A 57,671-nucleotide genomic window follows, 5' to 3' on the forward strand; every position below is an offset into this window, starting at 1 on the left:
ACCGATACCGGCACCGACAGAGAAGGTTTTTGAAATGCGCCAATCCCATTCCGCAGCGGGAGCAATACAAGCTGCCCGGGCCAGGAAACTGCCCCCGGAAGGCATCCATACCCCCCAATGCAGCGCCAGGGAATGAGACCGGCTCTCCTGGGCGCACAGCGTACACGCTCCCAGGAGAATACCGACACAGAGAAACAGCTGAAAGCATCTCATCTCCGAACGAATTATTTGTTTACAACAATGTTAAACCCAGCCATTGCTTTGTCCGGAGCAACGGATATCTTACCTGCATCGGCACCGGCTTCAACGCCATTAAGTTTGACGGCTACCCTGCGCACCTCGGAATCGGGAGAGAAAAGCACCATTCCGTCGATATTGACCGTACTGCTTTTGTCATCTCCCCAGATACGCAAGTCGTGCAGGTTCGTCAATACGAAGTCTTCACCCAACCGGGCAGTGCCGGAAGCGTCGACGGCCGCGTCGATCAGGATATCGCCGCCACTGCAGTTGGTCTGCAACGCGCCGTCCCTAGCCCGAAGCAACGACACTTTGAAGAATCCGGACACGACATTGTTCTTCCGTCCGAAATCACCCAGCGATTCGATCGCCAGTAGAGCCGGTTGGTCGTACAACAGTCCTTTGCAACTCAATGCCGGACTGCCGAAAGAGATATCCGTATCGCTCATCGCATAGATATGATTGAAATCGACCACGACGGTCTTGACCGATTCGTAACGGGTATCCTCTTTGGTCGCCACAGCATACTGGGCGCTGTGCATATCGGGTTTGATAACCAGCCGGGGGAACCGGCCCATATCGAAATCGAGTTTGTCGGCCGTTCCTTTGCCATAGGTACCATCGATAACGATATTGGCATGAGTGGCATTGGTAAGCGGAGTCCCGTTCGTCTTGAAAATGCCCAATTCATAGACGATATCCTGTTGTCCTTCAAGACCCGGTTTGGTCGCAACCATTTTAACAAGGGCCGGCTGGTCCTTGATCAGGGCCTGGCTCGAAGCACGGATCAGGTAACTGTTGGTCACATTCGCAAGATCCAGATTGAAAGTGCGGCTCCCCTCCAGCAAATCATTGGCGTTGATAGGAACTTCGACGGAGAATTTATTTAGGTAACGGTCGCTACCGTCCGTCGAAGGCACGAAAGAGAGCGTTCCCGCTACAGGATCGTAATTGACTCCTTCGGAAGCCGTTACAGGACGGGTTTTGTAATCGACCGTAACAGGCAACGGAGCGCCTTCAGGAGTGAAAGCGTAACCCGAAAGAGTCACCGTAAAAGTGGCCGTAGTGTTCCCCATGATCGGTTTATTGACCTGAATATCGCTGACATATACCCCGTAAGCCAATTTGATGATTTGGCTGCCGTCACCGAGGAATACCGCCTCGCCGTTGGCCGGTAAGGTCACCGCCTGAAATTGGGTCACGGTGTTCTCCACGACATAACGGTCAAAAAGCAGTTCGCCGAAAGACGAAAGCATACTCAACCTGCCCATTGCCGGACTAGCCATTAGCAGATCGCCGTTACCGTTGATACGAAGTTCGGTGTAAGCCGCCGATGTATTTTTTTCATACAGCCGGCGCCCCTCGTTCGAGAATTTCACAACTTTTCCCCGGGAGGTCGAACGGTCGTAAAGGGTGATAATAGAGGTCTGCGAACCGGGATCTTGCGTCATCCCGGTAATCACCCCGTTGTCGACATAGGATGTTAATTCCGTCCCATCCGGGCGTAACTGAGCGTAATAAGAGTTCGAAAGGTCGTTGCCTCCGACCATAATCACCCCGGAGGGAGATACGATCAGTTGGTCGAGCTTCGTATCCACGGATGTGGGAACGATCTGTTTCTGATAGACGATATCGCCCTCGGGACGTATCTTGATCAACGCGCCGCCCGTTTTCTGGCCCTCGCCCACGAGATAAAGATCACCTTCGACCGTCGAAACCATTTTTTCGATGCGGAACGTGCGGTCGGGAAGCTGCGTAATGAAGTAACGTTTTCCCCGCTCGTCGAGCCTTACCACACAACTGCCCTCGTTGTCTTCGGAGGAAAAAGCCGCATGGATATACTCGGTGGAGCTGCCCAGCACGTTCAGCCCGGCACAAACCTCCCCGGCTGTCGGGATGTAGTTGTAGAGTTGCTGACCGGATGGGGAAACCTTGCAGACAAAAGGTTTGCGGGTACCGTCCACAGCCGGTGAATCGCCTCCGAGAATCAGGCTGCCGTCAGCCAGCCGACGTCCCTCTGTCACACGGGAACCCTCGATACCCACACGGGCATCCTGTTCGACCGCGCCTTTCGACGTAAGGACGATAGCCCGGCCTGTGCCCATTGTACCGTTGCGCTGTGCGCGCTGAGACAGCGTGCAACTCCCGACCAGCAGGATTTCACCGTCCTGCAACGGGAATATTCCTGCGATCTTTGTAAAGTCCCCGTCCGGGAATTTACGTGAGAGAATGCTTTCGCCGTGACGGTCGAACCAAGAGAGGATGGGCCGGGAACCGCTCTCCCCGACAGCAACGACATCGCCGTTATTAAAGTCCGCACAAATCATTTTGTAATGGATCTCCTCGCCGTAAGAGCGGTTGTAAACGACGGGCATAAATTGCGCCTGTACACGGGTGGCAAAAAAAACCGCGACCACCACACAAAGCGCCCTGAAGATGTTCTTTCCTGTTTCCATAGTATTTAATTTTCTGATCTATCTGAATTCCATTACATTTGCTTTTTCACAATCACATCGACACGCCGGGCTTTCCGTGTCACCTCAATCTGTTCCTGAAAAGTCAGCTTCATCGGAGACCGTTTTATTTCCGAATGCCCGAGACCCGGATACCGGGATTCCTTTTTCTGGAGCGCCTCGATAAAATCGGATACCGGGACTTTTTGTTTGCCCCTGCCTTCGGGATAAAGGACTGGTTTTGCTCCCTGATCGGAAAGAAATTCAGCCACAGTCATCGCCCGCTGCCGGGATAACTTCAGGTTGTATTTCTCGGTTCCGAATTCATCGGCATAACCGATTACCGATATCGCATTCAAGTCGTTGAATCCCATAGTTTCCACCACATTTCTAAGATTCTCCCGCGCCTCATCGCTGAGCCCGCTGCTGTTGAAGTCGAAATAGACGCTCACGAGCAGATCCCCGGCCGAGGGCAACGGATAAATCAGCGACTGGCGCACTTCCGTCTCGAAACTTTCCGTGTTGCTGTTCCCCAGTCCCGAAATCAAATTGAGGTTTCCCACCATGGCGGAATATTCGGCTGAAACACCGATAGCCGACTCACTGCTCAGCGGAGAGATCGTATTGTCGAACGAATAGATATCATCCTTACCGGCGGCTCCCCGGCGGTCCGATATGAAATAGCCTTCGGTGCCGTCAAAGAAAATTCCGAAATCGTTGTAGACGGTATTTACCGGAAAAAGATAATGGAACAGCGTACCCGGCACCAGTACGTCGTTTATGAAACTCATTCGGTAAATATCATAGCCGCCGAATCCCTCCATGCCATTCGAAGCAAAATAGAGGGCGTCGCCCACGACGCGGGGATATATCTCGTCTCCTTCGGTATTGACGTCACTCCCCATATTGACGGGATCGCTCCATTGTTGCTGTCGCGGATCCCAATGCGTTTCATAGAGATCCATTCCTCCGTAGCCTCCGGCCCGGTCGGAAGAGAACAGCAACGACCGTCCGTCGTCATAGAATGCAGGATGACCGTAGGAACTCCCCTCCTGGTTGGCGAACAACGGCAGGAAATCGCTCCAGCGTTTACGCACGTCATCGTAACGCGAATAGTAGAGTTGGTTAACGAATAACCCGGCATCGCTGTCGGTCGAAACGATACGATCCGTACGGCGATAAACCAATGCCGTGGCGACCATGGTTTTACCGTCCGGACTAAACGCCACAGGACCACTTTGCAACTCCCTGGGAATTAAACGAAACGCTTCAGGAACCGTGCCCTCGTACAACGAGAAGAACTGGGTCCTGTGGTAATAAATCTTCAGCGGGTCCTGTATCCGCCCCCGGCTGACCGCGTAAAAAGGTTTGCCTTCCCACTCCCCGAGCCAGTATTCGGCTAAAGGGGTATCCAAACGCAACAGGTTCACCCGGTAATCCGCATCTCCGCGTCCGTAATAGTGCTGGACATCGGACAACGATGCCAGCGTATTGAGATAACGTTGGTTGTTGGAATAAGGTTGGCGGAATGCGAAACCACGCGCCACGATTTCGGCCTGTTGGTCATCTCCGAGGCGGCGGAGCGCATCAATATAAAAACAGACATCATTAACAGTCAACAATGTATCATTTACATCACAGACATCCTTATAATAAATCACGGCCTGCTCCGGCTCCTGCAACAACATATAGTTCCTCGCAATTTTCAGGGCCAGGCGGCTGCGATCCCCGAAAAGTTTGCGCCGTTGCTCCATATTGAGCCTTTCATTGCTGCACATCTCGTTCATGCGGTTATAAGCCCTTTTGTAAGCCGCCATGGCCCGCTGGGGATTTCCCTTGATGAAATTCAGGTCGGCGGAACGTTCGACCCGTCCTTCGCGGCGCTGCCCCTCCTGTTCCGCTGCATCGTTCCGGATGCCGTATACAGTACCCGCCAGCAGTACTCCGAGCAAAAACAGGAACAGTTGTTTTGTGTTTGTTGTATTCATGATACCAAATTATCTGAAGAGGTTATAGACCAGATGTACGCCGAATTTCGTGGGTCCGAACCAGGCCCGGGTATCCTTGAGTTCCAGCGGATAGTCGGCCCATTCGCCGCCAAGTTGGTATTTATCGTATTGCAGATGTGCATACCCCAGCCCCAGGTTCAGGTCCAGGCGAAAGCGCTTCGACAGGTAAAATTTGTATCCGAGCGACAAACCGGCGGAAATGCCCCACCCCTTGTACCGGTAACTTTCCCGCTCTTCACCCCGCCAAAATCCGATATTGAAATTCCCGGCTTCGACATAAGGACCCAGGTAGAAACCGTCATACATATTGTTGGTATAATAGTAGCGCGGTTTGACGTAATACCGCAAATCGGCACTGCCGACCAGCGCCCGGAGCACCTCCTCATGTTTTTTGAACATATAAGGCATCCAAAGTATATCGAGATTCGTCGTGAATTGCTGGCTCACCGTAAATTCCATTCCGACATTGGGGGTACCAACCAGCAACAGCGGGACATTGGTTTTGATCGCCTGCGCTTTCACCGCGGGTGCCGCGAGAACCAGCACGAGGCCCAGCACCAGTATTCGTATTGTTCTTTTCATCAGACTGTGGTTTATATTTTAGGTACCGATCGAGTTACATGGGCGTTATATCCCCGGGATGCATGCCTTCCCAGCCGACGAGACTGATCCCGGTGATCGTGAAACCTTTGTATTCAAATTTAAGGGTGTGGCGTGGACGCAGGTAAACTTTGCCCGAAACGGTCGCTCCGTTTTCGTCCACCGGATCTGATATTTCATCCGAGAAGTGTCCGATTACCGCCTCCCCTGCATAGAACAGCACGTCGAGTTTAAGCGGCGTGAGTTCACTTTCCGCCCCATCAAGGCGGGTGCCCGACGAAGGCAGGTACATGTCCTGGAAAGAATGAGTGACCGCCCGCTGACCTCCGACAGCATAGGAGACCAGCGTGTAGTCATCCGGCGACTCATCGCCGAAGAGGCCGTTAAATCCCAGCCGGGTGGACAAGCCGGTGTAACGTATATCTATGCGGGTGACCTGGGCGGGAAGATCGCGAAATTCGTGAACGATTGTTCCGGTGTAAAGCTGGCCCCCGTTGATGTCTATGGTATGTTGATTCTGTGAATCGGGATGCCCGATGGGATAAAGCATCAATTGGCATTGCAGGACGCGCAACGGACCGCACGGGCCGAACGCGTGCTCGGTTTGCGGTACAAGTGGCGCGGAAATGTAAGAATCGGCCAACGGCAATCCCTCGCTCATTTGCATGTTGCCGGTCTGGGCAAAAGCGGTGAGGGTACATGGACCCGGTTGCAGCTTGAAGCGAAGGATACCGTTTTGCATCAGTTCATTTTTGTCGAACGGCGCCGATACTTTCCTTGTGATCAAGTGGTTGCCACTTTCACCATGGAAAACGGCGGTGAAATCCGGAATCGAACCCTTTTGGATTTCAGGGACATAAAGCCAACAGTTATTTTCGTCCAGGAAATAATCGTTCGTACACGACACCGCCGTGTACGACAGCAGCATCACGCCGGCAACCATTCGGATGTATCTGGACAGGTGGCAACTCATGTTCAATCATTTAAAAGTGGATGTGCCTTTCGACCCCGGCACTGGGAAAGTAAAAAGTAGGAGGCGCTATCCCCGTGACGGGACAGCGTCTCCAAACCTGTTAGAGAGGAATCGTTTGGGAAATGATGTTTCCCCAATCAGCCAAATTCACCTGAATTGTAACGGGTGCATAAAATCCGACATCGGGAATACCCGGTTCGTCAGGATCGTCGATCCACTTCCCTGCGCTCTCCAGGGGAAGCGTCACCTCGAGGATGTTGTTGGCCGTCACACCTACGTTCACGGCGCCGCTCCAGGCTACGCGACCGCCGCTACTGCCCAAAGGCTGATTGGGTGCTTTGCCCAGAGGCACATAACCTGCCGGGGCCTTGCCGATCAGCACGACATCGAATTTTTCCGCACTGACGGTACCGCCGCCCGGGAGCATCAGAATATCTTTCCACAGGGTTACGTGTTCACCGGCATTGAGGATCGATTTGCCCGCACCGACCTGGTAACCGTCTGCCGCGGTCGGTTCCGTCGTCCGGAACGCTCCTTTGGTATAGAGCACAGCCGTTTCACGCTTCGGCGAGGCGTAGGTTACCGTACCGTCGGGACGCAGGCTGATCCCGGAGCGACGAATCCGGAAACTGGCCTCGGGAGCGGTAAAGCTCACCTGGTCGTTGCCATTGGCATGCTGGTCGATTCGAACGCGCATCAGGCTCACGGCACGCGTCAGATTGAAAACGGGCAGCGTGTTATTTTGATCCGCAACCACGGCAATATTCGGCTGCTTGGCCAGGAATATCTCCGCGGGTTCCGAATAGCCCGTAGAATTAGCCTCCGGATCGGGATGGGCAACGTCATAGGTCGGCTTGTCCGTTGCGTAAGCGGGATTCACCACCAGGTCCATCAGCAGGGCGCTGATCGCCCGGCCTTTGACATTCGAGGCATTCCAACCCTCTGCGGGCTTAATGGATGCGGTCTGCTGGGAATTGGCGATCACGTAAACATCATATTTCGATCCTCCTGTATTGGCGACGATATTGGTGAATGTGACCGTCTGCACTGCACCGTCGTTGGAGGTGGGAACCGGCGTGATGTTACGCGCATCCTTGACCCTGCTGGTGGTCTGGTCTACAAACAGGATCAGCAGATCCTTGATATTGCGGGACCAGGAGGTCGTAGGAAGGGTCGTTGAGGGCGTATAATCGGCCTTAGATTCCGGAGCCGGGTCCTTTGCGAACCCGAACGACACGGTAACCTTGCCCCCCTGGGCATCGTCCGGCCCCGGCGGGTCGCCCCCCTTGTTACAGGAGAGCAGACCCAGCGAGAGGACGAATGCGCAAACAGTTATTTTGAATGCATGTTTCATATCACAGATAAGATTGGGAATCGTTACGCTTAAATACCGGCGTGCTGTTCGACCACCGTCCAGGGCTGCACGTCGATCGTCGCCTTCATGTTTACGGTCTCTTCGACCGGTTTGCTCGGGTCGGGCGTCACGTCTCCCGGTTCACCGGCTCCCGGGCCGCTGATATCGTCGATGGAAACCTTGAAATAGGTATTACGCTTCACGGTGTATTTCAGGCTGGGGATGGTGATCTTGTTGTCGGCGATCCAGATCCCGTAGTAGCAGACGCCGTTGGTATATGTAACAACCTTCTCATTTGCTCCCACTGACGGCTGGGTTGCGTACACTCCCGGCTTATAGCTGGTAATATGGCTTTGGCCATCCGTCAGGGCGATCCGGTAGAAGGTGGTGCCTTTGTTGATCGTTCCACCACCCTGAATCTGGTCTGCATTGGGGGTCCAGGTGCCTTTCACCTCCAGATAGGTCGCTTTGGACATATAGACCGGTTTGTTGCTGTTTTCCGCCATGTAAGAGATATGGGAAGAAGCGGAAAGCAGGATCGCGTCGGTCTGGAAATAGTCGGCCGCAGTTACTTTTCCGGGGGTGACGTCGGTTGCAAACTCCTTGTCGTAATTGGGGGTCAGCAGGTCGGGTTGTTCATAGTTCGGACCGGCATAAACAGGCATCAGGTACATCTCCTTCGGGTTGTTGCACACCGTGTAGGAGATATCCTCCAACTTACCGCCCTCCTGGGTCACGGCGCCCGACAGGCTAAGGTCCACCTTCGCGCAAACGCGGCCCACCTTGATCGTGAAGTTGTTTTTCGAGCCACTAGTCACATCCTGGTCCACAGCCTTTTCAACGGTAACCACCGGCGCGTCGTTTTCCAGGTTGGTCATCCAGAATTCGTTGGCCTTCGTCACGTTATCCTTGAACTCCTGAAGGGACTCTACCTTCTGAATCTTTTTCTTGAACACGGACAACTCCATACCCGGCGCGATATTCAGGCCCGCCAGTTTGGCGTTCATGTTCACGCAGGCGAAGAGCTGTTTGGGACCGGTCGTGGTCGCGAACGTTTTGGTTTCGGTGTTCGCATCGAACGTTACGACCGAAGCCAGCGTTTTGTTGGCGAATACGTAAAGCGTAGCATTGGAAACTTTCCCCTCTTCGGCAGTACCGTTGGGATCATTCGCTTTACTCTGCAGTCCTGTCTGCGACAGGGTGATGCGTGCCGTTGTCGGGGTTCCGTCGGGGACTCCCGGAGTTTTGCCCGGGTCGGTCTTCGAACAGGAGGCCAGAGCCAGGACGCTCATCGCGATCCATCCAAATGCAAATTTTCTTCTCATGAGACTTGTCGTTTAGTTTAACATTCTTATAATAAGATTAATACCGTTCTTTTGTTGTTGAATGCCATTTGCTGTACCCGGCCACTCCCCGAAGGGGACGATCCCGAATAACAAGGCGACATGGAAAGGCCGTTCCGCAACAGAATAAAAAACATGCAGGAAAGAGACGGAGTGTTATCCCGTCTACGATAATCCGGTAAAATTTTTTCTGCCATACCCATCGTTCGTTCTGTAATTTGTCTGCCGATTCCAGCCTTACAATGCCGTTCGTATACTTATTTAAAAAATACGGCTCTATTCTAAATAGAGCCGCATACATAAATACAATATATATAACACTGACATACAACAATATATGCACACATTATCCAGATATATGTTTCAGTTAAAAGACATGTATATGATAATATTTATAAAATTACACTTAACCATTGGTTAATAATGAATTAACTGACGCATTTCCTGAAACATTACTGAAACAGATCCGACCGGACGACTCGCGTAAAGGCCCCCAAATAAATAAACCATGCACAGCAATACGGAACCAAAACTACATGATCTGCTTTATCTTAAAGAACACCTTACCTGCAACCGCTACCTGGCCGACATCAGAACCGGATTTGTCTTTAAAAAACTAAAAAAGGGAAACATGTTCGGCCTTGAGCAAGGGCTATCCCACCAATTGCTGGTTTTCCTCGAAGGGAGCTGTACGATCGATTACGGATGCTTTCTCGGGAAAAAATTTTCGGCGGGAGAAATGGTACTTATCCATCGGCGTTCCAGTTATGTAGGGCAAGTAACAGAAGACATGAAAATCGTGGTCATGTCGTTCGACTGCCTGATCGGGGAATGTGACAAACTGGTGTTTGAGTCATATGCGAATTACCGTTCCAGTATCAAATACGATTTCCGTGCTACCCCGATCCGTTACCCGCTGACTGATTTTTTTCACCTGCTGATCTATTACTTGCAAAACGGGATCAACTGTGCACACCTGCACGAAATCAAGCACAAGGAGCTTTTTCTCTGCCTGAGATGGTTTTACACCAAGGAAGAAATCACTTACCTGTTTTATGAACTCATCGGCAAATCAATGGATTTCAGGCAGTTCATATATGACAATTACAAAAAAGTAAGTTCCATCGCAGAGCTCATCGAGTTATCCAATGTCAGTAAGCCCGTCTTTTATCGGCGCTTCAAAAAAGAGTTTGGGGCCTCCGCTTATCAATGGATACTGAAACACCGCCGGGAAGAGATTATTCGGATGGTTGTCAATCCGCAGATATGTATCGATGACCTGTACGAGAAATTCGGTTATGCCTCCAAAGAGAGTTTCCACAATTTTTGCAGGAAGGAATTCGGTTGTACACCAAAACAGCTGATGAACCGGTACAGAAGTATCGCCAGTCAGCATGCAGACACGGGTACCTCCTCATACCGGCACTGATTTTATCATTCGGAGCTGCGCTGAATATCACTGATCCTCAATTCTGTTCTTTTATGAAGGATTGGCTGTCAACAACCGAATCTGACACAAAAAATGATTGAAAAGATACTTTTGATGGTATATCGTAAAATGAAAACGAGCTACCTTTGTACTACAGAAATTGAACAGGATGACAGGTTCGGAGCTTTCAAAAAAAATGCGGCTCTATTTAGAATAGAGTCGCATTCAGACAAATATAAGAATAAATTTTATTTTTTGTTCCGTTAACCGTGTTTTTTCGTGCGGAAAATTCAAAAAAAACACGATTATCACAACTCGGATAGCTGTTCATTGACCTTATCGAGGATACTTTGATCAAATTTCTGCAGATAAATCCGTGTTGTTTCCTCCGAGGTATGTCCGAGCCCCTCACTGATCACAGCCATCGGGGCACCGCTCCGACGGGCTTGGGTAGCCCAGCTATGCCGCGCCACATAGGTCGTCAGCTTGGTCTCAATTCCAAGCATGCGCCCAACCTGCTTCAGGTTGCGGTTGACCCGTTCCAGTGCCAAACGATACTGTTTATAAAGTGGCTTGGGGCTGTTGGGATTCAGGATCGGAAAAACGTATTCCGTATTGTTATCGTATTTGTTAATCAGCGCAGACAATTGGGGAGTAAGACCGATGCGTAACCGCTGTTTGGTTTTTTTACGGTAGTAATCGATCTCCTGGCGGCTCCTTTTCAGGAAAACAATGTCCACGAAAGACATGCCCCGGGAAAAGAAACTAAATAAATACAAATCCCGTGCAAGCTCCAAATGGGGTTTGTGCGAAAGTTCCAATTCAGCCATTCGCCGTATCGTATTCCGGTCTATGGCACGTTTAACCGTCTCACGCGGTTTCACCCGCAGAAGCTTGAACGGGTTCTCTTCCGTAGGACGCAAACCGTCAAGCACCGCCTGATGAAACATCGATTTAAGGTTGCGCATATAGAAACAGACCGTATTATCGGTCACGCCCCGGCGGTGGAGAAACTGTTCGTACCCCCGCAGAAATGTTGTGTCGAGCTGATTGAGGGTAACCTGCCGCTGGCCGATGAACGTCGCAACCGATGAACGGGTGCTCCGGTATGCAGCCGCCGTACCGTCTTTGCCCATATTCTGTTTCAGCCGGATCTGGGTATCCATATAATGGAGCAGGCTGAGCGGATTATGCTCGACTTTGTAATGAGAAAGAATATCCCCTACCGTATAATCGGTTTGCCGCCTTTCGAGCGCATCGATGTGCGACTGAATATTACGATACTGTTTCCCGAGGTTGCGGTTAATGCTCCTGATCTCCCGGAGTGAACGCCGGGTATCGGACACATAACAAACCTTATGATTCACCGTGTCGAACTCATCCGCAAATATTCTATAAGGTGTATATATAAGTTTTTTTTTGCGCCGATGGATGATCTGGAACACCAGCGGGAAAGTTCCGTCTTTGTGAATCTGGTCCTTATTCAATAACAATTTTATACTCGCCATACTTGAATCCTATACGCAATCTTATACGAAAATTATTTCCCTATAGTACATGGTTTGATTTACTTTCCCACAACTTCATGGTACTCATCCCACACCACATTCATGTCGCGCTTTAATTCTCCCCGATCTCCAGATGTTTTTCCGTTACCCCGTATCCACTCCCTGCAATAAATAATAAGAGGGAACGCTGAACAATAAAAACGGAAGGAGGTTACGATATTCCTCGTAACCTCCTTCCGTTTTTATTGCTGTCCCGTTTCAGCCTTGAGTCGGACATCTGAACACCCAAGTCCGATAAACCCAACTTTCGAACAGGATTAACTTCGGCCCGCAAATTTCAGCCGGCAAGAAGCCTGCTATCCCTATTTCTGGGACAGATTATCCCGGTTCAACAAATTACATTTACAACGGGTCAGGATCTCGATACAGCGGTCGAGGTCGGTCGGCCGGATGACCACCCGGGCCGTATCCCCGTCGGAAAAAGCGTACATATACTCGATAAACACATCCTCTCGGGCCAGGCAGTCGAGTACGATTGAAAGCGCTCCCGGTTCATTGGGACAGCAAAAACAGACAACTTCGGTCACACTGATCCCGAAACGCGCTTCCTTGAGCGCACTAACGGCCCGTCCCACATCCGATACGATCATACGCAGGATGCCGAATTCACCGCTGTCGGCCAGACTGAATGCCGTCATATTCACACCGTTGCTTCCCAGTATTTGGGTCACTTCGTTGATCCGTCCGGTTTTGTTTTCGACGAATACGGAAAGCTGTTTGATTTTCATAGTTCTGCGGTATTTGCGATTGACTGTAATGGTTCAGACCGGGCATCAGTGCAGGATCCGTTTGTCGATCACCCGGCGCGCTTTCCCTTCGCTGCGTTCGATGCTCGAAGGCTCTACCAGCTTGATATCGGCTTTCAAGCCCAATACGCTGTGCAACCGGGCAGCGAGCCGCTGCCTGAGCCCGATCATCTTGCTGACCTCGTCCGAATAAAAGCCGTCGCGAACCTCGACCTGTACTTCGAGGCTGTCGAGATTCTGTACGCGGTCAACCACCAGCAGGTAATGCGGCTCGAACTCTTCCATTTCGAGGATGACACTCTCGACCTGGGACGGGAAGATGTTGACACCCCGTATTATGAGCATATCGTCGCTGCGGCCTACGATGCGGCTCATACGCACGTTGGTACGTCCGCACGGGCACGGTTCATCGGTCAGCGAACAGAGGTCTTTGGTCCGGTAGCGCAGCAACGGCATCCCCTCTTTGGTCAGCGTCGTGAAAACCAGCTCCCCCTGCTCGCCGTACGGCAGCGGTTCCAGCGTATCGGGCGAGATGATCTCGGGCAAAAAATGATCTTCTATAATGTGCGACCCGTTCTTGCAGGCGCATTCGTGCGACACCCCCGGCCCCATGACTTCGCTTAGTCCGTAAATATTGTACGCATTTACTCCCATTTTGGTTTCGATCTCGCGGCGCATGTTCTCGGTCCACGGTTCGGCCCCGAAGATACCGGTTTTCAGGCGGAACTCCTCCCGGGGAATCCCGGCCTGGGCCATCGCTTCGGCCAGGTAAAGGGCGTATGAGGGAGTGCAGGTGATAGCGGTCGCTCCGAAATCGTGTATCAGCTTGATGTGCTTCGCCGTATTGCCGCTCGACATCGGAATGACGGTCGCCCCCAGGTGCTCCACCCCATAGTGCAACCCCAATCCGCCGGTAAACAGACCGTAACCGTACGCCACCGAAAAGATGTCGTTACAGTCGGTCCCGAAAGCGCTCAGGCAGCGGGCGATCATCTCCGACCAGATGGCCAAATCGCGGCGGGTATAGCCTACCACGGTGGGAGAGCCCGTCGTACCCGAAGAGGCGTGCAGGCGCACGATCTGCGACATCGGAACGGCGAAAAGCCCGTACGGATAGTTATCCCGAAGGTCCTGCTTGGTGGTAAACGGCAGCTTGACGACATCGTCCACCGTCCGGATATCGTCCGGCGTCACGTCCATCTCCTGCATTTTGCGGCGGTAAAACGGCGTATTGTGATAGACTCTCTCGACGAGCTTATGCAGGCGTTCTCCCTGGAGGGCGCGCATCTGCTCGCGTCCCATACACTCTTTGGGTTGGTTCCAGATCATGGTTTCAGGTTATTTCCAACTTATTTCAATCTATTCCGGATGTTTACGGTGCAGTTTGCCTGCGCTCCGCATTATTCCGGCGGGCCTTCAGTTTTTTCAAAGACCCCTTACAACAACCATTCGCAACGGTTAATGATCCAGGCGGAATGCCCGCAGGCGGTCGTCCAGCACTCCGTACAAATCTTCACTCATGCGCGAACAACAGGCCCGGATACCCTGTTGCTCGCTGCCGGTGGTGGAGAGCGAAATCGAACTGATCCCGTAATAAAGCAGTTCGCGCATCAGCTCGCCGCAAGGCATCCCGCCGTATCCGATCGTAAAGAAGAACCCGTCCGAGATCGCCCGGTCGATATCCTTGTCATAAACGACATGAAAGCCGTGTTTCTCGAAAAGGTCTTTCATCCTGCGGGAACGGCGGGCGTACTCCGAAGTCTCCTTCACGAAATCGAACCGGCCCTCGGTTGCGGCCCGCAACATGGCAGCGTAGCCGAATTGGGTCGAGTGCGTGATGCCCGAGGTAATCATATAAAGGATCGACCCGATGAGCGTCGGTCCGAAAATTCCCGCCCCGGCATACCTTTCGGCCAAAGCCGGGAAACGGCGCCCGAACAGGCTGTCGGAGATACAGAGCATAGCCGCGCGCTGGCCGGCATAGCTGAATATCTTCGAAGAGGAAAGCATCAGGATGTAATTGTCGGTATAGCGTGCGGCCGTAGGAATATAAGGCGGTTCAAACGGACGGCCGAAGTCGCTGCGGAAGTCCATGCCGAAATAAGCGAGGTCTTCCAACACGACGGCACCATACCGGGTAGCCAGTTCGCCCAACACCTGCAGTTCACTTTCCGTCAGCGAAATCCAAGCCGGGTTATTGGGATTCGAATAGATAATCCCGGCGATATTCCCCTTTTCGAGATAACTTTCCAACTTCGCCCGCAGTTTCTCGCCCCGGAAATCGTGTACGTCGAACTGCACATGCGGAATACCGAGTACTTTGAGCTGCGACTTTTGAATGGGAAAACCGGGATCGATGAAAAGAACGGTATTCTTCCCCGGATCACACTGGGTACAGGCGATGAACGATCCGAACGACCCGGCCACCGACCCGGTTACCGGGACACAGGCCGCCGCCGAAATATCGACATCCAGAAAAGCTTTCACAAAACGGGACGCCTCCGTTTTAAGCTCCGGAATGCCTTCGGCCGCCGGATAAATGGCCGGAATCCAAGTATCGAGCGCCTGTTTCTCGGCTTCGGTACCGATCCTGCACGGTTCCAAACCCGGCACGCCCTGGTCCATCCGGATAAACGGGATGCCCGTCAGCTCCTCCAGGCGAGAAGCCAACAACACGACCTGCCCGATCGTCGCTTGCTCCAGATCGGTGATTTTCAACTCGTCGACCACCCGGTCGACGAGTTCTTGGCTGTATACCCTATTTTGCATGAGCCGCCGAATTTACCTGGTGCTCGCCAGCTTCCCGTCCCACCCGGAAAGCCAACCGGTTCATCTCTACGATCCGATCTCCTTTTGAAGCGAAAAAATCCGCCACAACAGCTTCCAACAGCTCCGCATCGAACCCCAGCACGACCGAAGCAGCCCCGAGCAACACCATATTCACGGCCCGGGGAACCGAATTCTCTTTTGCCAACGCATCGGCGTCGATCAGGATCACCCGGGGCTGCGTGCGCAACGCATCGAGCAGAGCCGTATGGTCGGGGTAATTGGGAATATTGACGAACGGGGCGGCATTGGTCACGATCCACCCCCCGTCCGAAAGATAAGGCAGGTAGCGGAGCGCTTCCATCGGCTCCAACGCGAGAATGGCGCCGGCTTTACCCTTGGGAATCAGGTCGGAATGGATCGGCGAGGAACTCAGCCGCAAGTTCGACTGCACGTCGCCCCCGCGCTGGCTCATGCCGTGCACTTCGGCCTGCTTGACATGCAGTCCCTTACGCAGGGCGGCTTCCCCGATGATGGCGGCGATGGAGAGGATGCCCTGTCCCCCGACGCCGGAAAGGATAATATCCAGTTTCATGTTATGCTTTCGATTTCTTAAGATTTCTTTTCAGGGTCTGGATGCATTCGCGCCGGGGTATGATGACCGATACGCCCGGGTATTCGATCTCCTCGCGCAACACGTTGCGGATTTCGTCGTAGTTTTTAGCCATGGGTACCACCACGCGCACATGCTCCTTCTCGACGCCCACGCCCAGGCAAATGGCTTCCAGCTTCCCGGTGCCGGCCGAGTCCTGACCGCCGGTCATGGCCGTAGTCAGGTTGTCCGAAATCACCACGGTAATGTTAGCCCGTGAATTCACGGCATCCAGCAGGCCCGTAATGCCCGAATGCGTGAAAGTCGAATCCCCGATCACGGCAATGGAGGGAAACAGTCCGCCGTCGGCAGCCCCTTTGGCCATCGTGATCGAAGCCCCCATGTCCACACAAGAGTCAATCGCCCGGAAAGGCGGCAGGGCTCCGAGGGTATAGCAACCGATATCACTGAATATCTTGCTATTTTCATACTCCTTAGCCACTTCGTTAAGCATCTCGTACACGTCGCGGTGGCCGCAACCGGCACACAACGCGGGCGGCCGGGGAACCACACGCGCACAGGCATCGGCCACAGGAGCGGCCGGCAATCCCAAAGCCGCACGTACATTGTCCGGGGTCAACTCGCCCGCACGGGGCAACTCGCCGCTCATGCGGCCTTTGATCTTGCCGCTCTCGTCCAGCAACCCGCGCAGTTGCTCTTCGACGAACGGCTGGCCGTCCTCGAGCACCAAAATTTCATCGCATTCGGCCACCATGCGGCGAAGCGTCTCCACCGGCAGTGGATATTGCGAAATTTTCAACACCGTCCGTCCGCAACCTTCCGGATAATTCTCCATCAGGTAATTGTAAGCAATACCGCAGGCGACCACTCCCCGGCGGTCGCCCGGCCGGTAGCTGTTGTAAGGCGATGCGCCTGAAAGCCGCTGCAAATCGGCCTGAACAGCCAGCAATTCGTTATAACGGCGGCGGGCATTGACCGGCAACAGCACCCAACGGGCACGGTCTTCGGGGAAAGAGAGCGGGTTCTCATCCCGGGGAACGGCAGGAACCACTACGGCGCGGGAATGGGCCATACGGGTAGTCAGCCGCATCAAAACCGGAAGTTTCACGCGTTCCGACAGATCGAAAGCATCGCGTACCATATCGTAAGCCTCCTGCTGGGACGAAGGTTCGAAAATGGGGACCATGGCGAATTTGCCGTAGAAACGGGAGTCCTGTTCGTTCTGCGAGGAGTGCATCGACGGGTCGTCGGCCACCAGCACGACCAACCCGCCATGGGTTCCGGTCATGGCCGAATTGACGAAGGCGTCTGCCGCCACGTTCAGACCCACATGCTTCATGCAGACCAAAGCGCGCTTACCGATGAAGGAGACCCCCAGAGCGGCTTCCATAGCCGTCTTTTCGTTCGTGCACCAATCGCAATATACTCCCCGGCCCCGGCCCAGGGGAGAACTTTGGATGTATTCGGTGATTTCGGTGGAAGGTGTGCCGGGATAGGCGTACACGCCCGAAATCCCTGCATGCAGGGCGCCCAGCGCCACGGCCTGGTCGCCCAATATCAACAGTTTATCTTTCATGATTCGATTAAAGTAAAAGCATCGGCATCCCGAAGGGCCGGAAATTTAGCCCGGAACGCTTCCAAGGCCTTCAGGTCGGCTTCACCCTGAACGGCCTCTTCACGACCGGGAGTCGCGGCCGCGACGGTTTCGCCCAGAAAACCGATCAGCGCACTCGAACCGTCATAGGCCAAGGCCGGATCGTCACCCGTGCGGTTGACTCCCGCGACATAGCATTGGTTCTCGACGGCACGGGCCCTCAACAGTGCATTCCACGCCGAAATACGCACCGTCGGCCAGTTGGCGACATAAAGAATCATGTCGTAATCGCCCCGGTTGCGGGCGAAAACCGGAAAACGCAGGTCATAACACACCTGCAACAGGATGCGGAACCCGCAATGCTCCACAACGACACGTTCCGTACCGGCGGTATAGCGCTTGTCTTCCCCGGCGAAGGAGAACAGATGCCGTTTGTCGTAAGTGGCGTAACTGCCGTCGGGCTTGACAAAATAAAACCGGTTGTAGTAGCGGCCGTCGGCCTCGGTAGCGACACTACCGCCCACGGCCGCGTTCCTCGCGGCCGCCACGGAGCGCATCCAGGCAAGAGTCTCGCTATCGGCAGGTTCGGCCGTTTCGGTTGGATCGGTACAAAAACCGGTCGTGAACATCTCGGGAAGCACGATCAGGTCGGCCGCCGGAAGGTCCGAAATCAATTCTTCGGCCCGGCGGCGGTTGGCCCGAGGGTCTTTCCAGCGGATATCGGTTTGGAGCAAAGATATCTTCATACGGGTTATTAACACGATTTTGAGTCAATAAAGTTACTCAATATTCTGAATATAACAACTTGTTGAATTTTCAAGATACGACGGATCGGTAACCTGCACTTGGTTTTACGGCACGAAAACTGTTAGAGATCAGAAGTAAATTTCCCAAAACCCCGCGACAATGGCTAAAAGTAAAAACATTACGACCATGCAGCTCGCGCTGATGACGGCAGCGGCCGTGATCAGCCTGCGCGGGCTGCCGATGATGGCCCAGGAAGAGCTTACGATGTTCTTCTACATTTTCTTCGCGACCTTTCTGTTCCTCATTCCCGCCGCACTGGTCGGAGCCGAACTGGGCAGCGCATTCGCCTCCCGAGGCGGAGGCGTCTACTCCTGGGTGAAAGAGGCTTTCAACCCGCATCTGGGCTTTACGGCCATCTTCCTCCAGTGGATTCAGAACGTGGTGTGGTACCCCACCGTCCTGGGATTTGCCGCCGCATCCATCGCGTACATGATCGGGGTACCCGACCTTGCGCAAAACGGCGTTTTCGTCGGACTCTTCTCGATCATTATGTACTGGTTCGCCACATGGGTGACGCTCAAGGGCACATCGACCGTCTCCGGAATCACGAGCAAGGGCTTTATCATCGGAACCGTACTGCCCGGCGTGGTCATCATCGCACTGGCCTTGATCTGGGTATTGGGCGGTAACGAAATCGCCTTCCAGCACATTCCGGAAAAGGTTTCGCAGGTCGTTAACGCCAGCGCAGGACACGCCCATCCCCGCCTTTTCCCGCACATCACGGGCATGAACGACATCGCTTTCCTGGCGGGAATCCTGCTGCTTTTCGCCGGCGTCGAAGTTCATGCGGTCCATGCCCCCGAACTGAAACAACCGCAAAAACAGTTCCCGCGCGCCATGTTCATAGCCGCTTTCATCTCGTTCGGGCTGTTCACGCTGGGTTCGCTGGCCGTAGCCATTATCACGCCTTACAACCAGATTAATCTCCAGTCGGGGTTGTTCACCACGTTCGACATCGCATTCAAGCATTACCATGTCGGTTGGCTGACCAATGTCCTGAGCCTGCTGATCGCATTCGGCGCGCTGGCAAGCGTAATGTCATGGATCTCGGGTCCCAGCCGCGGCCTGCTCTGGACGGCTAAAGAGGGTCAACTGCCCGATTTTATGAAAAAGACCAATAAAAACGGCAGTCAGATCAACATCCTGCTCATCCAGGGTTGTATCGTTACCGTACTCTCGTCGCTCTACATCGTGATGAAAGACGTGAGCGTGGCTTTCTTCCTGCTGAGCGCTCTGACCATCGGCCTCTACCTGATTATGTATATGCTGATGTATGCTGCCGGCATCCGCCTACGCTATACGCAACCCCAACTGCCCCGCAGCTACCGTGTACCGGGTGGCAACGCCGGGATGTGGATCATCGGCGGGGGCGGCTTCCTGGCCGTGCTGTTCGCTTTCACCGTGACATTTTTCCCGCCGTCACAGTTACCTGTAGGCAGTCCGACGCTCTATACGGCACTGGTCGCCACCGGGACGGTCATATTCCTGGCCATCCCGATCATCATCAGCGTGGTAATGGGACGCCGCGACCGACGACAGCAACAGCAACAGCAACAGCAACAGCAAAACACACCAATCCAGTAGTTACGGATAGACAACGACAAAGCCATGCCGGTCTGTTGGATCTGCATGGCTTTATTCATGTTACCGGATATCCCGCAGCCAATAGCGTAGTCAAGTAGTCGCAAATCCGGATTATGGCCTGAATCCTCCGAAAAACCGCACCGATTTATGGCATTATTCCGGTCAGTTCATCATCCTGTACTGATTCGGGGTCTGGCCGACAATCCTTTTAAACAGCCGCGTGAAATGCTGCGGATATTTGAACCCGAGTTCGTAGGCAATCTCGCTGATCGACTTGCCCGTGTCGAACACCCGTTCCTTGGCCAGGTCGATCAGCTTCATCTGGATATGTTCCTGTGCCGTCCGGCCCGTCTCTTTTTTAATCAGGTCACCGAAATAGTTGGGCGAAAGATGCAATTTCCCGGCACAGTATCCCACCGACGGCAATCCGATCTGCTGGGGCCGGTCCGAAACGAAGTATTCGTCGAGCACGTTTTCGAAACGCACCAGAATATCGCGGTTCACTTCGTTGCGCGTAATGAACTGCCGTTCGTAGAAACGCACGCAGTAATCGAGCAGCAACTCGATATTCATCGCGATAATCGTCTTGCTGTGACGGTCGACCCCATGTTGTAACTCGTGCCGGATCCGCCGCAGGCAATCCACGACGACCTGCCGCTCCTGCTCCGAAAGGTGCAGCGCCTCATTCACCTCATACGAGAAAAAGGTGTAATTTTTCATATTGCGTCCCAGCGAAGTCCCGCGGATCAGGTCGGGATGGAACAGCAGGGCCCATCCTTTGGGCTGGAACACCTCTCCGTTATCCTCGAAACCGATGACCTGACCCGGAGCGAGGCAAACGATCGTACCTTCCTGATAGTCGTAATACTCGCGCCCGTAGATCATATCGCCGCACTTGACCTCTTTCAGGAATACGGTATAAAATCCGTAGGTCTGGCGCTGGTGCGACAACCGACGGGCCTGCGACATGTCGATCACGCTGACCAGCGGATGCAGGGTTTCGACGCCCACGCGTTCGTTATACTGAAAAATATTTTCGATGTGTATGATCTTATCCATAGCTTTCGGATTTGGTTTCGTACAAATTTAATGTTTTTCACCGCGCCTGCATCGTTGCGGATGCGAAATCGGTAATCATGGTAAAAAACCCTGTAATGCGTCTACAAAACCGGCTGTAAGCATACCGTAATTTTGCTGCATCAACAGAACCAGGAGCACTACAACCGGAAAATGAAGTACGAAAACAGGGAGCCTGCCGCCCCGGATGTAATCCATCATCGCCCCGGGGAGAGTACAGCCTTCCGCAATGACGCCCGGAGACCGCCCCGACGCAACAGCGGACAAATACACGAAACTAAAACGCAATCATGAAAACAAAAATCATTTTAACCGCACTTACCGCAATGATGATTACACACGACGGCCTGAATGCCCAGACGGCGAAGGCCCCTAAAAAAATGTTGGTTGCCTACTTTTCACACAGCGGCAACACCCGTACCGTAGCCGAACAGATCCGGGAAGCGACGGGAGCGGATATTTTCGAGATAGAACCTGCCGCGGCCTACCCCACTAACTACCAGGCGGTAGTCGACCAGGCGAAGAAAGAGGTGAACTCCGGCTTCAAACCGGCCCTGAAATCAAAACCCGAAAACCTCGGAAAATACGACATCATTTTCGTCGGATCACCCTGTTGGTGGTACACGATCGCGCCGCCGGTCGCGACTTTCCTCTCTTCGTACGACCTCTCGGGTAAGACCATCGCCCCGTTCATGACGCACGAAGGCAGCCGCATGGGGCACAGCGAAGCCGATATCAAAAAACTGTGTGCAGGCGCGACTTTGCTTCCGGGATTGCCTGTCCGGGGCGGCAGCGTGCAAGAGGCCGCTCCGGAAGTGGCCAAATGGTTGCGAAGAATCGGAGTGATCGAATAAATTTTATTATATTGCCAAGAGGACACCGACACGATAACAAGAGTACTATAACAAGCGGGGTACACGGGACATTCCCGCATTTACGGGCCAAACAGCACGGACATTCACAGCCGGAAGCACCAAGGTCTTGCACGGATGATTGTGCCCGGTTTCAGACAAACAATATATACATTCGTTGTTATGAACGCTACGTTTACTTTTTTGACTCCTGCAACCGGATAAACCTATGCTGCGAAAAATAAGAATCACGGCTGCTGCCGTCTGTTGTATGTTGATCACGCTGCTGTTCCTCGACTTCACGGGAACGCTCCACGCATGGTTCGGATTTCTGGCAAAAATACAGTTCCTGCCCGCACTGCTTGCCCTGAACTTCGGCGTGGTTGCAGCACTGATCGTACTCACGTTGCTGTTCGGACGCGTCTACTGTTCGGTGATCTGCCCGCTGGGCGTGATGCAGGATGCGGTTTCGTGGATCGCGGGAAAACGAACGAAAAACCGGTTCCGCTACTCACCGGCCCTCTCGTGGTTGCGGTACGGTGTGCTCGCGCTTTTCATCGCAGCCGCCGTGGCCGGAATCGGCTCTTTCGTCGCACTGCTGGCACCCTACAGCGCTTACGGGCGCATTGTCTCGAATCTCATCGCACCGCTGTACCTCTGGGGCAACAATCTGCTCGCCTACCTGGCCGAACGGGCCGGCAGCTATGCGTTTTACAGGGCCGACGTATGGATGAAGGGAATCGCCACGCTGGCCGTAGCGGCCGGAACATTCATTATTTTAGCAGTAGTAGCATGGCATAACGGTCGTACCTACTGCAACACGATTTGCCCGGTGGGGACGGTATTGGGACTCTTCTCACGTTTTTCTCTGCTGGCTCCGGTCATCGACACCTGCAAATGCAACGGCTGCGGCCTGTGCGCACGCAACTGCAAAGCGTCGTGTATCGACCCGAAAGCGCACCGCATCGACCTGAGCCGTTGTGTTGCCTGCATGGATTGCATCGGGAAATGCCGCCAACAGGCCATCCATTACCGATTGCGCACCGGCAACGCGCCGTTCCGCGCCCACCCTGTCGAGCCGCCACAACAACCAGCAAAAAAACAGATCCAAGCGGAAACGGATACAACATCCTCCCCGATACCACCGGAAACCGGAAGAACAAGGGATGCAACCGTGCAAACCCAATCCCGACCGGCTAGCCAAGATGCCCAAGTGCGGGAAGGGTTATCTTCAAACGAAACTTCGGCTCCCGGCATTTCCCGGCGCAATTTTCTGTCACTGACGGCGATGCTGACCGCAGGATCGTTCGTACGGGCGCAGGAGATGAAGGTCGACGGCGGTCTGGCTGCTATCGAGGAGAAAAAAATTCCGAACCGCACCACACCGCTCGTTCCCGCCGGGGCCCGAGGCCTGTGGCACATGGCGCGGCATTGTACGGGTTGCCAGCTCTGCGTGGCGGTCTGCCCGAACGGGGTCCTGCGCCCTTCATCGGCGCTGGCGACCCTGATGCAGCCCGAAATGTCCTACGAACGCGGATATTGCCGCCCCGAATGCACCAAATGCGCGGAAGTATGTCCCGCCGGAGCAATCCATGAAATCACCCCGGCCGACAAATCCGCCATTCAGATCGGGCATGCAGTCTGGATCAGGGAGAACTGCGTGCCGCTGCGCGACGGGGTGGACTGCGGCAATTGCGCACGCCACTGTCCGACGGGAGCGATCCTGATGGTGCCTTCCGATCCGGAGATGTCCGATTCGCCGAAAATCCCGGCCGTCAACGAAGAAAAGTGTATCGGCTGCGGAGCCTGTGAAAACCTATGCCCGGCACGGCCTTTCAGCGCGATCTATGTCGAAGGGCACCGCCGGCACAGAATTATCTAAGCGAACGAACGATGGAGACGAAAGACAGCAAACGCATGAATCGCAGGGCATTCCTCAAAGCGTTGGGAGACGGGTCCGCCCGCCTGGCGGGGGCCTCCGCAATCGCCGGTACGGTCGCTGCGTTGGCCGGATGCGGACCGAAACACCGCGAAGGTACCGCAGCAGCCCCCGGAGAAGTTCCCACAGACAAGATGACCTACCGGACCAATCCGCACACCGGCGACCGGGTATCGCTGCTGGGCTACGGCTGCATGCGCTGGCCGACCCGGCCGCGCAGCGACGGCAAAGGCGACGAAGTGGACCAGGAAACGGTGAACGAGCTGGTCGATTATGCCATCGGACACGGCGTAAACTATTTCGACACATCGCCGGTCTATGTGCAGGGACTTTCGGAACGGTCGACCGGCATTGCACTGAGCCGTCATCCCCGCGACAAATATTTCCTGGCGACGAAGCTCTCGAATTTTTCGAATTACACGCGTGAAAATTCGCTGGCCATGTACCGCCGTTCGCTCGAAGAGTTGCAAACGGACTATTTCGACTACTACCTGCTCCACTCGGTCGGCGGCGGCACGGGGATTCCGCTGGTGCGGGCCCGTTATTTCGACAACGGCATGATGGATTTCCTGCTCCGCGAACGCGAAGCGGGGCGCGTACGTAACCTGGGCTGGTCGTTCCACGGCGATGTCCGGGTGTTCGACTACATGCTTTCGCTCGACATCCCGTGGGATTTCGTGCAGATCCAGATGAACTACGCCGACTGGCGGCATGCGCAAGGACGCAACGTCAACGCCGAATACCTGTACGGCGAACTGGAGAAACGGAATATTCCGGTGGTCATCATGGAACCGCTGCTGGGGGGACGCCTGACGCGACTGAACGACCATCTGGTAAGCCGACTCAAAACACGCCGCCCGGACCAAAGCGTCGCGTCGTGGGCTTTCCGTTTCGCGGGCTCGTTTCCCGGCGTGCTGACCGCCCTGAGCGGCATGACCTATATGGAACACCTGCAGGACAACATCCGCACCTACTCCCCGCTGGAACCATGCTCCGAAGAGGAGTTCGCACTGCTCGAGGAGACCGCCCGGATGATGCTCGAATATCCCACCATTCCGTGCAACGACTGCCAATACTGCATGCCGTGCCCTTACGGAATAGATATCCCGGCCATCCTGCTGCACTACAACCGCTGCATCAACGAGGGGAACATTCCCCACAGCCGGCAGGATGGAAATTACCGCAAGGCGCGCCGGGCATTCCTGATCGGTTACGACCGCAGTGCGCCGCGCCTGCGGCAGGCCAGCCATTGCATCGGCTGCGGCCAATGCACGCCGCACTGTCCGCAGAGCATCGATATCCCGCAAGAACTGCACCGCATCGACGACTTCGTCGAACGACTCAAACAGGGCACGCTATAACCTACCGACATCCGATAAAGTCCGACGAGTATGCAAGTCTTTCTCTCCATGGTATGAATCTTGCCGTAGTATAAATTAAAACATTCCTAAATACGACATGCCATGAAACGAAATGAACATGCTAACACTCCCGCCGCAGGAAAATCCATCGCCGGCCCCTGCCATCCGAAAGTCAAGACGCAACTCACGCTGAACGACCTCGGCAAGGAGAAAATCCACAAAAGCCACGAAGTCACCCAAACCCAGCTCGAACAGGACGTGGTGACCGTCAATCCCGACATCAACAGCATGGAGAGCCGCGGATAAAAAACAGTGTATCCGGCTTTTTTAAAATATTCAATAGCCCGACACCTAACAAAAAGCCAGTTACGACGGGCATTCCAGAAGGAATGCCCGTATTTTTTTCGCGTAGAGCACATTCATCGGATCGAAATTTTAAAAATATTTATTTGCATCATCTTGTCTCAAAGTGTTTTGCAATACAGAATTGTATATTATATTGTAATCACCAATCATTATCCTCAAAACACTCGAATCCATGAAAAGACTATTGCTCATCGCTGCCTGCCTGGCTTTTCTGGCGGGTTGCACGAAAGAAGACAACGTAGTCCGACAAAAGGCGAATCTGGCCACGAAGGCTACACAGGCACATCTGAATATCCAATTTATGAGTTTTGGAAACACGCTGAATTTTTACATCCCGGAATGGGACCGATACGAACTGACCCGGGTGGCCATCACTCTTTACAATGTCTATATCTGGCCGGGAGCAGAATCTCCGCCCATTTTTAACACGTCCACATGGCAATATGTCACATCTCAAGTTATCATAGCTGAAGCTTCGTTATCCGAAAACGCTTTAATCCATTTGACTCCCGAGAGTTATATGGATGCAAACAGTGTCAACATTCGGAGTAATGGAAACTATTCCTTTGCCTGGACCGTCACTGGCATAAATACAGGTTCATCCGGCTCCGGTGGCGGCGACAGCGGTGGCGGCACTAATCCTCCCGGAGGCGGAGGTAACGGAGGATGCGATTCATGTCCCGCAAGAAGCGTATTCAATGTACCGGAACAATAAATATTATCAAAGCCGGTAGGCGCAGTCAGTATAGCCAAAGAAGGGCGCAGAAAAGTCTGCGCCCTTCTTGTTATTTATCCATCCGGACAACCTATAGCTTCTCCACCCGGCGGAAATTGGGTGCAAGCCATTGCATAACACCCCAACTGATGATATAAGCCGTGGCGCAAATGATGAACATGATTCCGTAACCCACGGTGATATCGCCGAGCGCTTTGTAATGGTCGAACAACCCGCCTGCCAGCTTCGCGATCAGGATGCCGCCCACGGCCCCGCCCATGCCGCCGATACCGGTTACGGTAGCCACAGCGCGCTTGGGAAACATGTCGGATACGGTCGCAAACAGGTTCGCGGCAAATGCACAGTGTGCCGCGCAGGCAATGCTGATAATCAGAATCGCATACCACATATTCACATCGCCGGCCGCCTGTGCGAAAAGAACCAGCAGCGGCAACAGGGCGTAAAGCAACATGGAACGCTTGCGGGCGCGCCCAGCCCCCATTCCCCGGTCGATAAACAGCTTGGGAAGCCAACCGCCGCCGATGCTGCCGATGCTCGACAGTGCATAAACGACGATCAGCGGCAACGACACCTGCATACCCTTGAGACCGTATTGCGCCTCCAAAAACGCCGGCAGCCAAAAGAGAAAGAACCACCAGACAGGATCGGTCATGAACTTACCCACGACGAAGGCCCAGGTTTGCCTGCGGCGCAGTAACTGCCCCCAAGTCACATGTTGTTTATTCTCCTGTGCACTCCCTTCGTCTGCGGCCTCAGCATCCGCGGCAGCGGTTTCAGCCGTAACCGGCGCAGCCGCGCCAGTCACTGCCCGCGCAGCCAGCTCGGCAGGTGTCAGGCCCGTGCGGATATAATCGTATTCGGCACGGCTCAACCGTTTGTGACTGGCCGGATCATGATAGAGAAGAGCCCAAAAAATCAGCCAGACGAAACCGACGGCGCCGGTCAGGATGAATGCCCATTGCCACCCCCAATGAATGGCGATCCAGGGGACCAACAGCGGTGCCACGATCGCGCCGATCATCGCGCCCGAATTATAAAGTCCGGTGGCCAGTGCCCGTTCCTTCTGCGGGAACCATTCGGCCACCGTTTTATTAGCTGCCGGGAAGTTGCCCGATTCGCCGACACCCAGCAGAGCCCGGGCAATTGCAAAGCCTGCGGTTCCGGTAGCAAAACCGTGCAGTACGGCAGCCATGCTCCAGACGGCTAAAGAGAGGCCGTAGCCCAACTTCGTCCCGACCCAGTCGATCACGCGGCCTACAAACAGCAAACTCAGCGCATAGGCCAATTGGAAACAGACGATGATATTGCCGTAATCGCTCTCGGTCCAGTGCAGATCGGCGGTGAGGGTCTCTTTGAGCAGGCCGATAACGGCCCGGTCGAGGTAGTTGATGGTCGTGGCGAAGAAGAGCAGCGAGCAGATTACCCAACGGTAACGCCCTACCGATTCGCCCACGCGGTTCAGCAGGTTAGTGGTGGTTTTCATATTCAATGGAGTTGTTTAGCCCGGTTAGTATTTTCCGTACTCCATCAGCGTATCCCACATCGCCCAGAAGTTGGCTCCCGACACATCATCCTGAATGTTGTGCACCGGAGCGAACACAAACCCGCCGCCCGGAGCCATGATATCGAGAATACGCTTCACTTCGTCACGCACCTCGTCGGGCGTACCTTTGCACAGCGTCGACTGGGTGTCGATACCGCCGCCCCAGAAGACCAGGTCCTTGCCGAATTCCTGCTTCAGCTCTTTGAGGTCCATGTCCTTGGCCGTAAACTGTACCGGATTGTAAATATCGAGACCCGCTTCGATCAAATCGGGAAGGATGGGACGCACAGAACCGCATGTGTGCATAAAATTCTTCGCATGGGGCATCCGCTTCTTGTTGTTGGCCCAGATACGTTTAAAACGCGGAATCACCAGCCGGCGCAGGTCGTCGGGGGCGATGAGCGTCGAGCGCTGCGTTCCCAAATCGTCGCATTCGGACATCACCTGTATCTTATCTTCGAGACCCTGCTCCTGGATCCAGTCGAACAACGAGTTCCAGTAGTCGATCTTGTGTTGGGTGATCTGCTCGAGTAACTCCTCGGCACCTTCCGGATCGAGCAGCAGATCCATATACCATTTTTCGTAACCGCGGATGCGCAGCGACATTTCGGTCAGGCCCGCACAGTTGCGGTCGGCAATGCCGCAATAATCGCCCAGGAAAGGCGCCTGCTCGGCGATATCCGCCTTCATACGATCCACATAATCGGCCCAATCAGGCACATGCCAATGCTTGAGCCCTTCGGTAATCGAATCGTACTGTTCGAGCGGATGGGTAAATTGGTTATAATAAAAATCCTTGGTTTCATCGAGCTTCCAAAGGCAATCCCAGTGGTCTACGAGCGACCAGACGCTTCCTTCCTTGGTGCGTATCTTTTCGTAATCGATTACCCGGCGGGCGCCGATCCGACGCGTATCCGACTTGAGTTTTACAAGCGTCTCTTCCACAGGGGTAACGATCTGCGAAATGGGATCGACCTCCTTGGCGTCATATTCGGTCGAAAGACCGCGTTCTTTCATCGCATTGAGAAAAGCTCCCTTGCAAATTCCGGTGACCGTGGTTCCCGCCAGGTCATACGGCACACGGTCGGGCTCCTGGTGGTTGAGCGCCTTGATCATGCGTTCTCTGCTGTTCATCATGGTGGTTGGTTTAGGTTTTTATTGAATATGTATTTATAGGTTTATCGGCCTATTTTCCATGCGTCATTTCCCGCCTGAACCGTTTATTCCAGGCTAAAAAACGCCGTATGCCGCAGTTCCTGCTATCCCGATCCATTGAGGTGCCGGACGGATCAACTGTATTTGACCGTAAAACTGTCGACAGAGGCGACCTCTTCGGCAAAAACAGCGGCATGGGCAGGATCCACCTCACGAAGGTTCGCTTCGAGGTGCTCCAGTCGGCTGGCCGTCACTTCCGGCACCACACAGGGTGAAAGAGCGAGCATCCATCCCAACACGAGCTGCGAGGGCGTATACCCCCATTCAGCAGCCCGGCGGCGCAGCAATTCCAGCAATTTATCGCTGTGTTCGCTGCGGTATTGAACCGGAACGGGTATCTCCGGCTTCTCGTACAAGCCGCCCAACAACGGGGAGTAGGCCATCAGCAACACCCCATGACGCGCACAAAAATCGGTTTGTTCGGGTGTCAGCGGCAATTGTGTGCCGAAATCCGCACCCACAACGGGCTGTAGATATGAAAAACGCTGCTGCAATACTACATAATGCGGCAATCCGGCAGCACGCGCCATCAATTCAGCTTCGGCCAGCCGCCACGCCTGGTGGTTGCTGGCCCCGATGCAGCGGACTTTACCGTCACGGATCAGCTTGTCGAATGCACGGAGCGTCTCTTCGACCGGGGTACCGGCATCTTCAGCGTGCGCAAAGTAGATATCGATGTAATCGGTGCCCAACCTCCGCAGGCTCTTTTCGCATTCGGATACGATCACGTCTGCGCGCAGACTGCGCGGCACGTCCCCGTAGGGGAAGCCCACTTTCGAAGTAACCACGAAGCGGTCACGCGGACGGTCCTTCAGCCACCGACCGATCACCCGTTCGCTTTCGCCGCCGCTGAATCCTTCGATCCACGAGGCATACTTGTTAGCCGAATCGAGGAAATTACCGCCCCGGTCGGCATAGGCATCCAACAGCGTGAGCGAAGTATCCACCGGCACCTTGCTGCCGAAATACATGGTTCCAAGGCAATAACTGCTGACTTGCAGTTCGGCCGAAGGAATTTCGATGCGTCTCATAAGGAAGAATTTATGAAAATCTATACGCCAATTGAGAAATTTTCACACAAAGATATAAAATCCATCGGGGAAACAAAACCCCCTCAGATGTGTAAAAGAAGTAGAAAATCGCAAAAAAAAGCTATCTTTACTCACTTAATTTTTCTAACCTGATTGTATGAACCGCAAAACCACCACCCGGAACAGTAAACTGCTCCTCTTTTCCTGTGCGGTACTGCTTAGTGCCGCCTTCTTCTGCACAGGATGCTCATCCCAGTCCCGCTCTTTCGACCAAATGCGCCTGGCATTCCGTGAAACGCTGGTCGGTCCTCCCGGACTCGACCTGAACGACAGCGCGGTGATCCACCGCATCGACCGCGTGGACGGACTCACGAAGGAGTACTGGACATCGATGAACAAAACCCCGGACCGTACATGGCTCTGGGAAGATTGCAACGTGGAAGGCATATCGACCATCACCCTGGTCCCGTACAGCCGCCTTTATTACATGGCCCTGGCCGTATCGACGCCCGGATCGGAATTCTACGGCAACGATTCGCTCAAACGGGACGTCATCGACGGCATGGACTGGATGGAGGCCAACCGCTACAATCCTTCGATCCCGCTCTACGACAACTGGTGGATGTTCGTCATCGGCACGCCGCTCAACATCACGCGCGTCATGACGCTGCTGTATGACGACCTGACGCCCGAACAACGGGCCCGCTACGAAGCGGCGATGAACCATTACGCTCCCGACGTAACCTACGAAGGCGCGGCCACCGGGGCCAACAAAGTATGGCAGTGCGCCGCGATGGCCGCCCGCGGATTCCTCACGCAGGACCCGGCGAAACTGGATATGGCCGTCAAAGGGCTGGAAACCGAATTCAAAACAGTCACTACGAGCGATGGCTTTTACGAAGACGGTTCGTTCGTACAGCACCAGTGGCATCCTTATACCGGAGGCTACGGGCGCTCGCTGCTCGAAAACCTGGTCAACATGATCGAAATCGTGCACGGTTCGCAATGGGAGATCCCCCAGGCACAGATGGAGATGCTCTATGGCTGGGTACGCAATGCCTATGAGCCGCTCCTCTACCGGGGGGCCTTCATGGACATGGTGCGCGGCCGCGAAATGTCCCGCCCCGGGGCCGGCGACCGCGGTACGGGACACAGCATCATGCAGCAGCTTTTCCGGCTGTCGCAGCTCTCGACACCGACCGAGAAAGCCTACCTGCAAAGTCTTGTCAAAGGACATGCCCTGGCAGACAGCCAGCGCGACATGATCGACGACATTCCATTCTACCTGATCGGGGAGTACCGGAAGATGATGGCCGACACGACCGTCCGTCCTCTCCCGACACCTACCCGGCACAAACTTTTTGCCGCGATGGACCGGGCCGTACACACCACTCCGCAATTTGCCGTGGGACTGGCCATGTCTTCCGCCCGCATTGAAAACTACGAAACGATCAACGGAGAAAACCTCAAAGGTTGGTACATCGGCGACGGCATGACCTACCTGTACGACAACGACCTACGGCAGTACAGCGAAAGCTTTTGGGCGACGGTCAATCCCTACCGCATGGCCGGCACCACGGTGGACACCCGCCCGCGCAAAGCCGAAACACTCCCGCTGGCACCGGGACTGCTCTACGCCGACGGCTACAAAAGCCCTCAGCATTGGGTAGGCGGCAGTTCGATCCTAGACCTCTACGCCAGCGAGGGCATGTGGCTCAACGGTTACGAAAGCTCGCTCGAAGCCAAAAAATCGTGGTTCATGTGCGGCGACCAGATCGTTGCACTGGGAGCCGGCATCAACAGCCGGGATAACCGCACGATCGAAACCATCGCCGAGAACCGCAAGATGAATCCCGGTGCAGCCTATCGCATCATACTGGGTAAAGCGGGAACGGCGGTAAGCGGGCAAACCGGGAAAGCGGGCACCGTTCCGGCCGAAGAGCTCGCTCCCGGGACCGAGAAACGCAACCGCCCCACCCCGTGGGCACACTTCGAAGGCATGGACGAAGCGACCTCGGTAGGCTACTGTTTTCCCGGCGAGGCAAATCTCTGCGCCCAGCGCGAAGAACGCACCGGAACGTGGATGCAGATCAACACGATGGTAAAAGACTCCACCCCCATCACGCGCGAGTATTTCTCGCTCTGGTTCGACCACGGGCGCAACCCTTCGGATGCCGCCTATGCCTACATCCTGCTGCCGAATCGCAGCGCTGCCCAGACGGCCGCCTATTCGGCCGCTCCGGATGCGGAGATCCTCGCCAATACGCCGCAGGTACAGGCCGTACATTTCAAAAACGCCGCCGTGACGGGCCTCAACTTCTGGCAGCCGTCCGCAAACCCGGTCGCGGGTGTAAGCGTCGATGCCCCGGCTTCGGTCACCATGCGTGAAGACGAAGAGGGATTGACGATAGGCGTTTCCGATCCGACCCAGCTCAACACCGGGAAGATCCGCATCACGCTCGACCGTGCAGTCGGCAAACCGGTAGAAGAGAATCCGAAAATCCGTGTGCTCTCTACGTCACCGCTGAGTTTCGAGGCCGACGTCAAAGATGCGTTGGGCGCTACCCGCGAAATCCGGTTCGCTTCGATTCAATAATGCTTTCGGATTCACCGATCCTGGGTCCCGATGATCTTTCACGGCATCGAGACTGCAACGGATCGGGACCGAAAAGAAAACTGATTTTCTGATCTCGCTACCGCGAGAAACCGATACGTCCCGATGAACTCCCGCCGAAGGGTACAGGTGTTCAGGACAGCTATCGGTTTTTCAAACGCGTCGGACTGTTTATACGAGGTATCTGCCGCTGACGGCAGATACCTCGTAATACATTCGATCGAAACGGAAATTAACGGTAAGACCCGCTGCCGGCATGGAAAACCGGCAAAACGTGCTATTTTTGTAGAACAAATCCAAATCATGACCGAATGAACTACTCCAGCCGATTTTTGTTCTCCGGCGGCCTGCTTCTGTGCGTCGCCTCCGTATTTTGGGGCGGGAACCAGCCTTCTGCCGTCGCAACGACACACCCGCTACCGGAACCCTCCTCGGTACAACAAGCCCCGCAGCCTATCCCGCAAGCCCGGGAATTCTACGTTTCGCCGAAAGGACGGGACAACAACCCCGGAACGAAAACCATGCCCTGGCGCACCCCGCAACGCGCGACTCAGGGCGTAACCGAACTGCTCGCCGAGGCTCCCGGCACGCCTGTAACGGTATTTTTCGACGGGGGACGTTACACCATGGACTCTCCGTGGATCGTAACCGCAGCCGGTTCGGGAAGTGCGAATGCCCCCGTGATTTACACCGCAATCCCCGGTGAGACACCTATTTTCTCGGGCGGTGCGGAGATCAAAGTATGGCGCCACATTACGGATAAAGCAACACTCAAAAAGCTCGATCCGTCGATACACAACGAAGTGTATGTAGCCGACCTGCGCAAAACCCGCATCGACAATTACGGCGACCCGACGACACCCGGTCAGCGGCCGGAACTTTTCTGCAACGGCGAACTGCAAACCCTTTCCCGCTGGCCGGACAAAGGGTTCGTCTATGCGCCCCAAGCGCTCGGAGTGACCCCGGCCCCTGAGAACTGGGCCCATTTCAAAGGCAGCATGGAGGGCATCCTCCGCTACGACGATCCCCGCCCGAACCGTTGGACGGACGAACCGGACGTACGGCTGAACGGCTATTGGTTCTGGGACTGGCTCGACGAATACCAGCGCCTCGGACGGATCGACACCGCACAACAAATCCTGTACATTCAACCTCCCTACCATGCCAGCGGTTACAAGGACGGACTCCGCTACCGCGCACTGAACCTGCTCTGCGAGCTGGATACTCCCGGGGAGTGGTACATCGACCGCGCCAAAGGCCTCTTGTATTGGTACCCGTCGGTCGAGGCCTCCTACGACAACCGCGTCGCACTGACCCGTTTCGATGCTCCGTACATGGCCGAACTGGACAGTTGCTCGCACATAATCCTTCGCGGCCTTACGTTTGAAGAGAGCCGAGGCAGCGGTGTACTGATCACCGGCGGCGAATCCTGCCTGTTGGACGGGGTGCGCATCTCGGGCATGGGCCGCGACGGTGTCAACATCAAAGGCGGAAGCAACCACGGCATCCGGAGTTGCCTGCTGCGTCAACTGGGATTCAGCGGCATCCAGATCGAAGGCGGGGACCGGCGGACTCTGACCCCGGCCGGACACTTTGTAGAAAACAGCGTAGTAGAAACCTTTTCGACATTCAAACGCACGTACGAACCCGCCGTTCATGCCACGGGATGCGGCATACGCATCGCGCACAACCGGTTCGAACACTCCTCCTCGTCGGCTATGCGCTACGAGGGTAACGATATCCTGGTCGAATACAACGTCATCCGCGACGTAGTGAACGAATCGGACGACCAGGGCGGTATCGAATCCTACTTCAATCCGACCTACCGCGGCATCGTCGTCCGGTACAACTACTGGAGCGATATCAGCGGAGGTACCTTCTCGGGCGCCACGGGCGTGCGCATGGACGACATGATCTGCGGCGTGGAGGTGTACGGCAACATTTTCGAACGGTGCGGTTCTTATACTTTCGGCGGCGTGCAAATCAACGGCGGCAAAGAGAATGTGATCGAAAACAACATTTTCTACCGGTGTCCGGCAGCCGTAAGCTTCACTTCGATGTGGACGCCTGAAAAATGGGAAGCCTATCTGGACACGGTAACCGTCGTCCGCAAAATGATGTATGAAGACGTGGACATCAATTCGGCCGTGTACAGGCAGCGTTACCCCGAACTGCAACGCCTGCACGAAGACTTCAACCGCAATATCATCCGCAACAACCTGGTGGTGGATTGTCCCCAGGTGCTTATCACCGGACACGACGGCAACACCGAAAACAATGCGCGGCAGGTCGTTTCGAACAACACGGAGATCCGGGCCGACGGACGCGGCATCCGGTCGCTATGCCAACCCGATTTTCTGGCCCGTTACGGGCTGAAGCCGATCCCGCTCGACGAGATGGGCCCGCACGGCAATCCCTGGATCAAATAACTTCGTTGAAAACCTACCTAACCGAAATAAAACCTGAACGACATGAGTGAATCCAAACTTTCGCGCCGCAATTTCCTGCGGCTTTCAGCTCTCGGGGCCGCCGGAACCGTATTGCTTCCCCGCTTATTGGGCGGTGACACCGCCGTCGCAGCTCCCGCAAAAGGTAAAACTGCAGCGAGCGATACGGTCCGCCTCGGCTTCATCGGACTGGGACAGCAGGCCATGTATCTGTTGAACGGCTTCCTGACGATCGACGGCGTACGCATCGTAGCGGGAGCGGATGTTTACGACATCAAACGGGAACGTTTCGACCGCCGCGTTAGAAAATACTATGCTTCGAAAGGAATCAAGCCGGAAGTCAAAACCTATGAAAATTACCAGGATATTCTCGCCCGGCCCGACATCGATGCGGTGGTGATCGCCACACCGGACCATTACCACGCCCTGATCGCCATGGCGGCCTGCCGCGCAGGCAAAGACGTATACCTGGAAAAACCGATGACTTTCACCATCTACGAAGGCCAGCAATTGTGCAAAGCCGTACGCCGGAACAACCGCATCCTGCAAGTGGGCAGTCAACAGCGGTCGGATGAGGAGTTCATCCATGTAGCCAACCTGATCCGCGAAGGACGGCTCGGTAAAATTTCGCGTGTGAAAGTGCGCGTGGGGGGTCCCCCTAAACCCAATACGCTCGCCGTCGAAGCTATTCCCGCCGGACTGAACTGGGATCTGTGGCAGGGACCGTTGCCGGGAAAAGTCAATTACAACCACGAGCTGAACCCGCCTATTACGCTCGATCCCGAACAAAACGAACAACTCTGGGGAGCATGGCGTTGGTATGAAGGAACGGGCGGCGGCCTGATGACCGACTGGGGAGCGCACATGTTCGACGTGGCACAATGGGCGCTGGGTAAGGATCGTAACGGCCCTGTGGAGATCATTCCTCCCGGACACAGCTACTACGACCACCTCACTTACCTTTACGACAACGGCGTAGTGATGACCGAAGAGCCGTTCGACGGGACGAAGCAAGGTGTTAAATTCTATGGCGACAACGGTTGGATACAGGTATGTCGCGGCGAAGTGCTCGCCTCCGATCCGGTGTTTCTTCCCGATACCCGAACAAAAAACGACGATCTGCCTTACGAGACGCGGATCCCGCACCAGATCAACTTTATCGAATCTGTGCGCTCGCGCATCGACCCGACGGTGCCGGTCGAAATCGGACACAGCTCATGCACGGTCTGCAACCTCGGTAACATCGCATACAAACTGGGGCGCCCCGTCAAATGGAACCCCATCGTCGAGAAATTCATGGACGACCCGGACGCAACCGCACTGCTGCATTACACCTACCGCGACGGCTATTCGCTGGAAGGCTGATATCCGAACGGCTGCGGCGGACAGCAGACACAGCAGCAGGGATACACTCCCTCCCGGCGTCTTCCGCAGTCCCACCCGGAAAAACCGATACTATGCAAACAGGAGGCATTTAACAAGTGCCTCCTGTTTGTTTTTGCATTCAAGCATAACCTAAAAATCGCTATACCTTTCCCGGAATCAACAATTTCTTTTCCGAATATGTCGCCCGCTACGGTTCAAAAAATTGCTCCGTACCAAAAATTCCGTTTTCACGCTACTCGTCTCTCTAAAAACATTCCGGCACAACATCCCGCCCCGACCATCGGCCGGTGTGAAAACCGATAACTCTAAAAAAATCAATCAGCGGAGAGTCGATACAACGAATCCACTTATACGAGTCGCTTTTCTCTATACCGCAATACTTCAGGACACATTGCACTGAATAGGTAATTCCGTGCAACGGATCGGTCGGCGCCCCGCCAAGCTCCGTCAAAACATGCCCCCGTATAACCTGCACCTTTGCTTGCCTTTGGCCTCTGGCAGACTGGACATCCGATGCACACGCATCGCAAACAGCTGTCAACCCCGATAAATAGCTTTACAGATACTCCTTACGAAATACCTGAGACTTATCGGCACCGTTGTTACGCACCAGTACGCCCTGTTCCGAAACCACCTCGAACAGCCATTGTTCGTCAGGGCCGGATTGCACCGAAGAGGACTGTACGACCGCATCGCCGGACATAGCCCCGGCAGCCGTTCCAGATGCGGTTCCGTTCGCCCCGCCGGGCCCCATACCCTGACCGGATCCGGCATCGGGGTCCAGTACCGGCATCTGTTCGGTCAGCGTGGACGGCGGCAACAACAGAACCAACTCTTCTTCGGCAACGAGCCCCCAGCGGCCTTCACGGTGTTCCGCACTGCCGTCGGCGCCATAATTTTGAAACGAACAGGTGTAATCGCTGCGCAGGTGCAGGACACTGCGGCCCGATCCGTCCTCCGACACATAGATACCGACCATCATCACGCCGGGATTGCAAGCCTGATTATCATCGAACCCCAGCAGAGAGTCGATCACCAATGTCGGAACAAGCCCCTGGCTCTCCTCCGCCGAAGGCATCAGGTCGATATGCCCCCGCAACCGTACATGCACGGGATCACCGACCCCCTGGCTCCGGGCCGTATATTCGCGTTCGGTACGCAGGTAATCGCCCGTTTGCGCCACCGGAAACCGCAGTCCCGTCGCACAATCACGGAACATAGCCGCATCGGCCATATAAGTAAATTCACCCGAAAGGAAATCCATCGGAAGCACCTCCTCCCGATTCGGGGTTTTCGCTGTACAAGCTGCCAATACAGACAAGGCCAATAGTACCATGCAAACTGCCGCAAGGCCGCCCGAACGCCGGAATGCCGGAACGGCTGAAATTTCCGGGCGTACCGAGGAAACCACATATTTTGGACCGCCGGGGACCGTTCGGCCGCCGCGCAGCATTTCTTGGAGTTTCATAACGTTTATTTTACAGGTTTATCATCCCTTGAATTCTACTTGTCCCGGATACCCATCCGTTCGAACAGGGCACGGCTGTCAGGTTCGCGCCCCCGGAACCGCACGTAAAGCGTCATCGGATGCTCTGCGCCTCCCTTTTCCAGGATATTCGTCCTGAATGCTTCCGCCACGTCCGGATTGAAAATACCCCGCTCCCGGAAAAGCGAGAAAGCGTCGGCATCGAGAACTTCCGCCCATTTGTAACCGTAGTAACCCGCCGCATAACCGCCCGAAAAGATATGACCGAAAGCGGTAGCCATGCACTGTCCTGCGACATAAGGCAATAGTTGTGCCTTTCCGATCGCACGCCGCTCAAATTCGGCGACACCACCTTCGACCGGTGCGGTGACCGTATGCCACGCCATGTCGCTGAGCCCGAACGATACCTGCCGGATATGCAAATAGGCCGCCTGAAAATTCTTCGCATCGACGATCTTTTGCACCAAATCGGCGGGAATCTTCTCCCCCGTGCGGTAATGCACGGCCCACAAATCGAGAAACTCCTTTTCGGTTGCCCAATTTTCCATCAGTTGCGACGGCAGTTCGACGAAATCACGGTAAACGTTCGTTCCCGTCAGGGCAGGATAACGACCGCAGGCCAACATCCCGTGCAACGCATGACCGAACTCGTGGAGCAAGGTCGTCACCTCATTGAAAGTAAGCAGGGAGGGCTGCCGGTCGGTAGGTTTCGTAAAGTTGCACACGATCGAGATCAGCGGACGAATCTCGCAGCCCTGTTCGACATACTGCGGCCGAAACTCGGTCATCCATGCTCCGCCGCGCTTCGAGGCCCGCGGGAAATAATCCATATACAGCACGGCGAGGAATGTTCCGTCGCCGTCGCACACTTCGAATGCCCGCACATCGGGATGATAAACCGGAATGTCCGGATTTTCGTGAAAGGTCAGCCCATAGAGTTTACCCGCCAGCAGGAATGCACCGTGCTGTACGTTCTCAAGCCGGAAATACGGCTTCAACTGCTCCTCGTCGAGCGTATACCGGGCGCGCTTGAGCCGCTCCTGCCAATAGCCGTAGTCCCACGGCATCAGCTCGTAAGCTGCCCCCGCGCTGCGGGCAAAGTCAACCACTTCGCGCACGTCACCGCGTGCCGGGACGATCGCCCGTTCGAGCAGTTCATCGAGAAACTCCCGCACGCGCTGCGGAGTCCGGGCCATCCGTTCTTCCAATACATAATCGGCATAGGTCGGATAGCCCAGCAAATTGGCCAACCGTAACCGCAAAGCCACGATTCGCGTGACAATCTCCGTATTGTCGTACGCATCGCCATAGCAGCGGCTGTTGTATGCCCGCCAAAGCCGTTCCTTAAGCTTCCGGTCGGAAGAGTAGGTCATAAAGGGAACCATACTCGGCGCCTGCAGGGTAATCACCCAGCCGTCGAGACCGCGCTCACGCGCTTCGGCCGCCGCCCCGTCCCGTACCGAAGCGGGCAGCTCGTCCACCTGCCCGGGATCGGTCAGGTGCAGGACAAAGGCGTTTGTTGCCGCGAGCACATTTTGTGTGAATTGCAGACTCAGTTGTGAGAGTTCGGCGGTCAGCGCACGGAAGGTCTCCTTGTCGGCCTCCTCCAATGCGGCGCCGCCACGCGTAAACCACTTATACGTTTTTTCGAGCAAACGAGTTTGCTCGACAGTCAGTTCCAACGAATCACGGTTGTCATAGACCGCCCGGACGCGCGCAAACAAGACCGGATCAAGGCTTATATCATTGCCGAATGCGGTCAGCAACGGCGAAACCTCCAGTGCGATACGCTGCATCTCATCGTCCGTGCAGGCCTCGTTCAGATTGAAAAATATATTGCCGATATCATCCAACCGCCGCCCACTGAATTCGAGCGCTTCGACCGTATTGGCAAAAGTCGGTTCCCCGGGATTGCCGGCGATGGCGGCTACTTCGGCGCGCGCCTCCCGGAGCGCATGACGGAAAGCCGGCAGATAATGTTCGTTGCGAATCCGGTCGAATGCCGGTGTGGCGTGCGGACCGGGCCAGCGTTGCAGCAACGGATTGCAGGAGAGCGAATCGCAGGGGAGCAAGCCGCCGGAAATAGAATCGTCCGGCGACGCAATATCCGTCGAAGAGCGAGTCGAGGAGGCAGAAGAAATACCGGTACTTCCGTCCTGTTCTCCGGCAGGAGCATTCATGCCTGAAACCGCGGAACCCAGGGCCGCGGTGTATGGGGGATAAAAAGCCATAAACGATTAATATGAGTCGTAAAGGTTATCGTAGAAGCTGTTGCGGCGGTCGTACTTCAAGTCTTTGAGCGTAGCTGCCTTCACGCCGATGGTGAAGCTCCAGCTCTTGCGGAAGCCGATTGGAACCCACGAAAAGCTCATCTGCCAGCAATGCAGGTCTCGCGTCAGGGTAAAAGTTCCCGGCGTGAGTTTATTCGCTTCGAAATCGTAACCGCCGTTGAAGGTAAGTCCCCATTTCTGGGTAAGGTTCACGCTACCGTTAAAACCGAGCGTCTGCACAATGCTGCTGCGAATGCCCGTATTCGTATAGCTAAAATTATAATTGAACCCGAAATTCCACGGGATGTTGAAGTTGTAATAGCGTGACGCCATCATCTGCCGCCGCGTATTCGGGTCGATTTCGTTGAAGCCCGGTTGGGCGAACATATCCGTATACTCGGGCGGAACAGCCCCCGTACCGCTGTTGATATCGTTGATCGCAGGCTGCGAATTGCCGGAAGACGGTGAATTGAACGAATAGCCGAACGATGTTTGCACGCTGGTCAGGCGCCCCAGTTTACCCTGTCTGAGCATAAATCTGTTGATCCGTCGGCCGGTTACGGGATCGACCTGATAGGGATCGAGCGTAGCCGTCACGTTCAGTCCGACGTTCTTAAACAGGTTGGTCCGCAAACTCAACGAGAAAGGCGACAGGTTCAGCGAGTCTGCCAAAAAGTTGTAAGACGAGGAGATCATCAGGTTGTCGATCAGTTTGATCTTCCTCACCCCTGTGGTGTCCTTCTTATCGCGCACTTTCATTTCCAAAGTCTGCGAGACGCTGAAGTTCAACGACATGCTCGGTCCGGAACCCGGCACGCCGTAAAGGCCGTTCGCAAAAGGCGAATAGGTCATCATGCGCCCCATAGTATCGCTCTGCACCTGTTTGTAATACCCATAACCGTTTTTGCCGAAATCGGGGGTATAGCTGAAGCTCACCAACGGCGTGATCATGTGGCGGATAGCCTGGATGGCAGCCCCCTTCTTGAACTGGTAGGTGCCGTATACCTTCGTCGATGCACTCACCGACATGCTGTAATTATACAGGCGGTAGAATCCCCATGTCGTATCGCTGTCGATCACCTGCTTCGCCACCGGGTCCCACTCTTTGTCTACCTTCTGGAAATACCAGCGCTCCTGATAATTGAACGACGGATTGATATTGAAATACTTGAACAGGTTGAACGAGGTCTGCACCGGAATCTGGTGGTTGATGCCGTTTCGCATCGATTTGAACATCTTCTCCGTAAACAGATCTTTCTCTTTCACGTTCACGGTATTACCCAACGTACCGGTATACTGCAACGATATTTTCTCATACCAACGCTGCTTGCCCACCGCATCCTTGCGCTGGAACGGGTTGATGCGCGAGACACTCAGCACGATATTCGGGAAAGAGAGCTGGACAGTCGAGTCCCGCGAGTTTTGCGAATGCTGAAGGTTGGTCGACAGCGAGACCTTCGACCAATTGTGCGAATAGGAAATACTCGAGTTGGTCTGGCTGCTGAGGTAGTCGTTCATATTCTGCGCACCGTACTTGCTGTAACCGCTGGTGGAGAAATTGACGCTCGCTGAAAAAGTCGTGTTGGGACGGAATTTGGGGTCCTGCTGGTGCGACCACGTCACCTTGAAATTGTTCTGATTGATGTAATCCGCATCCTCTTTTTCACCGATGATATCTTTCGAAAAACGAACGTCAAACGAGCCGCGATATTTGTAACGCTTGGCGTAACGAGACGCGATATCGGCCTCCCACGAACCCATCGTATAGATACCTCCGGTAATAGCCAAGTCGGCATAATCCTTGAACGACAGGTAATATCCCCCGTCGCGAAGGAAAAATCCTTTGACGACTTCCTCTCCATAGGATGGAATGATAAAACCTGATTTTCGCTCGTTCGACATCGGGAAGAAACCGAAAGGCAACCCGAGGAAATAGATCGGGACATCCTCCATCACCAGATAGGAAGGCCCGAAAACGGATTTTTTACCCGGAATGGTCTTCGATTTAGTCATCGCCATGTAGAAATGCGGGTCTTCGGCATCGCAAGTGGTGTACCGGCCGTTGGCGATGTTGATCGTATTGTCGGGCATCTTCTTCACCTTCATTCCCTTGAGGTATCCCTCCCCTTCCTGTGTCGCGACCCCTTTGATGCGCGCTTTTTTCGAATCGAGATTGTAGGTGATGGTATCCATCGTATAGGAAGTGCCGTTGTCGAGGAATTCGGGACGCGTCGCGGTAATCTTCACCGTATCCCCGGCCTCGGTCGGCTCTTTGAGTTGGACGGTGTCAGGACGCCCGTAAGCGTAGATCTCCTTGTTGTCCATGTTAATGCGCATGAAGTCGGCCTTCAAATTCATCTTCTGATACTTCACATCGCCTTTCTCGTAAATATATACGATCTTTTTTTGTACCTGATAGACCAGCGAGTCTTCGTTCTTACCCGAAATCACATCATCCAGAAAAGGCTTGTGGTAGACGGTATCCGCAGGACGGAGCAATGAATCGGGCACCACTCCCGGAAACAGGCCGTTCCGGCGCAGGGAATCGCTACGCACCAGGCTATCAGCACGCCGCAACGAATCGGCCCGCAGCAGACTGTCTTTCAGCTTGAGTGAGTCCGGAGACAGCAATGCTGCCGCTCCGGCAGCATTAACAGATATATTTTCAACGCTTTGACCGGCAGAAGGAGACTGTAGGGAAAGAGCCGGTTCCGCCTGCGCGAGGCTTCCCGTGCGGCTGAACACCGTCTGCGAAACCAGCACCATGACAAGGAGAGCGGAAACGATATATTTCGATTTTTTTATGTGCAATTCCCTACAAATATTTAACTTTGCACTATTCTATGCGGAGTCCCGCTTTTCCGCAGCAAAAATAGTTAAAAAAACAGAGTTCCCTAACGTTCGACGCAATGAAAGTTTCAAAACGCCGCCTTTTGGCGCTTCCGATACTTTACCTCGCCGCCCTGCTGTGTTACACCCCTTCCCCGGCCCAGACGGCCCGCGTCGGTATCCGCAAGGTGGTCATCGACCCCGGGCACGGCGGGCAGGACCCAGGATGCTCCTACAAACAATTCAAAGAGAAAGACATCGTCCTGAACGTGGCCTTGCGCCTGGGAGAGCTAATCAAAGATAATTTTTCCGACGTAGAGGTGATCTACACGCGTAAAACCGACGTCTTTATCCCGCTGTACGAACGCGGCAACATCGCGAACAAAGCCGGCGCCGACCTGTTCTTCTCGATCCATGTCAACGCGGCACGCAGCAGTGCGGCCGCCGGAACCGAAACATTCGTCATGGGTGTGGACAAGGCGGGACGCAACCTCGACATCGCGATGAAAGAGAACGACGTCATCACCTTTGAGGACGACTACTCAGCCAAATACCAGGGATATGTGCCCGGATCGTCCGAATCGTTCATCATTTTTTCCCTGATGCAGTACTCCTACCAAGGGCAGAGCCTCACGCTCGCCAATATGGTTCAACGGCAGTACGTGCGCAATACCGCAATGGGCAACCGCGGCGTCAAACAGGCCGGATTCCTCGTGCTGTGGAACGCAGCCATGCCGAGTATCCTCACCGAATTGGGCTTCATCTCCAACGCCGGCGACCGGGCATTGCTCACCACGCGCAGCGGCCAGGAGAAACTGGCGCGCTCTTTGTTCAACGCTTTCAGCGAGTACAAAGCCAAATCGGAAGGACACAGTTCGTGGCAGACGCTAAGTAACGCCTCCACAGCCGAAGACGAAGCGATGGACCGGACGGACGGCGATGCAACGGCAAACGGCACTGGCGGCAGCGCCTCTTCGGGGAATCCAAGCCCAGGATCATCGAATACTAACGGAAGCACTTCCTCCCCAGGAGTTTACCCAACACAGGACACCGCTCCGGGCACAAAAGTGGACTACCGCGTACAAATCATGACTTCGGATCGCAAAGTGCCGAAAAATTCATCGCGTTTCGGCCCGTACCGCGGTGAAGTAACGGAAATGATTACGGGCGGAGTGTACAAATATTACGTGGGGTGCGTGGCATCTTACAAAGAAGCGTTATCTTTGCAAAGCAAGTTGCGCAGCCAGTTCAAGGATGCTTTCGTCGTTCCGTTCCTCGGCGACAAACGCATTACGATTGCCGAAGCACGCCGCTTGGAATAATGCGGGGATAGCCCGATACGGACAGACAGGCCTGTTGACCGACCGGAATAAACCCGGACACAGACGGTGATATTCACTCAAAATTGACCCGTTACAGCGGACGGATACCACGCCCCGGAAACACCCGACCGAAAAGGACACGAAAACCGACAAATGAAAAACCGATGAAAAAACTGAGATTCAGCCGTGAATTCAAAATAGGCTTTTTCGGAGTAGCCATGCTCGCCCTGCTTTACTGGGGCGTCAATTTCCTCAAAAGCAAAGACCTCTTCACCTCGACACGCGACTATTATGCCGTCTACGATCAGGTCAACGGCCTGCAACCTTCGGCATCGATCGTCATCAAAGGCTTCAAGGTAGGTACCGTCAGCACCATGAGTTACGACCCCGAACAATCGCAGAATGTGGTCGTAGCCTTTGCGATCAGAGCGAAATACCCCATTCCGAAAGATTCGAAAGCACTCATTTTCAGCGACGGCATCATGGGCGGCAAAGCCATCGAAATCGTTCCGGGCTCCTCGCCGGAATTGCTCCAGCCGGGCGATACGCTTTACTCGGAGATCAACAAAGGTTTCCTCGAAACGGCAGGCAGCGAGTTCGAGTTTATCAAACAGCGAGCGAACGACGTCATTTCACGACTGACCGTTACGCTCGACAACCTCAATGCGATCCTGGCCGACAACCGCGCCGGACTGAATACGACGGTCAACAACATGGCCTCGATTACAGGCAACATCAATGATTTGATGGTTAGCGAAAAGGGTTCGTTGCGCAATATCATCGCCAACCTCAATTCTCTCTCGCAAACGCTCAAAAGCAAAGAGGGCCAAATCGGCCATATCCTGACCAACGTCGACAAGTTCACCGACTCGCTGAGCAAATCGCAGTTCCCGACCGCCATCGCAGAAATGACCGTAACGCTCAATCGGCTCAACACCACGCTCGACAAAGTCAACAACGGCGAAGGGACGGTAGGCAAATTCGTCAACGACCAGGCATTGTACGACTCGCTGGTCGATGCGTCCGCAAACCTTTCGGCGCTGCTTTACGACATCAAGGCGCATCCGAAACGCTACATCAATATTTCGGTCTTCGGGGGCGGCCGCAACCGGGATTAAATACCCTATGATTTACCCAGAAAATTTCGAATCCAAAATAGGCTTCGACCGCATCCGCAACCAGATTGCAGTGCTGTGTATCACTGACGGCGCGCGGGAAAAACTATCCGGACTGCACTTCAGCACTTCGCGCGAGGAGATCGTACGCCTGCTCGAAGAGACTTTCGAGATGCGCACGATTTTGATGCTCGAAAGCGATTTTCCGGAAAACAATTACGTCGATACCGCCCTTTTCCTCAAAAAAGCTGAAGTCACGGGAGCCTTCCTGGAGACCGGCGAAATCCTTACGCTACGCAAGGGCCTTACCGCCGCCTACGAACTGGTGCGGTTCTTCGGCAGCGATTCCGGAGCCAAATACCCGCGCCTGCGGGCACTGAGCCGCGACGTACAGGGATTCCCCGAAATCATCAACCACATCGACTCGATCATCGACCGCTTCGGCAAGGTCAAGGACAGTGCGTCGCCGGAACTCTACACCGTCCGCCGTTCGATCCGCGAGCGGGAAGGACAGATTTCGCGCCGCCTGCAACAGATCATGTCGCAGGCACAGGCCGCCGGGTTGGTCGATGCCGATGCATCGGTTTCGATCCGTGAAGGACGTGCCGTGATTCCGGTCAGCGCCGCAAATAAAAGAAAAATCAAAGGTTTCGTCCACGACGAATCGGCTACCGGCAAAACGGTTTATATCGAGCCTGTCGAGGTCGTCGAAATCAACAACGAGCTCAAAGAGCTGGAATACGAAGAGCGCCGTGAAGTGGTGCGCGTACTGGTGCGCTTCACCGAGATGCTGCGTCCCGAACTGCCGGGCATCGCGGCGTCGGGCGATTACCTCACGACGATGGACCTGATCCGGGCCAAAGCCCGTTTTGCACTCGACAACGACTGCACGATGCCGATCGTCGAGGAGGGCAGCTCGATCCTGCTGAAAAACGCACGACACACCCTGTTGGCGCAAACCCTGCGCAAAGAGGGCAAAAGTGTCGTTCCGCTCGATCTGGTACTCACCCCGCAAAAGCACATTCTCGTTATCTCGGGGCCGAATGCGGGCGGCAAGTCGGTGTGCCTCAAAACTGTGGGCCTTTTGCAATACATGATGCAGTGCGGCCTGCTGGTTTCGGTCTCGGAGAACTCCGAGATGGGAATCTTCCGCAGTATTTTCATCGACATCGGAGACGAGCAATCGATCGACAACGACCTGAGCACCTACAGTTCGCACCTGCTGAACATGAAGAACATCCTGCGCCATGCCGACAACCGTTCGCTGATCCTGATCGACGAATTCGGCACCGGCACCGAGCCTATCATCGGCGGAGCGATCGCCGAAGCGGTCCTCGAACAACTGGAAGCGAAGGGATGTTTCGGAGTGATCACCACCCACTATTCGAACATCAAATACTACGCGAGCAACGCACAAGGCATCCTCAACGGCGCGATGACTTTCGACGTGCAGAACATCCGGCCGCTTTTCCGGCTCGAAACCGGCAAGCCGGGCAGCTCGTTCGCCGTCGAAATCGCACGTAAGATCGGCCTGCCCGACGAGATCATCCGCTCCGCCTCCGAGAAGGCGGGTTCGGACCACATCAATATCGAGCGCCAGCTGCGCGAGATCGCACGCGACCGCCGCTACTGGGAACAGAAACGCGACAAGATACACCAAACCGAAAAACGAGTCGACGAACTGGCTGAAAAGTACAAGACTGAGCTAGAGACGATCAAGGCCGAGAGGAACCGCCTGCTCAAAGAGGCAAAGGCACAGGCCCAGCAGATCACGGCCGAGGCTAACCGCCAGATCGAAAACACGATCCGCGTGATCCGCGAATCACAAGCCGACAAAGAGCAGACACGGCTGGTGCGGCGTAAAATCGAGCAATACAAAGATTCGCTGGAGCAGGCTCCGGCCGACGACGGTGCCATCGACCGCAAGATCGAACAGCTCCGCGCCCGCGAACAGCGACGTGCCGAACGCAAAGCCAATGCTGCAACGCAGGAAGCGCCCGAGCAAAAAGCCGATCTCGTTAAACCCAAAACCATAGAACCCGGCGTGAAAGTCCGTATCCAGGGCCAAGACGCGGTGGGCGAAGTACTCGAACTGACGGGCAAAAAAGCGATCGTCGGCTTCGGCCAGATCCGTACGACTATCGACCTGAAACGGCTCGAAGCCATCTCGAACTCCGAATACAAAAAGGTTACGCGAAGCCTGCGGCCCACGACGGCGTCGCCCGCCTCATACGACACCGCCGAGCGCCGCGTGCACTTCAGCCAGCAGATCGACGTACGGGGCATGCGTGCTTCCGAAGCCCTCGACGCGACGCAGGAATTTATCGACGACGCCATCATGCTCGGCTTCTCCGAAGTGCGCATCCTGCACGGCAAAGGCACCGGCGCACTGAAAGAAGAAATCCGCAAATACCTGCGTACGGTCGATTTGGTCGCCAGCGCCAAGGACGAACACGAAGAGTCGGGCGGCGCAGGCATCACCGTCGTTCGGCTCGAACTGTAATTCACGGCATCCGGTAACGTGGCGAAAATGCGGTGAGAATGCGGTCAAACCATTCTCCACTTGAAAACATGTTCGTCACCATGCATCCGGATTTTCATGAAAGCGCTTGCCTCTTTGCGGTAAAAACGGCTGAAAAAGCCCGGCGCATCTTTTCTCCGCATCCAAAAAATCGCTTACTTTGTATCGACCAAGAGTAACAGAATCATGACCTACCGTTTAGAGGAGATCGCTTCAATAACCGGAAGTACGCTGACGGGCCGGGACTGCCGGATCGAACGCGTCATCACCGACAGCCGAAACCCATACGATCCTGCCGCAACGCTGTTCGTTGCGATACGGGGCAACAACCACGACGGACATGCCTTCATCCGCAGCCTGTACGCTGGCGGCGTCCGCGCATTCCTGACCGACACCGACATCGATACCGCCGCCTATCCCGAGGCGGGATTCGTTCGGTGCCCCGATTCCGTCGCCGCACTCCAACGCCTCGCCACATACCACCGCAACCGATTCCGGGGTACGGTCGTTGCCATCACCGGCAGCAACGGCAAAACGGTTACCAAAGAGTGGATCGCACAACTCTGCCCACCGGGTGTGAAACTGTTTCGCAGCCCGCGCAGCTACAACTCTCAAATCGGCGTAGCGCTCTCGCTGCTGATGCTCGACGGGGACGAACGACTTGCCATTATCGAAGCCGGCATTTCGGAACCGGGCGAGATGGAGCGGCTCGAACGAATGATCCGTCCCGACGTGGGAATTTTCACGAATCTCGGCGATGCGCACCAGGAGCACTTCTCTGACCTTGGGCAGAAACTCAATGAAAAGCTAATCCTTTTCCGGCAGGCGCAAACCATCATTTACAACGCCAGCGCCCCCACCGTCGCGCAGCGCATCTGCGAACTATACGGAGACCGTCAACTGGCGGGTGTCACACCCCAAAGCTACGATCTCAGCACATTGCCTTTTTCCGACGGTGCTTCGCGGGAAAATGCCGCCGAAGCCATCGCACTGTATGACGTTTTGGGGTTCGACCGGCAACCCGTTCTCGTTTCGCTGCCCACCCTGCAAAGCGTCGCAATGCGCATGGAACTCAAGGAGGGCATCAGCGGCTGCAAACTGGTCAACGACAGCTACAACTCGGATATCAACTCGCTGGCTCTCTCCCTCGACTATCTCGTTTCGGTAGCCGGCGGACAACCCAAGATCCTGATCCTGTCCGATATCCGGCAAAGCGGATTACCTGCGGAAAAGCTCTACGAACAAGTGGCAGCATTGCTGCGCACCAAAAGAATCGATACGCTGATCGGAATCGGGGAAGAGATCGTCCAGCATGCGGCGTCATTCGGCTGCGACAAAGCGTTCTACCGCAATACGGATGAATTCTTGCGTAGCTATAACCGCACGCAGTTCGTAAACAAAAGCATCCTGCTCAAAGGCAGCCGTGCGTTCGGCTTCGAGAAAATCAGCCATGCGCTCGAACAGCGCACGCATACGACCGTACTGGAGGTGAATCTCGACAACATGATTCACAACCTCAACTATTTCCGGTCTCTGCTCGATCCGGGCGTACGCATCATGATCATGGACAAAGCCTCGGGTTACGGCACCGGCACCTACGAAGTAGCCAGCATGCTCCAGCACCAGGGGGTCAGCTTTCTCGCCGTGGCATTCGCCGACGAAGGGGTGACGCTGCGCGAGGCGGGCATCACGATGCCGGTCGTCGTGCTGAATGCCGATTCGGACAGTTTCGAAATCATGATCGATTACGGGCTCGAACCGGAGATTTACAGTTTTTCATCGCTCGAAGCTTTTTCTCAGGCCGTGCGGCGGCACGGCGAAACCCGTTACCCGATCCACCTGAAACTCGATACCGGGATGCACCGCCTCGGTTTCACCGAAAGCGACATCGACGGTGTGGTCGCCGCACTGCGGAACCAACGCACCCTGTACATCCGCTCGGTGTTCACGCATCTGGCCGGCAGCGACGAAGAGCGCCACAACGATTTCACGCGCGAACAAATCGCACGCTATACGGCCATGAGCGACCGGCTGCTGGAAGCATTCCCCGGCGAACACATCATCCGCCATGTCTGCAACACGGCCGGTATCGAACGCTTTCCCGAAGCACAGTTCGACATGGTACGGCTGGGAGTCGGCCTGTACGGAATCAGTTTTGCACACCAGGAACAGCTGTTGCCCGTCAGCACACTGCGCAGCCGCATCGTGCAAATCAAAGAATTACAACCGGGGGAAACGGTCGGCTACGGTCGCTGGGGCATAATCGACCGGCCGACACGGACGGCTACCGTACCCATCGGCTATGCCGACGGACTGGACCGCCACCTGAGCCGCGGAGCATGGAGTATGCTGGTGAACGGGCGCCCCGCGCCGATCATCGGCAACATCTGTATGGACACCTGCATGCTGGACATTACCGGTATAGATGCCCGAGAAGGCGATCCGGTAACGATTTTCGGCGCTGAACCGGGCAATACCGTCAGCGACATGGCCGCCGTCCTGAAAACGATCCCTTACGAAATCATGACCAGCATTTCGACCCGCGTCAAACGGGTGTATACCAAAGAGTGAAAGATGGCCAAAGGCAAATTATACCTGATTCCCACCCCCATCGGCGACCGGCCGGTATGGGACGTATTGCCCGCAAGCAACCGGACGGTAATCGACTCGATCGACTACTTTATCGTCGAGGATATCCGTTCGGCGCGCCGTTTCCTAAGCAAGGCAGGCATCTCCCGGCCCATTGATTCCCTGCGCTTCGCCGAACTGAACGAACACACCGCGCCGGCAGAGGTTTCGGCTCTGTTTGCCCCGTTGTTAACGGGAACCGATGCCGGCGTCCTTTCCGAAGCGGGATTACCGGGTGTGGCTGACCCGGGGGCCGACGCGGTCGCACTGGCGCACATACACGGCATCGAAGTGGTTCCGTTGGTAGGTCCTTCATCGATCCTGCTGGCCCTGATGGCCTCGGGCCTCAACGGCCAGTCGTTCGCTTTCAACGGCTACCTGCCGATCCGGCAGCCCGACCGCAACAAAGCTATCCGCCATTTCGAGGCCCGGGCGCAAAGCGAACACCAATCGCAGATTTTCATCGAAGCACCGTACCGCAACCTGAAACTGTACGAAGATTTCTGTACCGCCTGCCGTCCGCAGACACGCCTGACCATAGCGGCCGATCTGTTGCAACCCGATCAACTGATCCGTACCCGGACCATCGGACAATGGCGTAAAGAACAAAAGCCGGACATTCAAAAACGTCCGGCCATCTTTATTCTCGGTTGACCTATTCCCGGCAGATCAAAAGCTGCCCAAAGCCGTTGCCTATACCCTATCCCGCACCAAGCACGGGACCATGCCCCGCAAGCCATCCGAACAAACCAATTCGAAGGATCATTCAACAACCTTGCGGCGATCCCCTGCCGAACCCAAGTCCAACAAGGCTTCCGCCGTAATACGGTCTATCGGCGTCGTAATCTTGATGTTGGAATACTCTCCTTCACACAAATAAACACGGCCACCGGCCCATTCGACCACACTCGCGTCATCGGTAAACTGACGGCGGTAAGGCTGTCGGTACGCCTTCATCAACAACGATGTATGAAAAACCTGCGGCGTCTGCACAATCCGGTAACGGCTCCGGTCCACGATGCAGCTGCCTTCCCGGCCCACTTCCCTGAGCGAATCGGTAGGCGTCACCACCGGCACCACGGCACCGAACTCTTCGGCATCGGCTACCGCGCGCCGGATCAGCCCGGCACTGACCAACGGACGTACACCGTCATGGATGGCAACCAAATCCGCATCGCCTACCAGTTTCAGTCCGTTATGCACGGAATCGAAGCGGGTCTCTCCCCCTTCGCAGACCAAATGCTGCACAGAAAAGCCGTGATCCTCGCACAAGGTCTGCCAATAAGCCGTCCGGCTGCGCGGCAATACCAAAATAATGCGGCACCCGGGCAGGGCTTCGGCAAAACGCTCGATCGTATGCATCAGGATCGGTCGGCCTTTCAACGGCAGGAATTGTTTGGGCAGCGCAGCTCCCATGCGGACGCCGCTGCCGCCCGCGACGATAATTACAGCTGTCGGTATCATGCTTTTCTTTTTTTATCGGTCAGGTATTGCATTACCACGCGCCGCAGCGTCTCATCCAGCGGGGTATATTGCAGGCCGGTTACCCGGCAAACGAGTGTTCCGTCGTAATAGGTCTTGTCCGCCGCACTGGCCACCAGCGCATCGGTAAACCTCGGCCCCAACCGCCCCAATCTATTGAGCTGTTCGCCGCACCGGGCCGCAAACGTCAGCACGCCGCGACTTACGGGAATAAAGGGGGGGCGCCGCCCGGCAACCGCCGCCACAGTCGTCAGTATCTCCTTAAAAGAGAGGTTTCCGCCCGAAAGGATAAAGCGCCGGCCGACCGCCTCATCGGAAGTGGCCAACAACACCATCGCCCGAGCCACATCCCGTACGTCGACATATCCTTTGACTCCGGGAGGATATCCTACTACACCCCACGAAGTCAGCGCTTTAACCAACAGTCCGCTGCCGCTGTTCCAATCCGTTTCGCCGAGAATGATCGCAGGATTGACGATTACTGTCCGCAAACCTCGTAAAGCAATGCGGCGCACGGCGCTTTCGGCATAGAATTTACTGATGCTGTAAGGAGAACGGCCTTCGAGAGTCGTCAATTCGCAGGCTTCCGTCACCAGTTCAGTTCCCGGAGCCGGTCCTCCCAATGCAGCGATAGAGCTGACATATACGAGCAACCCCACGCCGCATTCCAAACAGGCATCGGCTACCTGTGTCGCAATTTCAGTATTGGCTGCCACAATGTCGCCCTCCTCCTGAGGATCGAACGACACGCGGGCCGCACAATGAAAAACCACATCGGCCCCCCGCAAAGCGTCGGCCAGTTCCAGCGGATTATTCAAAGCGGCCTCATAACGCTCCAGCCGGCCGGCTTCAACCGCTGTGCCCATGCGCTGCAACGTCGCATCGAGCCGGTCGAAACGGCTCCCCTCGCGCACCAAAAGCCGCACCCGGCAATCCTGCCGCAGCAATTCGGCAACCAGGTGGCTCCCGACCAGACCCGTACCTCCGGTCACGACGATCCGTTTACCGGTTAATGTACGCTGTCCCGTTGTATTCGATTCCGTTCCTCTACTCATTTCTTCATTCCTGTCGATCTCTCGCGTTACCCGATTTTCTCGTTGCAATCGGCTTCCCAAATCATTTTTTTACCGAAGCCGAGACGGTTATCGGTCAATTTCAGGTAATCGGGTGCGATCGCCCACATCTCCAAATCCATTGCCGCTGCATACGGGAAACGCAACATATAGGCTTTTTTAACTGCCGCAAGTTCCTTGCCGCAGGGACGGTACATCCGGCCCCTCACTTGCAATCCCTGCACTTTGCCGACGAGCTTCGTCTCCAAAACCACCGCCGCAGCCACCCGTGCATTGCGCTGCAACTGGGCCACATGCCACGTATTCCCGGCCGAAGTCACGGCAAAAAGGTTCTGTTCGGGCAAATATGCGTAAAACAGCGATGAACAGTGCGGCACATCATCCACCGTCGTCGCCAGCGTCAGCACATGATGCCGCCCGATGAACCGGACAATCCGTTCATCCACGGGAACGGTCGCATGGAAATCGTTACCCGTTCCGCCCCGCACGGAACCGGCACAACCAACAGAACGGCCAGAACCGATAAGATAAGCGAGGCCGTCCTCCCCGGAAGAACCGGCAGGCGCGACAGGAGAGGATGCGTCGGAAAGGCCGACAGTGCCGGCAATTCCACAGGGATCGTCAAGATTTATTTTTTCGCCGCAGGAGCAGCCGGTTTCGCAGGAGTGTCCTTGTCCGGTGCCGGTGCCACCGGAGCCGCGGTATTCGGTATCGCTTTGCATAAAGAATCCAGTTCGAGGGAGGTTACTTTAAGGCTGTCGGCCACATCGCCGCTGAGTTCGGCCATAATCCGTTCCTTGACCACATTGAATGCCGTACGGTTACCCTGGCGGATCGGTTCGGCCGGTTCCGACGGCACTTTCAGCGGGTCAATCGGCGTCGAACCCCGCCAAATACGGAAATCGAGATGCGGGCCGGTTGCCAGACCGGTCGCGCCGACATAGCCGATCAGGTCCCCCTGTTTCACACGCGTGCCTTTCGAGATACCCTTCGCATAAGCTTTCAGGTGCAGGTAGCCCGAAGTCAACGACCCGACATTATGTTTAATTTTCAGCGTATTACCGCCACCACCGCTCCAATCCTTGTAAATCACGACGCCATCGCCGATCGCGTGCACCGGAGTCCCCGACGGAGCGGCATAATCGACCCCGTGGTGCGGGCGCCGGATGCGCAGCACCGGATGCAGACGCGAATTCGAAAAACGCGAGCTGATGCGCGAGAATTTCAGCGGGGCTTTGAGCAGAGCTTTGCGCAGGCTGTTACCGTTTTCGTCCCAATAACCCAATTTTCCATCCTGCAAGAACGGAATCGCATAATAGGTTTTGCCTCCATGCTCGAAACGCGCGCCCCAAATCGCCCCAAGGCCGACATTCGTGCTGTCGACATATTTTTGGTCGTAAATTACCGTAAAATTATCCTCGGGCTGTAGCGCGAAAAAGTCGATGGTCCAGGCATAAATCTCCGACAATTCCATCGCCAATGCAGGACTCATATCATTGTCCGTCATGCTTTTCCACAGCGAACTGGTAATCGAGGCACTGCGTTTCTGCCGCTGGACGGTCACATCCTTGGCAGCTTTGTGTACACGAATGCTGTCCGTCAGGTCGATTACCAGGTAATCGGTCGTCGTAGCCTCGTAAACGAAATAGGCCAGTTTTTTGGGCCCGACCGAATCGCGGGTCTGGAATACCACATACGGATGCCCCGCACGCAGGTTGCGCATACTGAATACCGGTTCCGCCACACGGGCGATCGAATCGACCTTACCGGGACCTATCCCGTAGCGCCCCAGAAGCGCACCGATGGTCTCGCCGCTCGCGAACTCGCCTTCCGTGATATCGTACTTGCCTTTTTCAATGCCATAGAGCAATTCCACGGGCTCCTCCACGACCACGATCTCTCCTTCCGAAGAGCTTCCGTTCCGGCACACCAGCCATACGACAATGCCAATAACCACCACAAGCCCGACCGTAGCGGGCAGCCAAATTTTGCGTGAAATCTTCATGTTCGTAAAGATACCCCCCGACCGGAAAAGAGAAAAGTCCCGAAGACGGGACTTATTATCTTTTTATCAACATCAGGCACCTTTGCAACACATAAAAGACGATTCAACAGAGCGTTTCGGTAGCGGAGGCAGGTAGGGACCGGGCCGTTTACAACTTGTTGCTGCCGAATTTCTGTTTGATCCAACGCGGGAAGATGATCGCACCCGCCACCAGGTAGGGATAGTACGTCACCAACCGCCACAGCACCGCGATCAACGTTGCCGCACCGAGCTGCATCGCCACTGGCACCTCGATCAGGTCGCGGCAGTAGGTCGAAAAGATGTATTCGGCGAATCCGCTGCCGCCGGGAGTAGGCATCACCAGCATCATGATCCACATCACCAGTTGCCGGGCAAAGAGCAGGAACTGGTCGCTGACCGAGAAGAAGGCCATAATCAGCGCATTGGCTACCAGATACCGCGAACTCCAGGACAGGAAAGTCGAAGAGCAGGCTTTCAACCAGAATTTCCATCCGGCGCGTTTGATTTCATGCGATGAAAGCACGATATCGGTCCCGACCCGCTCGACAGCCCGGTACCAACGGTGCAGCCAGCGCAATTTGAAAATTTTGAGCAGCATCCATTTCAATCCGCGCGGATTAACGAACAGCCCGTACGAAAGCACACAGACGAAAGCCAGCTTGAGAAAATAGCCGACCAGTGCGAAGGTCATCAGCCCGCGCGCGACGATTCCGGCATGTGCCGTAATGTCGAACAGCCGGTCGACACCGACGAGAAGCATCAGCAACGGGAACATGACGATGAAATAGATCTCGTCGAGAAACGAGGTCAGCATAACGATGGCCGAACTGCGGCCGAGACTGATGCCCTCCTTGTGCACGTAAATGATCGCCACGCTGGTACCTCCGACGGCAGAAGGGGTGATGGCCGATGTGAACTCCCAGAGCATGATAACCCGGAACGACTGCAGCCACGAGAGCTGTCCCCCGCTCAACACCCGGATGCGGATGATGTAGCCGATATCACGCCCGAACATGAAAAACACCGCGAGACAGAGCCATCCGACCGTCGCCCACGAGAAACGGATATCGGCGAACACTTCGGGATTGAAATCCCGCCAGAGCATCCATCCCACTACGGCCAGCCCGATCAGGATCGGATAGATCGCATTGCCGATCTTAATCTTGCCGAGCGGCCCTCCACCGGCCTGTTTCTGATTCGACATAGTGAGCAGTAGTAGGTAATTATGCTATCAATTTCCGATATTCGTTACTCTTCCCCGTGGTTTTATCCCTCTTGTCCGTTCCCTTCCGCATCCACGAACTTATACAATTTATCGCCCCTGTGGATCGGCGCAGGTACTTTAACCGAACAAAAAACACCCTGCGGCGCTTGCTGCACATTTTGTTCATCGACACGAATCTCCCCGGTCGGAAATTCCAGCACCCCGGTGGTCTCACCCACCAGGAAGGTCTCGTCGCCGACACGGAGCGGCGCGGCCTCGACCTGGATTTCAGCCACGCCGATACGTTTGAAATAGTTGGTGACTTTACCCACATACACTTTCCGTTTGGTCGCCGCTGAACCATATACCGCACTCCATTCGTCGATCCGGGCTCCCATGTAGTACCCTCCCCAGAATCCCCGGTTGAAAACGGTCGCCAGGCGCTCTTTCAATGCCCTCGCCCGCTCAGGGGTATAGCTTCCCGCCTCGATCATGCACAACGCCTCGTCATAACTCTCGACGACCCGTTTGACATATTCGGCAGAACGGGCGCGCCCCTCGATTTTCAGTACGCGCACGCCCGCTCCGAGAAACTTATCGAGGAAATCGATCGTGCACAAATCTTTCGGCGACATGATATAATGATTGTCGATCACCAGCTCGGTGCCGCTGTCGCGGTCGCGCACCTCGTACGAACGGCGGCAAAGCTGGCGGCAGGCACCCCGGTTGGCCGAACACCCTGTGTCGTGCAGGCTCAGGTAACATTTGCCCGATATAGCCATGCACAGGGCACCGTGCGCAAACATCTCGATCCGGACCGGTTCTCCTCCCGGACCGCAAATATTCCGCTCACGGATACCGTCGTAAATAGCCCGCACCTGCGGAATGGTCAACTCGCGTGCCAGCACCATCACATCTGCGAATTGGGCGTAAAAAGCGACCGATTCCAGATTCGACAGGTTCAACTGCGTAGAGATATGCACTTCAAGGCCGATCGACCGGGCATAAAGGATACCCGCCTGATCCGAAACGATCACGGCGGACACTCCCTCGGTCCTGGCCCGATCCATCGT

Annotated in this window: 42 protein-coding genes (2 of these 42 running past the window's edge); 15 read left to right on the forward strand and 27 right to left on the reverse strand. The window is 55.1% G+C overall.

The annotated features are described in order from the left end of the window. The 7 genes from NQ495_RS03395 to NQ495_RS03425 all read right to left on the reverse strand — a co-directional run. A protein-coding gene (locus tag NQ495_RS03395) for a hypothetical protein (protein ID WP_009134365.1) crosses the window boundary here: on the reverse strand, window positions 1-213 show its beginning. The gene continues 426 nt to the left of window position 1, outside the view; the window shows 213 of its 639 coding nt (coding positions 1-213); its start codon is at window positions 211-213; its stop codon lies beyond the left edge, outside the window. 11 nt (window positions 214-224) lie between these two features. After that, window positions 225-2,693: a Calx-beta domain-containing protein gene (locus tag NQ495_RS03400; RefSeq protein WP_009134364.1), complete on the reverse strand. Its 2,469-nt coding sequence runs from the start codon at window positions 2,691-2,693 to the stop codon at window positions 225-227. A gap of 32 nt (window positions 2,694-2,725) precedes the next feature. After that, on the reverse strand, window positions 2,726-4,678 hold the full coding sequence (locus NQ495_RS03405) for an OmpA family protein (protein ID WP_009134363.1): 1,953 nt from the start codon (window positions 4,676-4,678) through the stop codon (window positions 2,726-2,728). 9 nt (window positions 4,679-4,687) lie between these two features. Then, the gene (locus NQ495_RS03410) at window positions 4,688-5,281 is read right to left on the reverse strand and encodes a DUF3575 domain-containing protein (RefSeq protein WP_040294542.1); all 594 of its coding nucleotides are present in this window, start codon (window positions 5,279-5,281) and stop codon (window positions 4,688-4,690) included. A 34-nt stretch (window positions 5,282-5,315) separates the two neighbouring features. After that, window positions 5,316-6,242, reverse strand: coding sequence for a hypothetical protein (locus tag NQ495_RS03415; protein WP_040294541.1), 927 nt, complete (start codon window positions 6,240-6,242; stop codon window positions 5,316-5,318). A gap of 130 nt (window positions 6,243-6,372) precedes the next feature. After that, window positions 6,373-7,626, reverse strand: a complete 1,254-nt coding sequence (locus tag NQ495_RS03420) for a hypothetical protein (RefSeq protein ID WP_009134360.1) — start codon at window positions 7,624-7,626, stop codon at window positions 6,373-6,375. 29 nt (window positions 7,627-7,655) lie between these two features. After that, entirely contained in the window at window positions 7,656-8,951 is a 1,296-nt protein-coding gene (locus NQ495_RS03425; protein ID WP_009134359.1) for an Mfa1 family fimbria major subunit, read from the reverse strand. Window positions 8,952-9,477: 526 nt separating this feature from the next. On the opposite strand from NQ495_RS03425, the gene NQ495_RS03430 reads away from it, so the two are divergent. After that, a complete protein-coding gene (locus tag NQ495_RS03430) occupies window positions 9,478-10,398 on the forward strand; it encodes a helix-turn-helix domain-containing protein (protein WP_009134358.1) in 921 nt (306 codons plus the stop codon). 308 nt (window positions 10,399-10,706) lie between these two features. On the opposite strand, the gene NQ495_RS03435 is transcribed toward NQ495_RS03430, so the two are convergent. The 7 genes from NQ495_RS03435 to NQ495_RS03465 all read right to left on the reverse strand — a co-directional run bounded on the left by NQ495_RS03435 (window position 10,707) and on the right by NQ495_RS03465 (window position 18,431). Further along, window positions 10,707-11,906, reverse strand: coding sequence for a site-specific integrase (locus NQ495_RS03435; RefSeq protein WP_009134356.1), 1,200 nt, complete (start codon window positions 11,904-11,906; stop codon window positions 10,707-10,709). A gap of 362 nt (window positions 11,907-12,268) precedes the next feature. After that, complete coding sequence (locus NQ495_RS03440) at window positions 12,269-12,694, reverse strand: ACT domain-containing protein (RefSeq protein WP_009134355.1); 426 nt, start codon at window positions 12,692-12,694, stop codon at window positions 12,269-12,271. Between the two features lie 45 nt (window positions 12,695-12,739). Beyond that, complete coding sequence (locus NQ495_RS03445) at window positions 12,740-14,041, reverse strand: phenylacetate--CoA ligase family protein (RefSeq protein WP_009134354.1); 1,302 nt, start codon at window positions 14,039-14,041, stop codon at window positions 12,740-12,742. 129 nt (window positions 14,042-14,170) lie between these two features. Beyond that, the gene (locus NQ495_RS03450; protein WP_009134353.1) at window positions 14,171-15,481 is read right to left on the reverse strand and encodes an aminotransferase class I/II-fold pyridoxal phosphate-dependent enzyme; all 1,311 of its coding nucleotides are present in this window, start codon (window positions 15,479-15,481) and stop codon (window positions 14,171-14,173) included. Beyond that, a complete protein-coding gene (locus NQ495_RS03455; RefSeq protein WP_009134352.1) occupies window positions 15,471-16,073 on the reverse strand; it encodes an indolepyruvate oxidoreductase subunit beta in 603 nt (200 codons plus the stop codon). The genes NQ495_RS03450 and NQ495_RS03455 overlap by 11 nt, the downstream gene beginning before the upstream one ends. A gap of 1 nt (window position 16,074) precedes the next feature. Continuing rightward, window positions 16,075-17,667, reverse strand: a complete 1,593-nt coding sequence (locus NQ495_RS03460) for a thiamine pyrophosphate-dependent enzyme (protein ID WP_009134351.1) — start codon at window positions 17,665-17,667, stop codon at window positions 16,075-16,077. Next, window positions 17,664-18,431 carry an amidohydrolase gene (locus NQ495_RS03465; RefSeq protein WP_009134350.1) on the reverse strand — a complete coding sequence of 256 codons (768 nt, stop codon included), beginning with the start codon at window positions 18,429-18,431 and terminating at the stop codon, window positions 17,664-17,666. The genes NQ495_RS03460 and NQ495_RS03465 overlap by 4 nt, the downstream gene beginning before the upstream one ends. A 160-nt stretch (window positions 18,432-18,591) precedes the next feature. On the opposite strand from NQ495_RS03465, the gene NQ495_RS03470 reads away from it, so the two are divergent. Further along, window positions 18,592-20,076 carry an amino acid permease gene (locus NQ495_RS03470; protein ID WP_009134349.1) on the forward strand — a complete coding sequence of 495 codons (1,485 nt, stop codon included), beginning with the start codon at window positions 18,592-18,594 and terminating at the stop codon, window positions 20,074-20,076. Between the two features lie 162 nt (window positions 20,077-20,238). Here the strand turns inward: NQ495_RS03470 and NQ495_RS03475 are convergent, their stop codons facing one another. Continuing rightward, window positions 20,239-21,135 carry a helix-turn-helix domain-containing protein gene (locus tag NQ495_RS03475; protein ID WP_009134348.1) on the reverse strand — a complete coding sequence of 299 codons (897 nt, stop codon included), beginning with the start codon at window positions 21,133-21,135 and terminating at the stop codon, window positions 20,239-20,241. Window positions 21,136-21,443: 308 nt separating this feature from the next. Between NQ495_RS03475 and NQ495_RS03480 the strand changes: the two genes are divergently transcribed. The 5 genes from NQ495_RS03480 (at window position 21,444) to NQ495_RS03500 (ending at window position 26,385) form a co-directional block, all read left to right on the forward strand. Next, a complete protein-coding gene (locus NQ495_RS03480; RefSeq protein ID WP_009134347.1) occupies window positions 21,444-22,007 on the forward strand; it encodes a flavodoxin in 564 nt (187 codons plus the stop codon). A 226-nt stretch (window positions 22,008-22,233) separates the two neighbouring features. Beyond that, window positions 22,234-23,886, forward strand: coding sequence for a 4Fe-4S binding protein (locus tag NQ495_RS03485; protein ID WP_009134346.1), 1,653 nt, complete (start codon window positions 22,234-22,236; stop codon window positions 23,884-23,886). A gap of 11 nt (window positions 23,887-23,897) precedes the next feature. Beyond that, a complete protein-coding gene (locus NQ495_RS03490) occupies window positions 23,898-25,304 on the forward strand; it encodes an aldo/keto reductase (protein ID WP_040294539.1) in 1,407 nt (468 codons plus the stop codon). A gap of 102 nt (window positions 25,305-25,406) precedes the next feature. Further along, the gene (locus tag NQ495_RS03495; protein WP_009134344.1) at window positions 25,407-25,610 is read left to right on the forward strand and encodes a hypothetical protein; all 204 of its coding nucleotides are present in this window, start codon (window positions 25,407-25,409) and stop codon (window positions 25,608-25,610) included. Between the two features lie 232 nt (window positions 25,611-25,842). Continuing rightward, entirely contained in the window at window positions 25,843-26,385 is a 543-nt protein-coding gene (locus tag NQ495_RS03500) for a hypothetical protein (RefSeq protein ID WP_009134343.1), read from the forward strand. Window positions 26,386-26,476: 91 nt separating this feature from the next. Here NQ495_RS03500 and NQ495_RS03505 read toward each other — a convergent pair whose 3' ends face one another. The 3 genes from NQ495_RS03505 to NQ495_RS03515 all read right to left on the reverse strand — a co-directional run bounded on the left by NQ495_RS03505 (window position 26,477) and on the right by NQ495_RS03515 (window position 30,195). Beyond that, a complete protein-coding gene (locus NQ495_RS03505) occupies window positions 26,477-27,889 on the reverse strand; it encodes an MFS transporter (RefSeq protein ID WP_009134342.1) in 1,413 nt (470 codons plus the stop codon). A gap of 24 nt (window positions 27,890-27,913) precedes the next feature. Then, window positions 27,914-29,086, reverse strand: a complete 1,173-nt coding sequence (locus tag NQ495_RS03510; RefSeq protein WP_050808004.1) for a uroporphyrinogen decarboxylase family protein — start codon at window positions 29,084-29,086, stop codon at window positions 27,914-27,916. Window positions 29,087-29,238: 152 nt separating this feature from the next. Further along, complete coding sequence (locus tag NQ495_RS03515) at window positions 29,239-30,195, reverse strand: aldo/keto reductase (protein WP_009134340.1); 957 nt, start codon at window positions 30,193-30,195, stop codon at window positions 29,239-29,241. Window positions 30,196-30,352: 157 nt separating this feature from the next. Between NQ495_RS03515 and NQ495_RS03520 the strand changes: the two genes are divergently transcribed. The 3 genes from NQ495_RS03520 (at window position 30,353) to NQ495_RS03530 (ending at window position 36,621) form a co-directional block, all read left to right on the forward strand. Beyond that, window positions 30,353-32,791 carry a polysaccharide lyase 8 family protein gene (locus tag NQ495_RS03520; protein WP_009134339.1) on the forward strand — a complete coding sequence of 813 codons (2,439 nt, stop codon included), beginning with the start codon at window positions 30,353-30,355 and terminating at the stop codon, window positions 32,789-32,791. 329 nt (window positions 32,792-33,120) lie between these two features. Next, window positions 33,121-35,238, forward strand: coding sequence for a right-handed parallel beta-helix repeat-containing protein (locus tag NQ495_RS03525; RefSeq protein ID WP_009134338.1), 2,118 nt, complete (start codon window positions 33,121-33,123; stop codon window positions 35,236-35,238). A 42-nt stretch (window positions 35,239-35,280) separates the two neighbouring features. Continuing rightward, window positions 35,281-36,621: a Gfo/Idh/MocA family protein gene (locus NQ495_RS03530; RefSeq protein WP_009134337.1), complete on the forward strand. Its 1,341-nt coding sequence runs from the start codon at window positions 35,281-35,283 to the stop codon at window positions 36,619-36,621. A gap of 577 nt (window positions 36,622-37,198) precedes the next feature. Here NQ495_RS03530 and NQ495_RS03535 read toward each other — a convergent pair. From NQ495_RS03535 to NQ495_RS03545, 3 genes are read right to left on the reverse strand one after another with little or no spacing between them, the layout of a single operon-like run. Next, entirely contained in the window at window positions 37,199-38,110 is a 912-nt protein-coding gene (locus tag NQ495_RS03535) for a hypothetical protein (RefSeq protein WP_009134336.1), read from the reverse strand. Between the two features lie 35 nt (window positions 38,111-38,145). Then, a complete protein-coding gene (locus NQ495_RS03540) occupies window positions 38,146-40,359 on the reverse strand; it encodes a M3 family metallopeptidase (protein ID WP_009134335.1) in 2,214 nt (737 codons plus the stop codon). A gap of 6 nt (window positions 40,360-40,365) precedes the next feature. Continuing rightward, window positions 40,366-43,209: a putative LPS assembly protein LptD gene (locus NQ495_RS03545; RefSeq protein ID WP_040294537.1), complete on the reverse strand. Its 2,844-nt coding sequence runs from the start codon at window positions 43,207-43,209 to the stop codon at window positions 40,366-40,368. A gap of 98 nt (window positions 43,210-43,307) precedes the next feature. Here NQ495_RS03545 and NQ495_RS03550 point away from each other — a divergent pair, with 98 nt between their 5' ends. The 5 genes from NQ495_RS03550 (at window position 43,308) to NQ495_RS03570 (ending at window position 51,467) form a co-directional block, all read left to right on the forward strand. After that, window positions 43,308-44,549, forward strand: a complete 1,242-nt coding sequence (locus NQ495_RS03550; RefSeq protein WP_009134333.1) for an N-acetylmuramoyl-L-alanine amidase family protein — start codon at window positions 43,308-43,310, stop codon at window positions 44,547-44,549. A 164-nt stretch (window positions 44,550-44,713) separates the two neighbouring features. After that, window positions 44,714-45,667 carry an MlaD family protein gene (locus NQ495_RS03555; protein WP_009134332.1) on the forward strand — a complete coding sequence of 318 codons (954 nt, stop codon included), beginning with the start codon at window positions 44,714-44,716 and terminating at the stop codon, window positions 45,665-45,667. A 7-nt stretch (window positions 45,668-45,674) separates the two neighbouring features. Continuing rightward, window positions 45,675-48,167, forward strand: coding sequence for an endonuclease MutS2 (locus NQ495_RS03560; RefSeq protein WP_009134331.1), 2,493 nt, complete (start codon window positions 45,675-45,677; stop codon window positions 48,165-48,167). Window positions 48,168-48,371: 204 nt separating this feature from the next. After that, window positions 48,372-50,756 carry an alanine racemase gene (gene alr / locus NQ495_RS03565; protein ID WP_009134330.1) on the forward strand — a complete coding sequence of 795 codons (2,385 nt, stop codon included), beginning with the start codon at window positions 48,372-48,374 and terminating at the stop codon, window positions 50,754-50,756. 3 nt (window positions 50,757-50,759) lie between these two features. Next, window positions 50,760-51,467, forward strand: coding sequence for an SAM-dependent methyltransferase (locus NQ495_RS03570; protein ID WP_009134329.1), 708 nt, complete (start codon window positions 50,760-50,762; stop codon window positions 51,465-51,467). Between the two features lie 108 nt (window positions 51,468-51,575). On the opposite strand, the gene NQ495_RS03575 is transcribed toward NQ495_RS03570, so the two are convergent. The 6 genes from NQ495_RS03575 to NQ495_RS03600 all read right to left on the reverse strand — a co-directional run. Continuing rightward, window positions 51,576-52,277, reverse strand: a complete 702-nt coding sequence (locus NQ495_RS03575) for a 2-C-methyl-D-erythritol 4-phosphate cytidylyltransferase (RefSeq protein ID WP_009134328.1) — start codon at window positions 52,275-52,277, stop codon at window positions 51,576-51,578. Beyond that, window positions 52,274-53,350, reverse strand: a complete 1,077-nt coding sequence (locus tag NQ495_RS03580; RefSeq protein WP_083818337.1) for an NAD-dependent epimerase/dehydratase family protein — start codon at window positions 53,348-53,350, stop codon at window positions 52,274-52,276. Before NQ495_RS03580 ends, NQ495_RS03575 begins: the two co-directional genes overlap by 4 nt. 26 nt (window positions 53,351-53,376) lie before the next feature. Beyond that, the gene (locus NQ495_RS03585; RefSeq protein ID WP_147513070.1) at window positions 53,377-54,090 is read right to left on the reverse strand and encodes a pyridoxamine 5'-phosphate oxidase family protein; all 714 of its coding nucleotides are present in this window, start codon (window positions 54,088-54,090) and stop codon (window positions 53,377-53,379) included. Further along, a complete protein-coding gene (locus NQ495_RS03590; RefSeq protein ID WP_009134325.1) occupies window positions 53,997-55,373 on the reverse strand; it encodes a peptidoglycan DD-metalloendopeptidase family protein in 1,377 nt (458 codons plus the stop codon). Before NQ495_RS03590 ends, NQ495_RS03585 begins: the two co-directional genes overlap by 94 nt. Window positions 55,374-55,521: 148 nt before the next feature. Further along, window positions 55,522-56,598 (reverse strand): lysylphosphatidylglycerol synthase transmembrane domain-containing protein, encoded by a 1,077-nt coding sequence (locus NQ495_RS03595; RefSeq protein WP_009134324.1) that lies wholly within the window; start codon window positions 56,596-56,598, stop codon window positions 55,522-55,524. Between the two features lie 62 nt (window positions 56,599-56,660). Continuing rightward, a protein-coding gene (locus NQ495_RS03600; protein WP_009134323.1) for a peptidase U32 family protein crosses the window boundary here: on the reverse strand, window positions 56,661-57,671 show its 3' portion. It continues 255 nt past the right edge of the window; 1,011 of the gene's 1,266 nt are visible here — the last part of the coding sequence; its start codon lies off the right edge, out of view — the gene reads right to left on this strand; the stop codon is at window positions 56,661-56,663.

Origin of the sequence: Alistipes indistinctus YIT 12060 (genome assembly GCF_025144995.1) — a bacterium.
In the GTDB taxonomy this organism is placed as follows: Bacteria; Bacteroidota; Bacteroidia; order Bacteroidales; family Rikenellaceae; genus Alistipes_A; species Alistipes_A indistinctus.

Excerpts from the sequence above, each read along its gene's own strand:
- NQ495_RS03400 (WP_009134364.1), bottom strand. The coding sequence starts at position 2,693 with ATGGAAACAGGAAAGAACATCTTCAGGGCGCTTTGTGTGGTGGTCGCG.
- NQ495_RS03405 (WP_009134363.1), bottom strand. The coding sequence starts at position 4,678 with ATGAATACAACAAACACAAAACAACTGTTCCTGTTTTTGCTCGGAGTA.
- NQ495_RS03410 (WP_040294542.1), bottom strand. The coding sequence starts at position 5,281 with ATGAAAAGAACAATACGAATACTGGTGCTGGGCCTCGTGCTGGTTCTC.
- NQ495_RS03415 (WP_040294541.1), bottom strand. The coding sequence starts at position 6,242 with ATGGTTGCCGGCGTGATGCTGCTGTCGTACACGGCGGTGTCGTGTACG.
- NQ495_RS03420 (WP_009134360.1), bottom strand. The coding sequence starts at position 7,626 with ATGAAACATGCATTCAAAATAACTGTTTGCGCATTCGTCCTCTCGCTG.
- NQ495_RS03425 (WP_009134359.1), bottom strand. The coding sequence starts at position 8,951 with ATGAGAAGAAAATTTGCATTTGGATGGATCGCGATGAGCGTCCTGGCT.
- NQ495_RS03430 (WP_009134358.1), top strand. The coding sequence starts at position 9,478 with ATGCACAGCAATACGGAACCAAAACTACATGATCTGCTTTATCTTAAA.
- NQ495_RS03435 (WP_009134356.1), bottom strand. The coding sequence starts at position 11,906 with ATGGCGAGTATAAAATTGTTATTGAATAAGGACCAGATTCACAAAGAC.
- NQ495_RS03440 (WP_009134355.1), bottom strand. The coding sequence starts at position 12,694 with ATGAAAATCAAACAGCTTTCCGTATTCGTCGAAAACAAAACCGGACGG.
- NQ495_RS03445 (WP_009134354.1), bottom strand. The coding sequence starts at position 14,041 with ATGATCTGGAACCAACCCAAAGAGTGTATGGGACGCGAGCAGATGCGC.
- NQ495_RS03450 (WP_009134353.1), bottom strand. The coding sequence starts at position 15,481 with ATGCAAAATAGGGTATACAGCCAAGAACTCGTCGACCGGGTGGTCGAC.
- NQ495_RS03455 (WP_009134352.1), bottom strand. The coding sequence starts at position 16,073 with ATGAAACTGGATATTATCCTTTCCGGCGTCGGGGGACAGGGCATCCTC.
- NQ495_RS03460 (WP_009134351.1), bottom strand. The coding sequence starts at position 17,667 with ATGAAAGATAAACTGTTGATATTGGGCGACCAGGCCGTGGCGCTGGGC.
- NQ495_RS03465 (WP_009134350.1), bottom strand. The coding sequence starts at position 18,431 with ATGAAGATATCTTTGCTCCAAACCGATATCCGCTGGAAAGACCCTCGG.
- NQ495_RS03470 (WP_009134349.1), top strand. The coding sequence starts at position 18,592 with ATGGCTAAAAGTAAAAACATTACGACCATGCAGCTCGCGCTGATGACG.
- NQ495_RS03475 (WP_009134348.1), bottom strand. The coding sequence starts at position 21,135 with ATGGATAAGATCATACACATCGAAAATATTTTTCAGTATAACGAACGC.
- NQ495_RS03480 (WP_009134347.1), top strand. The coding sequence starts at position 21,444 with ATGAAAACAAAAATCATTTTAACCGCACTTACCGCAATGATGATTACA.
- NQ495_RS03485 (WP_009134346.1), top strand. The coding sequence starts at position 22,234 with ATGCTGCGAAAAATAAGAATCACGGCTGCTGCCGTCTGTTGTATGTTG.
- NQ495_RS03490 (WP_040294539.1), top strand. The coding sequence starts at position 23,898 with ATGGAGACGAAAGACAGCAAACGCATGAATCGCAGGGCATTCCTCAAA.
- NQ495_RS03495 (WP_009134344.1), top strand. The coding sequence starts at position 25,407 with ATGAAACGAAATGAACATGCTAACACTCCCGCCGCAGGAAAATCCATC.
- NQ495_RS03500 (WP_009134343.1), top strand. The coding sequence starts at position 25,843 with ATGAAAAGACTATTGCTCATCGCTGCCTGCCTGGCTTTTCTGGCGGGT.
- NQ495_RS03505 (WP_009134342.1), bottom strand. The coding sequence starts at position 27,889 with ATGAAAACCACCACTAACCTGCTGAACCGCGTGGGCGAATCGGTAGGG.
- NQ495_RS03510 (WP_050808004.1), bottom strand. The coding sequence starts at position 29,086 with ATGATGAACAGCAGAGAACGCATGATCAAGGCGCTCAACCACCAGGAG.
- NQ495_RS03515 (WP_009134340.1), bottom strand. The coding sequence starts at position 30,195 with ATGAGACGCATCGAAATTCCTTCGGCCGAACTGCAAGTCAGCAGTTAT.
- NQ495_RS03520 (WP_009134339.1), top strand. The coding sequence starts at position 30,353 with ATGAACCGCAAAACCACCACCCGGAACAGTAAACTGCTCCTCTTTTCC.
- NQ495_RS03525 (WP_009134338.1), top strand. The coding sequence starts at position 33,121 with ATGAACTACTCCAGCCGATTTTTGTTCTCCGGCGGCCTGCTTCTGTGC.
- NQ495_RS03530 (WP_009134337.1), top strand. The coding sequence starts at position 35,281 with ATGAGTGAATCCAAACTTTCGCGCCGCAATTTCCTGCGGCTTTCAGCT.
- NQ495_RS03535 (WP_009134336.1), bottom strand. The coding sequence starts at position 38,110 with ATGAAACTCCAAGAAATGCTGCGCGGCGGCCGAACGGTCCCCGGCGGT.
- NQ495_RS03540 (WP_009134335.1), bottom strand. The coding sequence starts at position 40,359 with ATGGCTTTTTATCCCCCATACACCGCGGCCCTGGGTTCCGCGGTTTCA.
- NQ495_RS03550 (WP_009134333.1), top strand. The coding sequence starts at position 43,308 with ATGAAAGTTTCAAAACGCCGCCTTTTGGCGCTTCCGATACTTTACCTC.
- NQ495_RS03555 (WP_009134332.1), top strand. The coding sequence starts at position 44,714 with ATGAAAAAACTGAGATTCAGCCGTGAATTCAAAATAGGCTTTTTCGGA.
- NQ495_RS03560 (WP_009134331.1), top strand. The coding sequence starts at position 45,675 with ATGATTTACCCAGAAAATTTCGAATCCAAAATAGGCTTCGACCGCATC.
- alr (WP_009134330.1), top strand. The coding sequence starts at position 48,372 with ATGACCTACCGTTTAGAGGAGATCGCTTCAATAACCGGAAGTACGCTG.
- NQ495_RS03570 (WP_009134329.1), top strand. The coding sequence starts at position 50,760 with ATGGCCAAAGGCAAATTATACCTGATTCCCACCCCCATCGGCGACCGG.
- NQ495_RS03575 (WP_009134328.1), bottom strand. The coding sequence starts at position 52,277 with ATGATACCGACAGCTGTAATTATCGTCGCGGGCGGCAGCGGCGTCCGC.
- NQ495_RS03580 (WP_083818337.1), bottom strand. The coding sequence starts at position 53,350 with ATGAGTAGAGGAACGGAATCGAATACAACGGGACAGCGTACATTAACC.
- NQ495_RS03585 (WP_147513070.1), bottom strand. The coding sequence starts at position 54,090 with ATGCAAAGCGATACCGAATACCGCGGCTCCGGTGGCACCGGCACCGGA.
- NQ495_RS03590 (WP_009134325.1), bottom strand. The coding sequence starts at position 55,373 with ATGAAGATTTCACGCAAAATTTGGCTGCCCGCTACGGTCGGGCTTGTG.
- NQ495_RS03595 (WP_009134324.1), bottom strand. The coding sequence starts at position 56,598 with ATGTCGAATCAGAAACAGGCCGGTGGAGGGCCGCTCGGCAAGATTAAG.